Consider the following 42,449-nt stretch of genomic DNA (forward strand, 5'->3'; position numbering starts at 1 on the left):
CCCTATGGCACTTCGATGCCGCAGAGTGGGCGCCGTCCACAGCATCAAAATGCGAAGAGCTCACATGCGTAAAATGAGTCCGCTCCTACCTTGAATGCCGACGTGCGAGCGGACATGGATTTCTGTCGCTAATGGCCAAGAGCGGTAAGGCTCAGAGCGAGCGAACGTTTTGCGCCTCAAAACAGGCGCGAGGCGTTTATGAGTACGGCTCTAGATGCCCCGCTTTCGCGGGGAATGACGAATTCGCCGTACGGATCACACCTTCTCGACCGCGCCGCCGCTCTCGGCCCAGCCCTTGAAGCCGCCGAGGTTGCGCACGTCCTTGTAGCCGAGATCCTGCAGCGTCTTGCCCGCAAGCGCGGACCGCCCGCCGGAGGCGCAGTACACGATCACGGTCTTTTCACGATCGAACGCATTGTCGTAATACGGGCTGTCGGGGTCCGCGCGAAACTCCAGCATGCCACGCGAGACGTGCTTCGCTCCCTGAACCTTGCCGGTGCTTTGCAGTTCGGTGCCGTCGCGCACATCGACCACGAGAACCTTGCCGCCCTCAATCAGCGCTTTTGCATCCTGCGGGCTGATGGTTGGAACCGAACTGTTCGCGGCCGCGAGTAGGTCCTTCACTGAGCTAGGCATGATGTACTCCCGTTTTTCTCGTTATACCCGGATCATAGCGTATTTTTGCAGCCGTGTTACGTCGATGCGGCCTGATTTACTCCGCGCGCGTTGCCATGAACTGATCAGGCCACCATCTTCAACGCGCGCTCCAGAAGCTCCAGCCGGTCCTGGCCCCAGAAGATCTCGCCCGATGGAAGCACATAGCTCGGCGCGCCGAAGACGCCAGCCTTCAGCGCATCCTGCGTGAATTGCTCGTACAACGCATCGAGCTCCCCATCCGGCGGGCCACCGGCGCGCAATGCCGCCGCATCGAGACCAGCGCGCTGCGCCGCCGCCGACATGACCGCGGCGTCAGCGAGCGATTCTTCGCGTTCCCAGATCGCGCGGCCGAACTCCAGCGACAGGAGGTGCGCGTCCTTGCCCTGCAGCTTGGCCGCGATCACAAGGCGGACCGCCGCAAGGTCATCGCTCGGAAAATATTTGGGCTCGAGATTGATCGGAATGCCCCTCACCTCGCGCCAGCGCTTGAGCTCCACCAGCCGATAGGCGCGCCGCTGCGGCGAGCGTTTGGGCAATGGCAGGCCGCCGGTCTGCTCGAAAATCGGGCCGAACTTGCAGGGCTTGACGTTGACGGTCGCGCCATAGCGGCGCGCAATCTCGGCAAATGGCCCACTGCCCATATAGGTCCAGGGCGAATTGAGCGACAGATAATAGTCGATGATGACGGACATGGTTACGCCACCGCCTGTTCGCGCGGCTGGTAGATCGCAACGTGGTGGCAATGCGCCAGCGGCGTTTTGCCGTTGGCGACGACAAGCGCGTCGAGCTCGACGAAGCGGTGGCCCTTCTTGTCGTAATTGCCGATCACCTTGGCACGGGCCGTGATGACGTCGCCGGCTTTCTTTGCCGAAAGCAATTGCATGCGGCTGCCGACGTGAATCCACGGTCCCAGGATGGCGTTGTCGGTCAGCGCCCGGTTCATCACCCGCTGCAGCAGGCCGGGATGACCGAAACCCTCCTTCGCGTAGATCGGATTGGCTTCCCTGATATCCCTGAGATATTCGCTGGCCGCCTCGCCCGCCCAGTCGCGCGGCGCGGTGCCGAGCCATTTACCGACTTCGTAGGATGTTGCATCGACCGGCTTGCGCTCCGCGACGGCGGCGACTTCCTGGTAGTCTGAAACAGAAACAGCCGGCACGGATGCCGGCAAGGACGCAGTGCCAGTGGCGCAAGGCTCGCCGCGGCTCTGCACCTCGATCGAAAGCACACCGTTGTCTTCCGCAGCCGTCAGCTCGGCGAGTTCGCCGTCATAGACCGGCTTGACGAAGCGCGCCTCGATCAGGCCGCGTTCGAGGAAGGCGCGGCCCCATTTCTTGACCGGCTGGTGCATCATGTAGGCCATGACGTCGACGCCGGGGACCAGCCCGCCCGAGAAGCCGAACCGCTGTGCCACGGTGTCGTCGTGCATCTTGTTTTCGGATTGTTTGGCGGTGTTGTAGGCCTCGACGCGATAAGGCTCGATGGGCATGCCATTTCCTCTTGTTTTTGGTTGTTTTTCCGCTGGTTATGGTACGCAAAGAATGTGCCGTGGCAAGCGTGTTCCCGGCCCTGTTTTTCTCGCATTCCGGCATCGAATAGGCTACCACCCGCGGGCATGAATTCGAGCCGATATGCCTGACGTGAGCCCAACCCGCATCTATGTCGATGCCGACGCCTGCCCGGTGAAGGACGAGATCTATCGCGTCGCTGCCAGGCATGGCCTGCCGGTGAGCGTGGTCGCGGGCAATTTCATCCGCGTGCCGCAGGACCCGCTGATCGAGCGCATCGCCGCCGGTTCCGGCATGGATGCTGCCGACGACTGGATCGCGGAGCGCGCCGGCAAGGGCGATATCGTCATCACATCCGACATCCCGCTCGCCAGCCGCTGCGTGAAGGCCGGCGCCGAGGTGATCGCGCCGAACGGCAAGCCGTTCACGGAAGAATCGATCGGCATGACGCTGGCGGTTCGCAACCTCATGACGGACTTGCGCTCGTCGGGCGAAGTAACCGGCGGCCCAAGGTCTTTTGCTCAGCGCGACCGCTCGGCCTTCCTGTCAACCCTCGACCAGACCATCCGCCGCATCCAGCGCCAGCGTGCGCAACAGCCTGCGCCGAACCAGGGTTGAACGATGGCGCCACCGCTGATTCAATTGAAAGACATTAACCTGACCTTTGGCGGCACGCCGCTGCTGTCTGGCGTCGAGCTGTCGGTGTCATCGGGCGAACGGGTCTGCCTGATCGGCCGCAACGGCTCCGGCAAATCGACGCTGCTGAAAATCGCCGCCGGTCTCGTCGAGCCCGACGGCGGCAGCCGCTTCGTGCAGCCCGGCGCCACCATCCGCTATTTGCCGCAGGAGCCTGATTTCGGCGACCACAAGACCACGCTAGCCTATGTCGAGGCCGGCCTCGGCCCCGGCGACGACCATTATCAGGCGCGCTATCTGGTCGAACAGCTCGGCCTCTCCGGCGACGAAGACCCCGCGCATGTCTCCGGCGGCGAAGCCCGCCGCGCCGCGCTGGCGCGGGTGCTGGCGCCCTCGCCCGACATATTGCTGCTGGACGAACCGACCAACCATCTCGACCTGCCGACCATCGAATGGCTGGAAGGCGAGTTGGCGAGCCGGAAATGCGCGCTCGTCATCATCAGCCACGACCGCCGTTTCCTCTCCAATCTGTCGCGCTCGACCGCCTGGCTCGACCGCGGCCAGATCCGGCAGATCGACCGCGGTTTTTCCGCCTTCGAGGCCTGGCGCGACGAGGTGCTGGCGGAGGAAGAGCGCGACCAGCACAAGCTCGACCGCAAGATCGTCAACGAGGAGCACTGGTTGCGTTACGGCGTCTCCGGCCGCCGCAAGCGCAACGTCAAGCGGCTCGGCAATCTGCATGCGCTGCGCGACCAGCGCCGGAATTATCGCGGCGCGACGGGGAATGCCAACCTCGCCGCTGCGGAAGCCGAGAAATCCGGCAGGCTCGTCATCGAGGCGAAGAACATCGCGAAAACCTATGGCGAGCGCAAGATCGTCGAGGGGTTCTCGACCCGCGTCCAGCGCGGCGACCGGATCGGTATCGTCGGCCCGAACGGCGCCGGCAAGACCACGCTGGTTCATCTGTTGATCGGCAACGATCCGCCCGACTCCGGCACGATCCGGCTCGGCGCCAATATCGAGATGGCGACCCTCGATCAGCACCGCGAGAGCCTGGACCCGAAATCGACGCTCGCCGAAGCCTTGACCGGCGGTCGCGGCGACCATGTCATGGTCGGCGACAAGTCAAAACACGTCATCGGCTATATGAAGGACTTTCTGTTCGCGCAGGAGCAGCGCGGCACGCCGCTGGAAGCACTCTCCGGCGGCGAGCGCGGTCGCCTGATGCTGGCGCGCGCGCTGGCAAAGCCGTCGAACCTGCTGGTTCTGGACGAGCCGACCAACGACCTCGATCTCGAGACGCTGGATGTGCTGGAAGAGATGCTCGGCGACTACGAAGGCACCGTGATTCTGATCAGCCACGACCGCGACTTCCTCGACCGCGTGGTGACGTCGGTGATCGCGCCCGAGGGCAGCGGCCGCTGGATCGAATATGCCGGCGGCTACACTGACATGCTGGCGCAGCGCGGCGAGGATTTGTCGCGGGAAGCGCCGAAAGCCGCTGCGCCGGAAGAAAAGAAGGAAGCAAAAGCGGCTGCTCCTGCCGCCGCGCCCAAACGCCGGTTGAACTTCAACGAGAAGCACGCGCTGGAAACCCTGCCGAAGACAATGGCAAAACTGCAGGCCGAGATCGCGAAGCAGCAGAAGCTGCTTGACGATCCCGATCTCTACGCCAAGGATCGCAAGAAGTTCGATGCGGCTTCGGCCGCGATTTCGAAGGCGCAGGAAGAGCTGTCGGCCGCCGAAGACCGGTGGCTGGAGCTTGAGGTTTTGCGGGAAGAGATCGAGCAGGCGTAAGCATTTCACCGTCATTGCGAGGAGCGAAGCGACGAAGCAATCCATCCATCCGTTATGCCGCACGATGGATTGCTTCGCTTCGCTCGCAATGACGAAAGGAACAAACCGGAGTTCACGTCATGACCACCCCCCTCGCCGCAAAAATCGCCCGGGAATACGGCACGCCCTGCGCCGTGATCGACATGGAACGTGTCGAGCGCAACATCGCCCGCATCCAGGTCGCCTGCGATACGGCCGGCGTCGCCAACCGGCCGCATATCAAGACCCACAAGAGCCCGCTGCTGGCACAGATGCAGGTCGCCGCCGGCGCCAGGGGCATCACCTGCCAGAAGATCGGCGAGGCCGAAGTGATGGCGGAAGCCGGGATCGACGATATCCTGATCAGCTACAATCTGATCGGCGAGGAGAAGATGGCCCGTCTCGCCGCGCTGCAGGCCAAGGCCAACATGACGGTCGCCGCCGACAACTCCACTGTGATCGCAGGCCTGCCGCAGGCGGCCGCTGCTTCCGGGCGTCCGCTATCGGTGGTGGTCGAATGCGATACCGGGCGCAAGCGCGCCGGCGTCGAGACGCCGGCGGAAGCGATAGCGCTGGCGCGTGAGATCGCTGGTTCCAAGGGCCTGCAATTCGGTGGCTTCATGCTGTACCCGACCGAAACCGGCTGGACCGTGGCGCAGAAGTTTTTCGATGAAGCGCTGGCCGGCGTGCGCGCGCACGGGCTCGATGCGACGATGGTTTCGACCGGCGGCTCGCCAAACCTGAAAAATCTCGGCAAGCTCAAGGGCGCGACCGAGCATCGGCCCGGCACCTATATCTATAACGACCGCATGCAGGTCGCGGCCGGCGTTGCCGAGTGGGACGATTGCGCGCTCAACATCTATTCCACCGTGGTCAGCCGCGCCGGGCCGGACCGCGGCATTCTCGACGCCGGCTCCAAGACGCTGACGTCAGATCCCGGCGGCGGGCTCGACGGCTACGGGCTGATCCTGGAGCACCCGGAAGCCAAGATCGCGCGCTTTGCGGAGGAGCACGGATTCCTCGACCTCGCCCGCAGCAACACCCGGCCTGTCGTCGGCGACGTCGTGCGGATCGTGCCCAATCATGTCTGCGTCGTCGTCAACATGATGGACGAGGTGGTGATGGTGCGCGGCGATGAGATCGTCGGCGTGCTGCCGGTGGCGGCACGGGGGAAATTGCGTTGATCCGTAGGGTGGGCAAAGGCGCACTTGCGCCGTGCCCACCATCACGAGCGATACAGGCGATGGTGGGCACGCTTCGCTTTGCCCACCCTACGATTTCTCTCTGACTAGCCACTTCAGCACACCGCGCCCCGCGGCCGCTCCCGTCGCAAACGACGCCTGCAACAGATAGCCGCCGGTTGGCGCTTCCCAATCGAGCATTTCGCCGGTTGCGAATACGCCCGGCAGCCGCTTGATCATGAAATCGTCATCGAGTTCGGCGAGGGCGATGCCGCCCGCCGTCGAGATCGCGCGCGCGATCGGCGCGACGCCGTTGAGCTCTATGGGCACTGCCTGGATCAACCGGGCGAGACCGGCGGGAGAAAGCCCGGCCAGCGACATCCCGGATGCCTTGGCAGCCTCCTGCAACAGGCCGATGGCGACAGGCGAGAGATTGGCCGTCTTGCGGAGGAAATTAGAAAAGGACTGCTTGCCCTTCGCGGTCGACAATTTCGTGATCAGTTCGCTGCTCTCCGTGTCGGGCCGCAAAGCGATGTTCAGCGTAGCCTGTCCATCACGCAGGATGGCTTCACGCAATTCGGCAGACAGCGCATAGACCGCGCCACCCTCGATGCCCGAGCGCGTGACGATGGCCTCGCCGCGAACGCCGTGCGAACCAAAGCTCAACTCGATGCCCTTAAGCGGCTGGCCTTCGAACCGGTCGCGAAATATATCCGACCAGCTTGTTGTAAAGCCGCAATTGGCCGGCCTGAGCGGGGATACACTCACGCCCTTTGCGGCGAGTAAATCCGCCCATGCGCCATCGGAGCCCAGCCGCGGCCAGCTTGCGCCGCCGAGCGCCAGCACGGTGGCTTTCATCTCAATGCCGCGCAGACCGTCAGGCGTTTCGAAACGCAGGCCGCCCTGCTCGTCCCATCCGCTCCAGCGATGACGCAGCGACAGCCTCACGCCCTGCGAGTCCAGCCGTCGGAGCCACGCCCGCAGCAAGGGAGACGCCTTGAAGGCTTTCGGGAATACGCGCCCGCTCGAGCCGACAAAGGTCTCCTGCCCCAGCGCTTCGCTCCAGTCGCGCAGTGCCTGCGGCGGGAATGCTTCGATGGCGGCTTTCAGATGCGGCATCGCCTCGCGGTAGCGGTCAAGAAATTGCGGCAGCGGCTCGCTATGTGTGAGGTTCAGCCCGCCTCGTCCCGCCATCAGAAATTTGCGCCCGGCGGACGGCATCGCGTCATAGACGGTGACGGCGGCACCGCGTTGCGCGAGCACTTCGGCCGCCATCAGGCCGGCAGGGCCGGCACCGATGACAGCGACGTTTTTGGAAGGCGATGACATGGCAGGAGTGTAGGCCGGATCGACGGTGCGTAGGGTGGGCAAAGCGAAGCGTGCCCACCATTATTCGACGGCATCGGGGATGGATGGTGGGCACGGCGCAAGTGCGCCTTTGCCCACCCTACGGCTCCTACAGCTTGATCCCGGCCCGCGCCGCTGCCTGCGCGACATATTTCTGCGTCTGCTCGAATGCGCCCTGCAAGGCCTTCGCCTTCGACACATCGTCGATCTCGGCGAAATGCGCGGCAATCGCATCCGGCGTCCAGTCGGACTGCGCCAGGTTGATACCTTCGGTCTCGATGATCTTGATCACCGCAAACGAGCCCGCGCCCGCGCCCATGATGGTGCGGGTCGGCGCATCCTCGCTCAGCAAAAATTCCACCGCCGGTGTGATCGCCTCCGGCTTCATCAAGGCCAGCGCCTGCGGCGGCAACAGTTCTTCAGTCATGCGGGTCGCCGCGGTCGGCGAGATCGTATTCACGCGGATGTTGTTCTTGCGGCCTTCCTCGGCCAGCACGTTCATCAGGCCGACCATGCCGGCTTTGGCCGCGCCGTAATTGGCCTGGCCGAAATTGCCGAACAAGCCCGACGATGAAGTGGTCAGCACGATGCGGCCGTAGTTGCGCTCGCGCATGCCGTCCCACACCGCCTTGCAGCAATAGAAGGTGCCGACAAGATGCACGTCGAGCACCTTGGCAAAATCCTGCACCTCCATCTTGCCGAACGACTTGTCACGCAGAATGCCCGCGTTGGCGCAGAGCAAGTCGACGCTGCCCCAGTCGCTGGTGGCGCGATCCACCATCGCCTTCACCTGCGTGAAGTTCGAGACATCGGCGCCGTCGGCCATCGCGGTGCCGCCGGCCTTGCGGATTTCCTCGACCACGGCTTCGGCCGGCGACAGCGAGCCGCCGGTGCCGTCGCGGGCGCCGCCGAAATCGTTGACCACCACCTTGGCGCCGCGGCTCGCCAGCCCCAGCGCATGTGCCCGTCCCAGACCATTGCCCGCGCCGGTGACGATTGCGACGCGTCCGTCAAACCTGATTGCCATGAGTGGAATTCCCGGATTCTTGTCATGCCCGGGCCTGACCCGGGCATCCATCAAAACAAGGACGCTTTTGAACAAGGATGGATGGCCGGGTCAAGCCCGGCCATGACGGCCGGAAATCAATTGAAATAGATCAGCCCGATCCAGTCGGCCACCAGCGCGGGCTTGTCCTCGCCCTCGATCTCCACGGTGACATTGGTGCGCGACTGCAGTTCCTTCGGCTTGCGCAGCTTGGCTTCCATGAGCGTGAACCGGCCGCGGACCCGCGAGCCGGCGCGGACCGGCGACAGGAAGCGCAGCTTGTCAAAGCCGTAATTGACGCCCATCGCCGTGCCTTCGATGACCGGCATCACCTCATAGGACATGATGCTCATCAGCGACATCGTCAGGAAGCCATGCGCGATAGTGTTGCCGAACGCGGTTTCCTTCTTCGCCCGTTCCGGGTCGACATGGATGAACTGATGGTCCTCGATCACGTCGGCATAGACGTTGATCCGGTTCTGGTCGATCAGGTGCCAGGACGACACGCCGATCTCCTTGCCGACCATGGCCTGATAAGCCTCAAACGAGACCGGCGGCTTCTTCCAGACTTCATTCATTATTCAGCTCTCCAGCCCGGCGGTCCGCACCTTCTGCAGCTCCGGGAACTCTTCTTCGCGGAATTCCTGTCCGCGCAACGCGTCATCCCTGACATTTTCATGTTCGAGCCGGCGCAACTGCACGCGGCGGATTTTGCCTGATATCGTCTTCGGTAGTTCCGTCACCAGCTCGATCTTGCGGATGCGCTTGAAGGGCGCGAGCCGCGTGTGCAGATGCTGGAAAATCGACAGCGCAGTCGCCGGAGAGCGCGCCACGCCCGATACCAGCAGCACATACGCCTTGGGGATGGCCAGACGAATTGGATCGGGACTCGGCACGACGGCGGCTTCCGCGACGGCTTCATGTTCCAGCAGTACGCTTTCCAGCTCGAACGGGCTGATGCGGTAGTCGGAAGATTTGAAGACGTCGTCGGAGCGGCCGACAAAGGTGAGATAGCCCTCGTCGTCGGCAAACACGACGTCGCCCGAGCGGTAGAGATCGCCGCCGGCGCCGCTCAGTTTACCGTCTTCGCCCTGATAGCCCTGCATCAGGCCCGCGGGGCGATCGGCGCCGAGCACTAGCGTCACCTCGCCTTCCTTGGCGATGTTGCCGTCGCCATCGGTGATCTGCACGCGGTAGCCCGGCAGCGGGCGGCCCATCGAGCCGACCTTGACCTTCTGGCCCGGCGAGTTGCCGGCCAGCGCCGTGGTTTCGGTTTGGCCATAGCCGTCGCGGATGGTGAGGCCCCACGCCGTCTTTACCTGATCGATCACTTCGGGGTTGAGCGGCTCGCCCGCACCGCAGACCTCGCGCAGGCTCACCTTGAAGTCGGCGAGCTTTTCCTGAATGAACAACCGCCACACCGTCGGCGGCGCGCACAGCGTGGTGACGCCGCAGCGACCGACGGTCGCCAGCAAGGTCTTGGCGTCGAAGCGCGGCTGGTTGACGACGAATACGGTCGCCCCCGCATTCCAGGGCGCGAAGAAGCAGCTCCAGGCATGCTTGGCCCAGCCGGGTGAGGAAATATTCAGATGGACATCGCCCGGCTGCAGGCCGAGCCAGAACATCGTCGACAGCGCGCCGACCGGATAGCTGCGCTGGCTGTGCCGCACCAGTTTCGGCTTTGCCGTAGTGCCCGAGGTGAAATAGAGCAGCATCGGGTCGTCGGCATTGGTCGGACCGTCGGGTGTAAACGCTTCGGAAGCGCTCGCCGCCCCTTCGAACGGCAACCAACCGTCATGCTGCGACGTCACGCCCACGACGATGCGAACCAGGCTGTCGCTGCCGAGATTTGCAAACTTGGCGACCTGATCCTGCGAGGCGACCACCACCCTCGCCTTGCCGCGATCGAGCCGGTCGCGCAGCTCATCGGGCGTGAGCAGCGTCGTGGCGGGGATCACGACCACGCCGAGCTTCATCGCCGCCAGCATGGTCTCCCACAGCGGCACGACATTGCCGAGCAGCAGCAGCAGATGATCACCGCGCCGCAAGCCCTGCGCGCGCAGGAAATTCGCCACCTGATTGGAACGGCGCGACAGCGTGGCGAAGGAGAGTTTCGTCTCCTTGTCGCCGGGATCGACGATCCAGAGCGCGGTGCGATCGCGGCTGTCGGCTTGGCCGGCGAGTTCCGCGTCGAACCAGTCCAGCGCCCAGTTGAAGGGAACCGGGTCGGGCCAGCGGAACCCTTTTACGGCCGCATCGTAGTCGGTGCGGTGCTTGAGCAGAAAGGCGCGCGCTTCCTGAAAACTCGTCACTCAGGTCTCCGTTATTTCCCGGCGAGGCTCCTAACGTGCTGGATAATACCGGAAAAATCCACCCCGCCATGGCCGGCGGCATCAAACGCCTTGTAGATCTCCTGCGCGTGCCTGCCGAGTGGCGTGACCGCCCCGGCGGCGTTGGCCGCGTCCTGTGCCAGCGTGAGGTCCTTCACCATCAGGTTGGAGGCAAAACCCGGCTTGTAGCCGTTATTGGCAGGAGAAGCCGGCACCGGACCCGGCACCGGGCAATAGGAAGTCAACGCCCAGCACTGGCCCGAGGAGGTCGAGGCGACGTCGAACAGCGCCTGATGCGACAGGCCGAGCTTTTCCGCCAACGCAAAGGCCTCGCCGACACCGATCATGGAAATCCCCAAAATCATGTTGTTGCAGATCTTGGCCGCCTGCCCCGCGCCGGCGCCGCCGCAATGCACGATCTTCTTGCCCATGTTTTCCAGCGCAGGTTTTGCCGCCGCAAACGCCTTCTCCTCACCGCCGCACATGAAGGTGAGCGTCGCGCCCTTGGCGCCGCCGGTTCCGCCCGACACCGGCGCATCGACCGAGAGCATGCCGGCCTTCGCCGCCAGCGCATGCGCCTGCTTGGCGCTTTCGACATCGATGGTCGAACAATCGATGATCAGCGTGCCCTTGGCCATCACGGGGACGACTTCGCTCCAGACCGAGAGCACATGCTTGCCGGCGGGCAGCATGGTAACGACGACGTCGGCGCCCTTGACGGAAGCGACCGAACTCTCGGCAATCGCTGCGCCGTCCGCCTTGGCCTGATCGCGCGAGGCCGCGACCAGATCGAAGGCGGTGACCTTGTGGCCGGCCTTGACCAGATTGGCCGCCATCGGCCCGCCCATGTTGCCGAGGCCAATGAATGCGATATTTGCCATGATGTTCCTCCGCTGGGGCGTTTCTGTCTGACTTATGGAAATTTCAGTTCGTCGGCGCCGATCTCGGCGAAGTAAGGCGCGACCATCGCCGGCGTCACGTCTTCAATGCGCGGCGGCGACCATTTGGGATTGCGGTCCTTGTCGATCACGGCGGCGCGCACGCCCTCGCGGAAATCGTCGCTGGCGAACACTTCCAGCGCGGCGCGATATTCCCGCACCAGACACTCTTCCAGCGAGCGAGCCGACCGCGCCAGCCGCAGCAGCTTCAGCGTCACCACCATGCCGCGCGGCGATTTTTCGCCAAGCGTCTTCAGCGTCGCCTGCGCAAAGTCCGAACCATCACGCTGCAGCGCTGCGACGATATCCTCCATGCGGTCGTGGGAGAACAGCGCATCGATCTTCGCCTGTTGCGCGGCGACCGGCCCAACGGTCTCTCCGGTCGAGAAGCTGTCGATCAGCTTCCTGACGTCAGCCGACGTGGTGCCGGGCTGCACCTTCGTCAGCGCCTCGCGCAAGGCCGGCAGCTTTGCCGACGGCACCACCGCATCGGCAAATTTTGCGTGAATGGCGTCGGGACCGTTCATGGTCTGACCGGTCAGGCCAAAATAGGTGCCGATCTCGCCGGGCGAATGCGACAGCAACCAGGTGCCGCCGACATCCGGGAAGAAGCCGAGCCCGACTTCCGGCATCGCCAGCTTCGTCTTCTCGGTCACGACGCGGTGGCTGGAATGCGCTGACAGCCCGACGCCGCCGCCCATCACGATGCCGTCCATAAAGGCGACATAGGGCTTTGGGAACTTCTTGATGCGGGCGTTGAGGATGTATTCGTCGCGCCACAGGATCTTGCCGAGATCGCCCTTGACCTTCGAGCTTTCCCAGAGCGCGCGGATGTCGCCGCCGGCGCACAGTCCGCGCTCGCCCGCGCCTTCCAGCACGATCACTGCAATTGCGGGATCGGCCTCGAAAGCGTCGAGCGCCTTGTCGACATCGTGAAACATCTCCAGCGTCACGGCATTGATGGCCTTCGGCCGGTTCAGGCGGATGATGCCTGCAGAACCTTCTTTGCGCGCGATCAGGTCGCCCTCTTCCACAGCCGCATCCGTCATCGCGCGCCCTCGATCATCTTGCGCGACACGATCAGCCGCATGATTTCGTTGGTCCCTTCCAGGATCTGGTGCACGCGCAGGTCGCGCACGATCTTCTCGATGCCGTATTCGCTGAGGTAGCCGTAGCCGCCATGCAGCTGCAGCGCCTGATTGGCGACCTCGAAGCCGACATCGGTGCCGAAGCGTTTGACCATCGCGCACAGCATGGTGGCGTCGGGATCCTTGCGGTCGAGCGCCGCGGCTGCGCGCCACAGAAATGTCCGCGCCGCCTCCAGCTCGGTCGCCATGTCGGCCAAGCGAAACTGCAGCGCCTGGAATTCGTCGAGGCGCTTACCGAAGGCCTTCCGCTCCTTCATGTAGGCCAGCGACTTGTCGAGCGCGCTCTGCGCGCCACCGAGCGAGCACGCCGCGATGTTGAGGCGGCCGCCATCGAGGCCGGCCATCGCGATCTTGAAGCCGATGCCCTCCTCGCCCAGCCTGTTCTCGACCGGCACGCGGGCATTCTCGAAAATCACCGCGCGCGTCGGCTGCGCGTTCCAACCCATCTTGCGCTCGTTGGCGCCGAACGACACGCCCGGCGTCTTGCCGTCGATGACGAGCGTCGAGACGCCGCCAGGACCATCGCCGCCGGTCCGCACCATCACGACCAGCAGATCGGTGCCGCCGGCCCCGGAAATGAACTGCTTCTGCCCGTTCAGGACGTAGTGATCGCCCTCGCGCACCGCGCGGGTGCGGAGCGCCGCGGCATCCGATCCGGCGCCCGGCTCGGTGAGACAGTAGCTTGCGATCAGCTCCATCGTGCAAAGTTTTGGCAGCCACTTCCGCCGCTGGGCGTCGTTGCCATAGGCATCGATCATCCAGGACGCCATGTTGTGGATCGAGATGAAGGCCGACACGGTCGGGCAGCCGGTCGCGAGCGCCTCAAAGATCAAGGCGGCATCGAAGCGCGTCATCGCCGAGCCGCCGACATCCTCCTTGATGTAGATGCCGCCCATGCCGAGGCCCGCGGCCTCGCGCATCACATCGACTGGAAAATGCTTCTCCTCGTCCCATCGCAGCGCATGCGGCGCGATTTTCTCGGCCGCAAACGCCCGTGCCATGTCGCGAACCGCGATCTGGTCCTCGTTGAGAGCGAACTGCATCTTGCCGCTTACCCCTGAAGGTTACCCCATCGTCATTGCGAGAAGCGAAGCGACGAAGCAATCCATTCTTCCTTTTCGCGGAAAATATGGATTGCTTCGCTGCGCTCGCAATGACGGCTCGGCTCCGGGAATTACTTCATCAACGGGATCGAGAACTCCGCGCCTTCCTTGACGCCGGACGGCCAGCGCGAGGTCACCGTCTTGGTCTTGGTGTAGAAGCGGACCGAGTCCGGGCCGTGCTGGTTGAGGTCACCAAAGCCGGACTTCTTCCAGCCGCCGAAGGTGTAATAGGCGATCGGCACCGGGATCGGCACGTTGATGCCGACCATGCCGACATTCACCTTGGCAGCGAAATCGCGCGCGGCGTCGCCGTCGCGGGTGAAGATCGCAACGCCGTTGCCGTAGTCATGCTCGGACGGCAGCGCGAGGGCTTCCTTGTAGTCGTGGGCGCGCACCACCGAGAGGACGGGCCCGAAGATTTCTTCCTTGTAGATCCGCATGTCCTTGGTGACGTTGTCGAACAGCGAACCGCCGAGATAGAAACCCTTCTCATAGCCCTGCATCTTGAAGCCGCGGCCGTCGACGGCGAGCGTGGCGCCTTCCTTGATGCCGATATCGATGTAGCTCTTCACCTTCTCGACCGCCTCGCGGGTCACCAGCGGACCGTAGTCGGCGGCCGGATCGATCGACGTGCCGATCTTGAGCGACTCCACGCGCGGGATCAGCTTTTCCATCAGCCGGTCGGCGGTGGTCTTGCCGACGGGGACGGCGACCGACACCGCCATGCAGCGCTCGCCGGCCGAGCCGTAGCCGGCGCCGATCAGCGCGTCGACAGCCTGGTCCATGTCGGCGTCGGGCATGACGATGGCGTGGTTCTTGGCGCCGCCGAAACACTGGCAGCGCTTGCCGGTCTGGGCGGCGCGCTCGTAGATGTACTGCGCGATCGGCGTCGAGCCGACGAAGCCGATCGCCCTGATATCGGGATCGTCGAGGATGGCGTCCACGGCTTCCTTGTCGCCGTTGACGACGTTGAGGATGCCGGGCGGCAGCCCCGCTTCCATCATCAGTTCGGCCAGTCGCATCGGCACGCCCGGGTCGCGCTCGCTGGGCTTCAGGATGAAGGCATTGCCGCAGGCGATGGCGGGCGCGAACTTCCACATCGGGATCATCGCCGGGAAATTGAACGGCGTGATGCCGGCGACGACGCCAAGCGGTTGCCGCAGCGAATAGATGTCAATGCCGGGACCGGCGCCTTCGGTATATTCGCCCTTCAACAGATGCGGAATGCCGCAGGCGAATTCCGCGACTTCGAGGCCGCGCTGGATGTCGCCCTTGGCGTCGGGCACGGTCTTGCCGTGCTCGCGCGCCAGCAGCTCGGCGAGCTTGTCGTAGTCGCGCTGCACCAGTTCGAGGAACTTCATCATCACGCGCGCGCGGCGCTGCGGATTGGTGTTTGCCCATTCGGGCTGGGCCAGCGCCGCGTTCTCGACGGCGGCGCGAACTTCCGCCTTGGAGGCCAGCGCTACCTTGGCCTGAACGTCGCCGGTCATCGGCTCAAAAACGTCAGCTGTCCGTCCCGAGGTCCCCTTGACCTCCTTGCCACCGATAAAATGTCCGATTGAGCGCATGAATGATCTCCCTGGCGTCCCTGCAGGATCGCTTTCGAGCCCCTTTTTGACCTGCATTTCTTAGGATACAAGTCCGATAAATTGCACCATAGATGTGCGGAAATGCTGGATCAAGGCGACCGTTCAATCGACTGGGATGACTTCCGTTTCGTCCTCGCCATCGTGCGCGGCGGGTCGGTTTCGGCTGCCGCCAAGCAGCTATCGGTCGACCATGCCACCGTGATCCGCCGTGTCGACCGGCTGGAACGGCACCTCTCCGCCAAACTGTTCGATCGCCGCAAGACCGGCTACCTCCTGACCGATGCCGGCCAGCGTGTCGCCGACAGCGCGGAGGCGATGGAATCCACCATCGTCGCCAACCAGGAGGCGGTCGGCGGCTCGCGCGCCCAGCTCACCGGCACGGTCCGGATCGGCGCGCCCGACGGGTTCGGCAGCCACTTCCTGGCCGCGCGGCTTCTGAAATTCACCGAGCGGTATCCCGATCTCGATCTGCAGCTCGTCGCCACCGCGCGGCTGTTCAGCCTGTCGAAGCGCGAGGCCGATATCGCGATCAGCCTGACCATGCCCAAGGAAGGGCGGATCGTCGGGCGCAAGCTGCTCGACTACAGCCTCGGCCTCTACGCCGCCCCTGCCTATCTCGATCGCGCGCCGAAGATCGTCGCGCGCAGCGATCTGCCCGGGCATCGCTTCGTCGGCTATATCGAGGAACTGCTGTTCACCCCGGAACTGGATTACCTGCCGCAGGTCTCGCCGAAGATCTCGGCCAAATTCCGCAGCGCCAATCTGATCGCGCAGCTCAATGCCACCATCGCAGGGTTTGGAATTGCAGTGCTGCCGCACTTCATGGCGACGGCGCATCCGGAATTACGGCCGGTCTTGCCCGATGAGGTCAGGATCTCGCGCACGTTCTGGATGCTGATGCATGCCGACAGCAAGGACCTGGCGCGGATCAGGGCGGTGGCCGATTACATCTGTGAGACGGTGGAGCGCGAGCGCGCGCTGTTTGGCGGGCGGTGAACTGTAGGGTGGGCAACACGCAGCGTGCCCACCAATTCACGACGAGCCGGTGGAAAGATGGTGGGCACACTTCGCTTTGCCCACCCTACGATTGCCTGCTTAATTCGCCTTCGCCCGCGCCTTTTTCGCAACCGGCTTTGCCACCGGGCGGCCCAGCGCGGCCTCGCGGCCGGCGAGAAGAATCTCGTCCGACAGTTCGCCGCTGCCGGCGACGCGCGACATCACCAGCGTCCCCATCATCGTCGCCAGCGTGCCCATGGCCTGCTTGCGCGCGGTCTTGCGCGGCACATCCGGAATCTGGTCGGCCATCACGTCGATCAACTGTTCGAGCTTGGCGCTAAAGGCCTTGCGGGTCTTTGCGCTTTCGCGGGCAATTTCCGCACCGAGCGTGGGCACCGCGCAACCGCGGCCGGGATCGTCGCGATGCACTGTGGAGACGTAGGAATCAACGATCGTCGATAGCCGCTTCTCAGCCGGCGTTTCAGCGGCGATCTTGCGCCAGTGCTCGACCGAGCGGTCCATCGCATAGGCAAAAGCCTCGATCACCAGCGCCTCGCGGGAATCGAAATGGGCGTAGAAACCGCCATGGGTCAGGCCCGCCTCCTTCATCAGGTCGGCGACGCCGATGCCATGCGCGCCCTTCTCGCGAAGCCGCACCGAGGCCTTCTTCACGATCCGCGCGTGGGTCTCCTGCTTGTGCTCTTTCGAATAGCGCATTGACGCGTCCCATTAAATGTCTGCAGTCATATAATAGCAGTTGCGCGCGGGAAATGCTGCATCTATTTCGCGTTTCCACCCGGGATCATCGAGAAGGTCGCGGTTGCGTGCACTGCAAGATTGCCCGCGCCGTCGCGGACGAAGCCTTCGGCATAGCTGGTTTGGCGGCCGAGTTTTACCACCTTGCCTTCCGCCGCGATCGTGCCCGATCGCACCGACAGCGGCCGCAGAAAGGTCAGCTTGAGGTCCAGCGTGACGGAAGTTTGCCCGGCCGGCTGCATGGCGGCGATGGCACAACCCATGGCGGTATCCAGTAACGCCGCAGCGGTCGCGCCATGGAGCAGTCCGATGGTATTTTCGAGGCTCTCGTGCGGATCGAGTTCCATCACGATGCGGCCGGGCTCTGCGACGGCCATCCGAAAGCCGATCAGCTTTGCCATTGGCGGCGGTGGCAGGATGCCGTCGCGGATCGCGCACATTGTCTCCAGTCCGGACATGCCGGAGGCCGCCTTCGCCACCGGTCCGGGCGCCTGCCAGTCCACCACCCGCTCCCGCCGCAATTGCGGTGCGAACAAGTCGGGAATTTCCAGGGCTCGTTGGGCGCTACCCGCGGTCATGATCGCTCTCCTTGATGACGGCCAGCGAGGGCCGATTGATTGAATTACGACCATCATATATACTGGCCCGGTTTCAACAATGGAAGAGATGGCCATGCCGAGCTCCGACTGGCGCAAGACCGCCTGCAATCTCTGCTACGTCAATTGCGGCCTCGAGCTGCTGGTCGAAAGTGAGCGCATCACAAAAGTGCGCGGCGACCGCGACAACCCCAAATCCAAAGGTTATCTCTGCAACAAGGCCGCGCGCATTCCCTTCTATGCGCATCACCGCGATCGCCTCACCACGCCGCTGCGCCGGCGCACCGATGGCGGTTTTGACGCCATCGACTGGGACACAGCGATTACCGAGATCGCCGCCAGATTGCGCGACGTCGTCGATCGCCATGGCGGCAAGAGCCTCGCGCTCTATGGCGGCGGTGGCCAAGGCAATCATGCCGGTGGCGCCTATGCCACGGCACTGCTGCGCGCGCTCGGCTCGCGCCATGTCTTCAACGCGCTGTCGCAAGAGAAGACCGGTGATTTCTGGGTCAACGGCCACATGTTCGGCAGCCAGACCTGCCACACCGCCGAGGACGTGCACCATTGCGACCTGCTGTTCGTGATCGGCGCCAATCCGTGGATCGCCCACGGATTTCCCAATGCGCGCGACCATCTCAACGACATCCGCAAGGACCCCCACCGCAAGATGATCGTGATCGATCCCCGCCGTTCCGAGACCGCGGAGCGCGCCGATCTGCATCTCGCGGTCCGTCCCGGCGCCGACGCCTTTCTGCTGGGCGCGATCCTCGCGCGGCTGATCCAGCGCGACGCGGTGGACCACGCATTCATCGCACAGCACACCACAGGCTATGCGGAGATCCGGGAGGCACTGCTGCGAATTCCGGTCGAGCAATGGGCTGAGGCCGCCGACATACCGCTCGAGCAGATCGAACAATGCGTCGACATGATCGTTGCGGCGAAAGCGATGACCGTCCGCGTCGAGCTCGGCATTCAGCAAGGCGTCAACTCGACGCTCAGTTCGTATCTCGAAAAGCTGCTGATCATGCTGACCGGCAGTTTTGGCCGCAAAGGCACCAATCAGCTGCATAGCTGGCTGGTGCCGCTGTGGGGCAACTCGCCGAACCAGCGCTTTGCCGCCGCCGATATCGAGGTGATCGGCGGACTGCTGCCGCCGAATCTGTTTCCCGATGCGGTGCTGTCCGATCATCCCGACCGCCTTCACGCGGTATGGATCGACAGTTCCAACCCCGCGAACACCGCCTCGAACACCGCGCGGGTCGAGAAGGCGCTGCGCGCACTTGACCTCGTCGTCGTGGTCGACGTGGCGATGACCGAGACCGCGCAGCTGGCGCATTACGTGCTGCCGGCCTCTTCGCAATATGAGAAGACGGAATTCACGCTCTTCAACTTCGAATTCCCCAGAAACTATTTCCATGTGCGCGCAGGCGTAGTGGCGCCTCTGGCGGGCACCCTACCCGAGCCGGAAATCTATACGCGGCTCAGCCGCGCGCTGGGTCTCCTGCCCGGCGACAACGCGCTGGCGCCGTTGCGCGACGCCGCCTTCCGTTCCCGGCCCGCCTTCGCCGCGGAACTGCGCGCCTTTATGGGTGCCAATCCACAGCTGGCAGCGCTCGGCGCGCTCGTGCTCTACAACACGCTGGGCGCCACCCTGCCCGACGGCACGGCCGCCGCCGCGCCCCTGTGGCAGGCCGCGCATCTCTGCGCAAAACGCTCGCCGCAGGCTGTGCGCCGCGCGCTCAATGCAGGTAGTGACGTACCCGACGAGATGCTCGGCGAAGCGCTGTTCGACGCCATCGTCGGATCGCGCAACGGCGCCGCCTTCACCGAGCACGATTACGACGATGTATGGTCGCTGGTCTCGCATCCCGACCGCAAGGTCCACCTTGCGATCGCGCCGATGCTGGAATGGCTCGGCAGGCTCGATCCGGCGAACGCCGCGCCTCGCGGCGACTATCCCTTCGTGCTCGCCGCTGGACAGCGACGCATGTTCAACGCCAACCAGATCTTTCGCGATCCCGCCTGGCGCCGCGACGATCCCGATGGCGCGCTGCTCATCAGCGCCGCTGATCTGGCATCGCTCGGCGCGGAGGATGGCGAATGGATTTCGGTGCAATCCGCCGCCGGCCGCGTAGTCGCGCGCTGCAAGCGCGACGACAGCATGCGCAGCGGCCAGCTTGCGCTGCCGCACGGCTATGGCCAGGACTATCCGGCCGCCGACGGCGAGCGGATGAACAACGGGCCTCGCGTCAATGTGCTGACCGAAAGCGGCAACCGCGATCCCATCGCCGGTACGCCCTATCACAAGCACGTCCCGGTGCGGTTGGAGCGGCTGGCGGCAGCCGAAGCCGCGGCCTATGAGGCAGCCTCGCGGCGCATCCATTCCGCGTCGGCTTAAGGAAGTGGCCGCGCTCGGCCCGCGACCCTTGACAAGACCAACCCTTGCCAAGGAAGTGGTACCCTTGACGCACGCGCGCTTAAGGGAACCACACAACCATGGAAATGCTCAATCCCCACTGCGGCATCGACCGCGACGATAGAGGCGTCGTTCGGCTTTCGATCTGCAACGCGGGCAGCCTCAATATCCTGTCCTCCGCCGTCACCAACGGCGTCCGCGAGGGGTTCGAGAAGCTCGCCGGCGACAAGAATATCCGCGCGGTGATCCTCGCAGGCCAGAGCGCGAAGAGCATGATCGGCGGCGCCGACATCAAGGAGATGGCGAAGCTCGACCAGAAATCCGCCGAAGCCTTCATCACGCGGCTGCGCGACCTCTGCGAGGCCGTCCGCCAGTTTCCGGCGCCTGTCATCGCGCGGCTGCCGGGCTGGTGCCTCGGCGGCGGCCTCGAAGTCGCCGCCGCCTGCGATTTCCGGATCGCCGCCCACGACGCCAAATTCGGCATGCCGGAAGTCCGCGTCGGCATCCCCTCGGTGATCCACGCCGCGCTATTGCCGCGGCTGATCGGCTGGGGCCGCGCCCGCTGGCTGGTGATGACGGCCGAGAATATCGACGCGCCCACCGCGCTCGCCTGGGGCCTGGTCGACGTGGTCGCCAAGGAAGGCGGGCTCGATGCCGCGGTCGAGCACACGGTGAAGGCGCTGCTCGAATGCGGACCCGAGGCGCTGCGCATCCAGAAGGCGCTGCTGCGGCAGTGGGAGGAACTGCCGTTGACCGAATCCGTCAATTTGAGCGTCGGCGTGTTCGGGCAGTCTTTTTTGACTGGCGAGCCGCAGCGGCTGATGGGAGATTTTCTCGCCCGCAAGAAATAGACGGAGGGAGGCATGAGGCCTGCCGGCAAGGGACCGCTGGAGTCGCTCTACTTCGACTATCCCCGCTTTGCGGCGCGGCGCGTTCCTGAGCTCGATGGCGCGACGGCGCGGCATCCGGTCCTGATCGTGGGCGCCGGCCCGATCGGCATGACGGCCGCGCTGGTGCTGGCGCGCTACGGCATCAGGAGCGTCCTGATCGATCGCAAGGACACGCTTAATGACGGCAGCCGCGCGATCTGCATTGCGCGGCCGAGCATGCATATCCTGGAACGGATCGGCGCGGTCGCGCCCTTTGTCGAAAAGGCCCTCGGCTGGCGGTTCGGCCGCAGCTATTACCGCGGCGAGCAGATCTTCCGGCTGGAGATGCCGCAGCCGCCGGGCGAAAAATACCTGCCGATGTACAATCTGCAGCAGCAGTATATCGAAAAGTTCCTGCACGATGCGGTCGCGGCCAGCGACCTCATCGACATGCGCTGGCAGAGCGAACTGTCCGGCCTCGAACGCCACGTGGACGGCGTTTCTGCCCGCATTTCGTCGCCGGAGGGGGATTACTTTCTCGACGCGCTCTATCTTTTGGCCGCCGACGGTGCGCGTTCGCCGATCCGGTCGATGCTCGGGCTTCGCCTCAAGGGCGACAATTACGAAGGCCGGTACGTCATCGCCGACATCCGCATGGACCATGATTTTCCGACCGAGCGGCGGGCGTTCTTCGAGCCGAGCGGCAATCCCGGCGGCACGGTGCTGATCCACAAGCAGCCGGACGATATCTGGCGGGTGGACTACCAGCTTCGCGAAGGCGAAAGCGAGGAAGAAGCCCTGAAGGAGGAGAATATCCGCGCCCGCGTCAGTGCCATCCTCGTCGATATCGGCCACGTAAAGCCGTGGGAGCTGGAATGGTGGAGCGTCTATTCCGCCAACACCTTGTGCCTCGATGATTACCGGCACGACCGGGTGTTCTTCATTGGCGACGCCGCGCATATCGTGCCGATCTTCGGCGTTCGCGGACTGAACAATGGTCTCGCCGATGCCGAAAACATCGGCTGGAAGCTGGCGCTTGTGCTCCATGGCGAGGCAGACGACCGGCTGCTCGACAGCTATTCGCCGGAGCGGCGCGGCGCCACGCTCGATGTGTTCGCCAATGCCACCAAGAGCACGCGCTTCATGACACCGCCGACCCGCGGCTGGCGGCTGGCGCGCGAGGCGGCCCTGTCGCTCAGCTTGAAGCACGAGTTTCCGCGGGGACTGGCCAATCCGCGCCAGATGCAGCCCTACACCTATTCGGACAGTGTGCTGACACCCTATGCTATCAGAGATGCCGCCTTTGCCGGCGGGCCAGCCTGCGGCAGCGTCGCGCCGAACGCTGGGCTGACCGACGGCAGCCACCTGCTCGATTACGCCGGCCACGGCCTGACGGCGATCCTGTTCTGCGAGGCGCGACCTACCGCCGAACAGGCGACGTCGCTCGAGCATCTCGGCCGGATCGACAAGCGGTTCGCTGCCATTGTCGTCGGAACACAGACTTCGGTATCCGGCGCGAAGATCGTAGTGGACCATGACGGGGAAATCGCCCGCCTGTTCGCCGCATCGCCCGGCACACTCTATCTGCTGCGGCCCGACCTGCACATCGCCGGGCGATGGAAGACGGCCATCCCCTCCGAGATCCTGAAAACCGCGGAGATTTGCCTGGGAGGCGAGACGCCATGAGCGCAATGCCGTTCGAAGACTTCGAGACTGCCTATGAAACCCTGGCCACAGCAATCGATACGGCCGGGACGGAGCGCGAAACGCTGTTCCTGACACGCCTCGCGCTGGTGCTCGGCCACGAACTCGGCGACATCACAGCCTTCAGGAAGGCCATCAAGACCGCACTCGAGGGCCTTGAATATGATGTGCACTCATAAGGTCGACTGAAGAGTTAGCCAGTGGCCACGACAGCCAGTATCCCTGTCGGAGGCAAAGCGGGCCTCGAAGGCGGGACTGGGCATGCCTGCCCAACCGGACATAATCTCCATCTCCCCGCGCGTATAATTTGACCTATCGAACGTCTGCACACTCAACGACAAACCAGTACAGGGGTTTTCGCGTAGGTCAGCACCTTGTTTGTCACACTGCCGATCAGAAGCGTGGAAAGTCCGCTACGCCCATGCCATGACATAACAATGAGATTGCAGCCTTTGTCCTCGGCGGCTGCGACGATGGCCTGATAGGGGTGCATGTTCTCCACTTGAATTGTCTCGCAGGAAACACCGGCCTCCTTGGCTGCATTTTCCGCGCGATCCAGCACGCTCGCAAAGTCGCCTGTGACTGCAAGAAGCGGTTCCACAACGTAGATTACAGATACCTTGGCTCCAACGGATTTCGCCAACGCCAACCCATGCGCCACCCCACGCTCCGCCAGCTCCGACCCATCTGTCGGAATGAGAATATGCCGGTACATGCTTCACCTCCCGATTGTCTGGACGTATCGCCGCCTTCCGCAGGTAAGCTGGGCCCGCGTTTTCAGATACAGCTTGAGGTAGATCAATCTATCGGCCCGTCGTGCTGCGCATGACCCTTGGCGAACGCTTTCCTCAGCACCATGGCCGGTGGGTGTTCAACCCCACACAGTCACCAACCCCTGCACTATCATTTATGTCCGCTAGTGCACTACCAACACCGGCACGCTTCCGTCGGCCAGGACCTCCGACGTTTGACTCCCCAAGAACAGCTTCTTGAGGCCGCGACGCCCATGAGAGCCCATGACGATTAGGTCGCAGCCTCTGGATTTTGCTGTTTCGATAATCGTAGTGGCTGGGTGCGCATTCGGAACATGCAAGAGTTCTGCAGATATCCCGATCTGCTTCGCCATAGCCCGCGCTTCATCGAGCACCTTGCCCGCGCCTTCTTTGCTGGCTGCGTCAAAACGATCAAACTCCTCCTGCGAGGGAATCCATCCCGCGGCGTGTCCGCTCCCGTAGTCGACCGGCAGCGGTTCCGTCACGGTGATGACTGTCACTTTGGCATTCAAGGCCTTTGCTAAAGCAATTCCATGCTCAACGCCTTTTCTCGCGACATCCGATCCATCCGTGCTCAAGAGAATATTGGCGTACATTTGAGGGCTCCCTTGCTCGTCGAACGTTTCCCCAAGAAAGCGATGGTTACTTACATGGCCCGATCTCCACGCGCGAACATCATCGGCCCGCCCTGCTTGCGCTGATGCACTGCCTGTTTGTCCGGTGTGCGCTCTTCAGGGAAATGGTTAAGTTCCATCAGAAGCAAGACCCCGACGCAGAGCAGCACGCCAGTCACGAAGCCGATCAGGCCCCGAAAACGAATTCTGTTTTCATCAAGGTGATCATGGGGAGCCCGACGCCGCCACTGCTGATCATCGAAGGAGATGCCGGAGTGTTCCGGCGTTTGTGTACTTACCAGAAAAGAGCGGCCCTCGCCATGGATCGAGTGCGGCTGCGGCGCGAATGAAAGGCCGGTCGCTCGAGCCACGCCCGTCAATTGATCTTGGGTCGGATTTTCGCGCACGAGCGTGAAAAAAGCCTGGCGGAATGTTCCCTCCCGGCCCTGTTGAGACATGCCGAAAGACGCCGAAAACATCTGCTTATAGGGCAAGCCCGGAAGTGGTCGGCGCATGGTCAAAGTGACGAGATTGACCTATTGTTGGCATCGATCAGGGCCACAATTTCTTGCATGCTCCGCAATTTGTCGCTGATACCGGCGGCCACCGGCCGCGTGACTTTTGATCGTCTCGTCATGCAAACCGCGCGTCCTGCGTTTCAGCGGCGAGAATGCCTTGCGTACGGCTATGAGACAAATCATGACCATCTCCCAGTTTCGGCAACTTGCCGCCTATAATCGCTGGGCCAATGCGCGCCTGTATGCCGCTGCACTTGACCTATCGGATCAGGCATGTCGTCTTCACATCGGCGTCTCCTTCGGCAGTCTGCACGGCACATTAAACCACTTGCTGCTGACCGACCGCCTCTGGCTGAAACGGCTGACCGGCGAAGGGGACCATCCGGATCGTCTCGACGCTATCTTGTATGAAGACCGTGTCGAATTAACCCGGGCGCGTATCGATGAAGACAATCGGTTGATGGCGGTTGTCGACCAGTACGACGAAGCGACACTGGCCAGTCTCCACGGCTACAAGACAACCTCCGGGATGCCGCAGTCTCAGGTCCTCGCGGATATCCTGTTGCACCTATTCAATCACCAGACTCATCATCGCGGACAAGCACATGCGTGCTTATCGATCTTGACGGGTGGCGAACCACCTTCGCTCGACTTGCTGGTGTTTCAGCGGGGCGGCACAGCGCCCGACCTCGAAACATTGATCCGACGGGTGTAGCAAGGCCTATTTGGGCGCGTTCCAACGAGAAGCGAAACTCTACGAATGCTTTCTGCGCTTGCTACTCTTGGGCAGCCTGCACAGGTGTCCCAGCCGAAGACTCCCATTGATTGGCTGTCCGTTGCAACAAGCCGGGAACGAGACGCTCCGTAAATCCTGCGATCAGGCCGGCTGCTGCCACTGCCTCCCAGTACATGTTCGCGATATGCTTACCGATTGCGTCACCCAAAATGGTTCTTGCGAATATAAGGATGACAATCCCCGCAACGGCCCCAATGCCGATGCGAAGACCGGCCATCCAATAGTTCATATTTGATTGATGGCAGGGCTTAAATTTGAATTCTTGCAAGCGGGTTGCAACCGACAGCATTGCTCCGGTAGCGCCGAACATTCCTCCAACAATATAGGACTTGAGGCCGACAATATGTGGTCGAACGGCTTCCCAAGCCGTCCAATGCAATTGGACTGGCGCCCACAAGATGCAGAGTGCGACGACCGTTACTACGACCCAACACCATAAGCAGACCCTTAGGTATCGTATCATGTTGTCATTTGTGACCCGCTCGACGGCCATGCTCAGTGTTTTTTCCGCGAGCTTTTTCGCGTCACCGAGATCGGCCTGATTTTTCTTTTCCATGACCAGCATGACCGCCTGAGCCATGTTGTGGTGATATATCGAGGCAGGGGGACGACGAAGGCCAAAGGTCCATCCCGAACTCATCTGAGCGGTAAGATAGCGAAGCTCGCACAACTCAGGGCTAATCTGAGTGAAGCGGCGCCGCTGATCGTCCTCTTCCGCTGGGCAATCTGAGAAGTGCACGTGTACTCCCCGGTGGGAGCGATACACGGCGTAATCCCTTGCGAGCCACAAAATCTCTGCGATTACGTTGCCCAACTTGTCTTTGGCGCCCACGGCAAGTTCGCAAAGAAGAAAAGGTTTTGTGTCGGGCTTAAGCTCGCCTTGGCTTTGCACTCTCGATGTTGCTGAGATGTCGTCCATTCCAGCCTCCCGAGCAAATTCGCTGACAGCATTCGCGGCCGGTCAGCTAGAAAATACACGGGCGGATCGCCAGCCAGTGTGAGGGTGTTCACACTTCAATGACTGGCCCAAAGATGCTGTTGGTTCACGTTGACCTGCCAAGCACGCGGTCCGGATACGACGCCGGCCTTGCGATCAAGCATTCCCTGCGAAACGGCCCAACTGAATGGGCTTGCAGCAGCCTGCTATTCGGGATGTACCATTGAGAACTAGCCAAATCGTCTCATCAATATCCGCTTCTGGCCTTCGATGGACATGCCGGGCGGACCGGATGACGTCCGCCTTGGGACCAAGCCAGAAATGCCTCTAAAGCCAAACGATATCGCGTTTTGATCCGAACCGGAAATTGTCTCCTTAAGGGCCCGCACTGTGTCGGGACTGGAAGCGTGACGCAATCAAGAGCCAAGGGTCAGGCTATGTCATCCGAGGCTGCAGTCTGCCGCGGGACTTTCCCTTCTGCGATAATTCCTTCCAGCCGTGAAATGTTCTCGAGCAGACGCTGGCTGGTCAGAACGAGGAAGTAATAGCCGAATTGCGGATTTTGAAAGTAGATCTCGAGCAGCTTGTCATAGGTTATTGTCAACACTTGCCCGTCCTCTATGCATTCGACCGTCGCGGTTCTCCGTTTATTGGGGGTAAGGAAGCCAAGTTCGCCCATGAGACGTCCTGGCGGAAGCTCGACGCCGATTTCCGTGACCAAAAACTTTCCCGTGATCGTCAGAAACATTTCGGTAGCTGCATCATCCTTCTTGAACAATTGGTCACCCCGGCGGTACCTGCGCTCGGTCATGAACGGTTTGAGCCATTCCATCGAGGTATCGCCCTCCGTCGCGATACGTGCCTTCTTGACCATATTGAGCATTTGACGGAGGCGAACGGCATTGATCGGCAGCAACAGCAGGTACAGGAGAAAAGTCGCCACGTTGCCGGAGAGCGCGCCAAAGGCGACGAAGAATGTACAGCCGGTCATATTCGCGACGCGCAGCGGCACCATCGTCTGCATCAGCAGGGTAGCCACGAAGAAGATGGCTCCAACCAGGGCGAACATGTTGGCGAGCGTGATGTTGGCCAGAACGATTTCCAGCAGCCGGTTGAATAGTGCGTCGTAGGTGACGTTGCTGGGATCGAGACCCATTTGAACCAGAATCTTTGCGATTCTGAGATTGTCCGCCGCCGTATCGAGAATGCGGTTCAGTATCGTCGAAAAATCTGCACTGCTGGGCTCCATCGGATCATCCCTCGCACAAAGCCGTCAGTATTCGCCGGATATCTCGGATACTGATAATCGAAGTCGGACAACAACCGTTTGCGTAAGACCGCTGGCGGTCTCGATGCAATCGATCAATTTTATCCCGAACGGTGGTTTCGGCAATTGCCCGTGTGGCAGAGTGGCGGACCAAGGCACCTGCGGTCTGGTACCTCCGAGTGGACAGCGGGCTACGGCTCAACAACTGGCAAATGGGGTAACCCAGACCCTTCCAGTGTGCTAATTTGAGCCGGCACGATCCTTGTCTTCCACCCGGAAACATGCACCGTGACCGACTATCATCACCCGATATTGATCGAGGAAAGCCGCTTCCGCGGTGCCCTCGACGATGTGATTATCATCCCACTTGTTTTCATCACGCTCGCTGCCAATAAAATCCTTCGTTTCATTCTTTCGATCTTGATGCGGCTGCTCGACTACGCCTTTCCTTTGGTAATGCAGATTGTCTGGCTTCCGCTCTTGGCCGCCAAGGTTCTTGGCAATGTCACCGTTGCTGTCATAAACGGCGCGTTGCGCTTCCTCCCCCTTTCCGAGATGAAACGTCGACAGTGGAATACGTCGATCCGCCGGAACTGGTCGTGGCTCCGGCGGAGGTTTAGCTATCGGGCGTTCGAACAAGCTGTGCATAGTGGCTTTGAAAGCGGCATGGCATGGGTGTTCCGCAAATGCCGGCATCTCACGCCGAACAGCGCACTGCTCGTGATCCTGGGCGCGGTACTTTGGCTCCCGATCTCTTTCGGTGCTGCAACCGCGATGCATGCGGTGTTGTTTGCCAAGGTCACGTCCTGGCCGGCTTGGACGCAACTCTTGCATCCGCTGGCAACGGTCATAGCCAAGAGCAAGCTTTTGGTGCTCCCTGTGTACCCGGCGGCCTGGCCGCAGGCGAAAAGACATCCATTCGTTCAGCTCGTGTTGAAGGGCTTTGAAACCATCAAACGCGTGTATGTCATCAGGAAAGTCGGTTTTCGCTATCGGCAGGCAGAGATCGTCGGCATCGCGGTGATTGAGAGGCTCGAGCGCACCACCGGCCTCGCAACGGCGGTGAGATGGCTGCGCGAGGCGCATGTCGCCGAACGTTTCGGCGTCGAGAAGTCCACTAATGAAGTGCGCTCGTTTTTCGCGCGATGGTCAATCAAGTTCTCGGCCGAATACTACGAAGCAAAGGAACGGCAAGCCTCAGGCGCCCCATCACTACAGAGCGGCAAGCTACGAACACTGAGATGATCGTCAATTTCAAAACCCGCCACATGCCCGGCTTCGTCGTGCCGCGCCCGCTGCTCGGCCGCGCCGACGAGGTGATCGAATGAGGCGCAATTCGCCGCGATGCATGAGTCCGGACGCACCATTGTTTGGCGCATCGGCGCGGATCGATCAATTTCCCTCATGCGAATCGCAAAGGATTATCATGGGCCATCCTCGCCTTTTCATGGGATAGCCGTTTGCAATTTTTGCGACGCATCATATGATGTGTATAATTTAACAGTGGAGCTCCGCATGGCCGCCGCCTCCGATCCCGTCTTCATCCGGCGCAGCGTATCGCGGACCCGTTGCGCATGTCTTGAAATGAGGGAAGTGTGACGTTCAAGTCATGTCATCATTACGATAGAGTGCGCGAAAGCAAATCAGGTAAACCAACAGAAACTCCTGGGGCCCAATGATCTCGAACTGGCTGTCTGCCGTCCTCGCCCGCCGCAACATCCATTACGGCTGGGCGATGGTCGCCGTGACCTTCCTCACCGCGCTGATCTCGGCCGGCACCGTCGGCGCTCCCGGCGTTTTCATCGTGCCGCTGCAGAAGGAGTTCGGCTGGAGCACGGCGGAGATTTCCTCGGCGCTGTCGATCCGCTTCATCCTGTTCGGGCTGATGGCGCCGTTTGCCGCCGCGCTGATGAACCGTTACGGCCTGCGCAACGTGACGCTGCTAGCGCTGCTGATCGTGGTGTCGGGTCTCGTCGCCTCGCTGGCAATGACGCAGGTCTGGCAACTGGTGCTGCTGTGGGGCGTAGTGATCGGGATCGGTACCGGCATGACGGCGCTGGTGCTGGGCGCGACGATCGCCGCGCGCTGGTTCGTGGCGCGGCGCGGCCTTGTGGTCGGCATTCTCACCGCGAGCGTCGCCACCGGGCAGCTCGCCTTCCTGCCGCTCTTGGCGAGCCTGACCGAGGCCTATGGCTGGCGGCCTGCGCTGGCGCTGGTGTGCGTCATGCTGGGCCTCGCCGCCTTCGCCGTGCTGATGGTCATGCGCGACCGGCCGAGCGATGTCGGCCTGCGCCCGTTCGGCGACGAAGGCACCGAGCCGCTGTCGGCACCGCCGCTCAACACCACGCCGATCATGGCGGCAGCGCTCGGCACGCTGCGCGATGCCTCGAAGTCGGGCGTGTTCTGGATCCTGTTCGCCACCTTCTTCATCTGCGGCGCCTCCACGAACGGCCTGGTCCAGGTCCACCTGATCCCGATGTGCCTCGATTTCGGTATTCCGCAGGTGCAGGCAGCGAGCCTGCTGGCGGCAATGGGCATCTTCGATTTCGTCGGCACCATCGCTTCCGGCTGGCTGTCCGACCGCTACGACAACCGCTGGCTCCTGTTCTGGTATTATGGGCTGCGCGGCTTGTCGCTGCTGTTCCTGCCGTTCTCGGATTTCTCCCTCTACGGGCTGTCGCTGTTCGCGATGTTCTACGGGCTCGACTGGATCGCCACCGTGCCGCCGACGGTGCGGCTCACCACCCAGCGGTTCGGCCCCGAGCGCGCGAACCTCGTGTTCGGCTGGATCTTTGCCGGCCATCAGCTCGGCGCAGGCGTTGCCGCGTTCGGTGCGGGCGTGTCGCGGACGGTGCTGCAGACCTACTTGCCGGCGTTCTTTGTTGCCGGTGCGCTGTGCGTGGTGGCGGCGGTGATTGTGCTCGCGATCTCGCGGACGCCAAAGCCTGTGGCGGCAACATAGCTGCCGTAGGGTGGACAAAGGCGCACTGCGCCGTGCCCACCATCTATCCTCGATCGCAAACCGGAATGGTGGGCACGCTGCGCTTTGCCCACCGTACGATTCCGGCGTTCCTGACAGCCTACGGCCGCGTTGACATGTTGGTCGGCGGCCCCACGCTGCGGATCGGCTCCGCCAATCGCGCGAATTCGCACAACAGCGAACGCGTCTTGCGGGGATCGATCACCTCTTCGACCCAGAATTTCTCGGCCGAGCGGAACGGTGAGCGCAGCTTGTTGAGCCGGTCCTCGATCTCCTTCAGCTTCGCCGGCGGATCATCTGCGGCGTCGATGTCGGCGCGGTAGGCCGCCTCGATGCCGCCTTCGAGCGGCAGCGAGCCCCAATAGGCCGACGGCCAGGCGTAGCGCATCGAATAGCGGTTGGCCGGCTGATGCACGACGCCGGCAACACCAAAGGCATTGCGCACGATGATGGTGCACCAGGGCACGGTCGACTGGTTGACGGCGGCCATCGCGCGCACGCCATGGCGGATGGTCGCCGACTTCTCGGCCTCGAGTCCGATCATGAAACCGGGGCAGTCCATCAGATAGACCACCGGCAGATGGAAGGTTTCGGCGAAGTCGACCCAGCGCACCACCTTCTGGCAGGCTTCCGCCGTCCATGACCCGCCATAGTGGAAAGGGTCGCTCGCCAGCAGCAGCACCGCACGGCCATCGAGGCGGGCAAGGCCTGTGATGATCGGGCGGCCGAAATTGGCATTGACCTCGAAGAACGAGCCCTTGTCGACGACGGCGTCGATGATCGGGCGCATCTTGTAGACCTGGCGGCGATTGCGCGGCACCGCCTTCAGCAACGATTCCTCCACGCGTTCCGGATCGTCGCTGCAGGGCGCGGTCGGCGGCAGGTCGTATACCGATGACGGCAGGTAGGACAGGAAACGCCGCGCGCGTTCGAACGCCTCCTCCTCGGTATCGACGGCATCATCGACGCCGCCCGCGCGGGTCTGGATCTCGGCGCCACCAAGCTCCTGTTTGGTCAAATCCTGGCCAAGGCGTTTGACGACCGGCGGTCCCGCAACAAACATCGCGGAACTTCGGGTCATCACTGAGTAATGGCTGGCGGCCAGCCGCGCCGCGCCAAGTCCCGCGACCGAACCGAGCCCGAGCGCCACTACAGGCACGCGCGCCATGTTCGCCGTCGTAAACCAGTACCAGCGGGTGCCGCCGACGCCGCCGGGCAGATTGGCCGCGCCGCGCGTCTCGATCGTCTTCACCGAACCGCCGCCGCCCGACCCCTCGATCACACGGATGATCGGCAGGCGGAAATCATGCGCCATCTCCTCGGCCATCAGCGGCTTGGCCGAGATCGAGGCATCGGCCGAGCCGCCGCGCACGGTGAAATCATCGCCAACCACGACCACGGTGCGACCGTCGACCTTGCCGCGGCCGAACACGCAGTTGGCCGGCGTCAGGTGCTTGAGCTCGCTGCCTTCGTCGTATTCGGCGATGCCGGAAATCGCGCCGATCTCGTGGAAGGAATTCTTGTCGATCAGTCTGTCGATGCGCTCACGAACCGTGAGCCGGCCCTGGTCATGCTGGCGCTTGACCTTGTCAACGCCTCCCATCTCGCGCGCGAACGCTTCGCGCCGAGCGAGCTCGTCGAGCTCCGGCTTCCAGTTCATTCGTATCCTCCGTCTTGATGATCTTGTTGTTATGTGGCCGCGCCGGAAGCGGCTTCCGTTCGATACGGTTGGCGAAGAAATCGCCCTCCGCGCCTTCGAGCAGGCCGCCGATCGCAACGCCGAGTTCGAGCATCTGCGGCGCGACTTCCTGGTGCAGCCGCTTCTCGTCGAACATCGCGGCGAGAAGGCCGATCGTCACGACGACGAAGGTTTGATATTGCGGCGACCAGATCGGCACCGCACAGCCGTTGATATGCGGGCTCCAGGTGCCGCAGCCGACGACATAGCCGTGTTCGCGCAAATGGCGGCGATTGTCCTCGATGCGCGCCTTCAACTGTGCCGCATTTTCCGGAACCTCGCGCTCCATCTCGGCGATCAGGGCGTTACCGACATCGGTATCGAGCGCTGCGGTGTAGGCAAAGCCGGCCGCGGTGCTCGTTATCGAAATACGGCTGCCGGTACCTTCGTGCAGGCCGAGCGCGTTCGCTGCGCGGGCGAATTCGAGATAGACCAGATGATAGCGGTCCGGAATCACGAAGCCGACGGTTCCCGGCAATTGATCGGCGACGTCCTGCAGCCGCAGTCGGATCAGGTTCCGAAGCTGCAACCCCTTCATCATCGAGGTGCTCATCGCCACTGCGCTGGGGCCGATGCGGTATTTCTGGTCGCGCGGCAGATAAACGAGCTGCCCCATTCGTGTCAGCGTGTGGGTCAGCCGCGACACCGTCGATCGCGGCAGGCCGCAGCGGCTGGAAATTTCCAGATTACCCAGTCTGGCTTCATGACCCTCGAAGCAGCGCAGGACGTCGAACGCCCGCGATACCACCTGGATCACGTCACCCTCGCCCGCCAGATCGCTGGCGAGCATTCCCTGTTTGCTAAGCCTTTCCGAGCGTCTTCCCATTGTGTTATGGCTCCATGGCCTTATTTCGCCCTGCGGAATAAAATTCCACTTGCAGAACAAACTACCTCAGGCAATCTGCGGCCACAACAAAAAGCCGTTCACGAGGACAGCCTGTCCGTCAGACGGTCCCCGGGAGAAACGGAATGCCAGAAATCAAGATCGTCACTGAAGTCGCCGGCCGCGTGTGCGCGCTTCCCGTCACAACCGGCGGCAATGTCGACGACGGCGAGGAGATTGCTTTCGTTGAGGCGATGAAGATGGAAATTCCGGTGACGTCGACGGCATCAGGAAAAATCAAGGCCATCCTTGTCGAACTCGACGACGTCATTGCCGAAGGACAGGTCGTCGCCATCATCGAAGCTTAGGCGCGCCATCATACTTTTGATGCGCGACAATGTGTCTGCTGGCGTTATCCGCAACGATGCGGTCGTGCCTCTGCTCGGGCGTTGCCTTCGCCATGCTGCGATGACATGATCAATGCCAACGGAAGAATTTCGCATCGCGAAACATCTAAGGGGAGAATATGATTCATCGTTTGAAGGCGCTCGCGCCAGCCGCACTTGCAGGCATTTCATTGCTGACCTTGTCCGCGGCATACGCTGACGACGTCAAGCTGCCGCCGACCATGGTGGTCACCGCCTATGACACCGGCACCGCCGGCTTCAACATCGCCGTCGGCGTCGGCAAGATGATGAAGGACAAATACGGCACCGACGTTCGCGTGCTGCCCGCCGGCAACGACGTGGCGCGGCTGGCGCCGCTGCGCGCCAAGCGCGCGGCCATGTCCGCCATGGGCTCGGGCACCTATTTCGCCCAGGAAGGCGTGTTCGAGTTCGGCACCAAGGAATGGGGTCCGCAACCGCTGCAACTCGTGCTGTCATCGGTCGACTGCAACGCCGGCTCGCTCGGCGTCGCCAAGGACACCGGCGTGACCGAGGTCAAGCAGCTCAAGGGCAAGCGCGTCGGCTTCGTGGTCGGCTCGCCGGCGCTCAATCAGAACGCGCTCGCGATCCTGGCCTTCGGCGACCTCAAGCAAAGCGACGTCAAGGTCGTCGAGTTCTCGAGCTACGGCGCGATGTGGAAGGGCATGATCAACAACGACGTCGATGCCGCCTTCGCCACCACCATAACCGGCCCGGCCAAGGAACTCGAGACGTCGCCGCGCGGCATCATCTGGCCGCCGCTGCCCCCCGGCGACAAGGCCGGCTGGGACCGCGTGAAAAAGGTCGGCTCGTTCTTCTTCCCGCACGTCGCGACCTGCGGCGCCGGCATCTCCAAGGACAAGCCGATCGAACTCGGCAACTACCCCTACCCAATCTTCACGTCCTACGGGTCGCTGCCCGCGGACGAGGTCTATTCGATCACCAAGGCGATGATCACCGGCTACGACGCCTACAAGGATTCCGCGCCGGGCGCGGCCGGCCTCGGCGCCGACCGGCAAACCAAGAACTGGGTGGTTCCGGTGCATCCGGGCGCTGCGAAGGCGCTGAAGGAAGCCGGCCAGTGGACCGACGCACAGGAAGCGCACAATAAGGAATTGCTCAAGCGCCAGCAGGTTCTCGCCACCGCATGGACGGACTACGGCAAGTCGAATCCGTCGTCGGACGACAAGGCGTTTCTCGAAGGCTGGATGAAGGCACGCGCGGCGGCGCTGGCCAAGGCGAATATGCCAAACGGCTTTGAACAGTAACGGCTTCTAATTCGCTCACGTCGAACGCGAACACCGTCTCGGGGGAAACATGTCACCTTCTGCGAGCGATAGCGCTGTCGCGCCCGCGCAACGAATTGAGTTCGACGACCCGCATGCCAACATGCAGGAAGCCGAAGTCACGCGGGTACGAACACTGCGCGCGGGGTGGCGCTGGGCGCTGGTTGTTGCAACCGCAGTAACCATCCTGCTGTGCATCAACCAGCAATTCTCGCTGCGCTTCTTCATCGGCTACACGCAGCTCAACACGGAGTATTTCTATCTTCTGATAGCGCTGATGCTGCCGTTCACGTTCCTGATCTTTCCAGGAACCGGGAGCGCGCCGCTCGACCGAATTCCCTGGTACGACATCCTGCTTTTTGCCGTCACCTTCGCCTGCGCCATCCTCCTGATGCGTAGCGTCCGCAAGGCGGCGGAAGCCGGCTGGGAATTCGGCGGCGCGCCGACGGACGTGATCGTGGCCGGCGTCATCATGTGGGTGGTGCTGATGGAGGCGTTGCGCCGTACAGGGGGCTGGAGCCTGCTCTTCAGCGTGCTCCCCTTCACGGTCTATCCCCTGTTCGCCGATGCCAAGTGGTTGGGACCGTTTCGCGGCACCGAGTCGACGCTCGAACAAGCGACCGCGTACCACGTGCTTTCGGGCGAAAGCCTGCTCGGGATTCCGATCCAGGCCTTTGCCGATACCGTGATCGGCTTTCTGGTGTTCGGCACCGCACTGATGATGACGGGCGCCGGGAAATTTTTCATCAACCTGTCGTTTGCGATGTGCGGCACCTTCCGCGGCGGCGCAGCCAAGGTCTGCATCTTTGCCAGCGGCCTGCTCGGCATGATGTCGGGCTCGATCATTTCCAACGTGCTGACCGCGGGCACCATGACGATTCCCGTCATGAAGAAGAGCGGCTTCCGCGCCTCCTATGCCGCTGCAATCGAGGCGTGCGCGTCGACCGGCGCCGTGCTGGCGCCGCCCGTCATGGGCGCAACCGCGTTCGTTATCGCGCAGTTCCTCAATGTCAGCTACGCCGAGGTCGCGGTTGCCGCGATCATTCCGGCGACGCTCTATTATGTCGGCCTGTTCATGCAGGTGGATTCCTATGCCGCCCGCCACGGGTTGAAAGGCATTCCACGCGCCGAGCTGCCGAAGGTCTGGGACACGATCAAGGACGGCTGGTACTACGTTTTCGTGATCGCGCTGCTGATCGTGATGCTGCTCTACTTCAAGCGAGAGAGCCATGCGCCGTTCTACGCCACTGCGTTGCTTTTGGTGTTGAACCAGCTCTTCTCCAAGGATACGCGCTGGACGTTTGGGACCATCAACAAGTTCCTTGAGGTCAACGGCCGCACCTTCGTCGAACTGGTCGGCATTCTCGCCGGATGCGGGCTCTTGATCGGCGCGTTCTCGATGACCGGTGTGGTGTCGAGCCTCGCCAACGACCTGTTGCGGATCGCCGGCGACAACGCGCTCCTGCTGCTCGTGATGTGCGCCTTCACCAGCCTCGTGCTCGGGCTCGGACTGACGACGACGGCCTGCTACATCTTCCTTGCCATCCTGGTGGCGCCGGCGCTGGAGAAGCTCGGCCTCAACAAGATGGCCGTGCACATGTTCATCTTCTACTGGGGCATGCTCTCCTCGATCACACCACCTGTCGCCATCGCCTCGTTTGCGGCGGCCGGCATCGCCGGTTCGCCGGCGATGAAGACGGGATGGGAATCGATGTGGGTCGGCAGCATCATTTACTTCATCCCGTTCTTCTTCGTGCTGAACCCAGCGCTGGTGCTGCAGGGACCAAGCCCCTATCTCGAAGGGCTTGGGCTGATGGCGCTGGCCGGCGTCGGCACGCTGTTCATCTGCGGTGGCATCCAGGGCTATCAGGTCTTTGTCGGCGACCTCCGCGCCGCCGGCGTGCTGGAATGGCCGCTACGGGTGCTCCTGGTGGTCGGCGGCTTCGTGATCGCGACCCCCGGCGGCGGCATCATGCCGTTGTCGCAGATGCAGATCACGATGCTGGGGCTTGCGATCCTGGTGCCGACGGTTCTCGTCGCGCTGTTTTTGGTCCGGCGTCAGGCGCCGGCGGCGAACCAGTTGCACGCACCCTGATTGCGTTGCACAACAGGAGGCGATGAAACAATCGCCTCCTCCGTTCACGGCCGGCCCCGCAGCCTGGGCCAGCTCGAAGCCGCCGTTGCTGCGGTTCCTCAACGCCTGTCACGCCGACTTCACGCCCGAGACCAGTGGCGCGGTCGCCGATTACATTCCCGAACTGGGCAAGGCCGACCCGGACCATTTCGGCATCAGCCTCGCCACCCTCGACGGCCATGTCTATGAGGTCGGCGACACCCAGGTCCCCTTCACCATCCAGTCGATGTCAAAGCCGTTCGTGTTCGCGCTGGCGCTGGACACGCTGGGAGCGGCACGGGTCGAGAGCGTCATCGGCGTCGAACCCTCGGGCGATCCCTTCAACTCGATCCGCCTCAACGCCGAGAACCATCCCTTCAACCCAATGGTCAATGCCGGCGCGATCGCCTGCTCAGGGCTGATCTACGAGGCCAAGGGCGACGCCGCGTTCGACTACATCCGGCAGGCGCTGGGACGGTTTGCCGGGCGCGAACTCGACGTCGACGACGCCGTCTATGCTTCCGAAAGCACCACCGGCGACCGCAACCGGGCGATCGGCTATCTCCTCCGCACCAACGCGGTGATCAAGGACAATGTGGCAGCGGTGCTGGAGGTCTATTTTCGGCAATGCGCCATCCTGGTGACGGCACGCGATATCGCCGTGATGGCGGCGACCCTCGCCAATCGCGGCGTCAATCCGGTGACCGGCGAACAGGTGTTGAGCGCCTACGCCATCTCGCGCACGCTTTCGGTGATGACAAGCTCCGGCATGTACGATTACGCCGGAGAGTGGATCTACCGGATCGGCATTCCCGCCAAGAGCGGCGTCGGCGGCGGCATTCTCGCGGCGCTCCCGGCCCGGCTCGGGCTCGGCAGCTATTCGCCGAAACTCGACAAGCACGGCAACAGCGTGCGCGGCATCAAGGTCTGCGAGGCGCTGTCGTCGCATTACGACCTGCATATGCTCAACCGCAGCGACGACGCCCGCAACAGCATCATCGCCAATTACGACATCGGCAACAGCCCGTCGCGGCGGGTGCGGCGCGCGAAGGAGCAGAACATCCTTGCCGCGCATCACGAGGACGTCCGCGTCATCGAACTGGTCGGGACGCTGTCGTTTTCAAACGTCGATTACGTCTCGCGCCAGCTGGCGATCAAACCGCGCCCGCAACTCGTCATTTTCGACCTGCGCCGCGTCACCGCCATGACCCGCGCCGGCGCCCGCCTGCTCGCCGAGGAATTCCGCGAACTCGCCGCGCACCACGTCACGGTGATCCTCTCCGGCATCCGGCGCGCATCGCCGGACTGGAACATGATCGCCGAATGGACCGAAGGCCTCACCAACATCCGCAACTACTATCTGCTCGATGCGGCGATCGAATGGGCGGAAGACCAGTTGGTCTACCGCTACGGCGGCGCCATCGACTTCTTCGATGCCACTGAACTATCCGAGCAATCGCTGCTGGCCGGATTGACGGACGAGGAACGGACCGATCTCGCCTCGCTCGCGTCGACCAGGGCCTATCAGGCCGGCGAGAAGATCATCTCCGCAGGCGAACCCGCCACATCGCTGTTCTTCCTGCGCAGCGGCGCGGTCCACGTCACCCTGCCCGACGGCGTGAGACTGGCAACGCTGACGGCGGGAATGCCCTTTGGTGAAATGGCTTTGCTGGAGCCGCGTCGTTCCGCCGACGTGCTGGCGGACATGACCGCGACCGCGTATGAAATTTCGCTCCGCGATTTCGAACGTTTCCGCAAACAGCATCCCCGCGCCGGCGAGCGCATCATGCGCAACCTCGCGCAGTTGCTGGCAGACCGCCTGATCCTGGCCAACGCCAAGCTGAATGTGCTGACGTCGGGTTAGCTTCGGGCCGCACGGTTCGAGACCCCCACTCGGGGGCGTGACCATTTTGTCACTCTGACACTATTTTCACGGTGCGTGGCACTATGATCGAAGAAGGGACAAACAAGTCGAATTGCGTTCGGTAAGCTCGTCGATGCGCGAAGTCCGGAGGACTCCTCATGACCAGGGATCGACTGTTAAGCTGGGCAGTGGCCACAGCAACTCTGGCCGGAATGGTGCTGTTCTCCGCAACGGCCAAGGCTGACAATGGCGGCGTAGGCTTTTGGTTGCCCGGGGGCATGGGCAGTCTTGCGGCAGTACCTGGGCAACCCGGCTGGAGTCTTTCCACCCTCTACGTGCATCTCGATGCAAGCGCAGGAGGAGGCAAGGAACTTCAAAACAACGCAGCGATTGTCGCCGGACTGCATGCCCGCGCCGACGCCCTTGCCGTCATGCCGTCCTACACATTCGCAACACCGGTGCTGGGCGGTCAGCTGACCCTCGGCGTTGCTGCCGCGCCGGGCAATGTCGGAGTTGGGATTAATGCAACCCTTACCGGGCCGCGAGGCAACCAAATTCGGGAGCTGCCAGCGACGAGCGGGCCACTTGGACCGACGTGTATTACCTCAGCACATTGAAATGGAACCAGGGCGTCAACAATTTCATGTGGTACGTGCTCGGCAATATTCCAAGCGGCACCTACGATTCCACACGCCTCGCAAATCTCAGTCCGGGATATGTCGCGGTCGACAGCGGCTTTGGCTACACCTATCTAAATCCACAGACCGGGCACGAGTTCTCCGCCGTAGCGGGATTGACCTTCAATGGCGAGAACTCTGCCCTGCAGTACCGCAACGGCATCGACTTCCATCTTGATTGGGCGATGTCGAAATTCGTGAGCAAGAGCATCCACGTCGGCCTCGCCGGTTACGTCTATCAGCAAATCACCGGAGACAGTGGCGTCGGAGCAAAGCTGGGAGATTTCAGAGGTCACGCGGTTGGCATTGGTCCACAAATCGGCTTCTTCTTTCCCGCAGCAGAGGGATACACCGGCTATCTGAATCTGCGCGGTTATTGGGACGTGGTCACCGAAAACCGGCCGACAAACAGCACGGTGCTGGTGACCCTGGGTTTCACACCTTCCGCACCAGAACATCCATCGACTCCGCGCGGACCGGCGCACGTGAAGGCACGATAGGCAACGGGCGCCGGCAGGCTTGCGAAGTCATAGCGCAGCGTTGTGTCGAAGATATTCGGAAAGAAAGGGTTCTTTCTCCAGTTCAGCTCTGAGGAGCATCGCAAAGCGATGCGTCTCTGAGGCGCCGACCGCAGTTACCCCGCCTTGCCCCGCCCGTTCTTTTCGGCCGCACGGCGCATGGCTTCAGCCAGCGCGCCGCCCTGCTCCTGCGGCTTGCGTGGTGACGACGACGTCATCGACGCCTTGGAAAACTCGCGCGGCTTGCCTGGGGACGGACGGTCGCTCTTGGCGCCGATTTCATCGTCGAGCCGCAGCGTCAGCGCGATGCGCTTGCGGGCGACCTCGACCTCCAGCACCTTGACCTTGACGATGTCGCCCGGCTTCACCACCTCGCGCGGGTCCTTGATGAAGTTCCTGGACATTGCCGAGATGTGCACCAGGCCGTCCTGGTGCACGCCGATATCAACGAAGGCACCGAACGCCGCGACGTTTGTCACCGTGCCTTCCAGGATCATGCCGGGCTTGAGGTCCTTGATCTCCTCGACGCCTTCCTTGAACACCGCGGCCTTGAACGCGGGACGCGGGTCGCGGCCGGGCTTTTCCAGTTCGCGCAGGATGTCGGTCACCGTCGGCAGACCAAAGGTTTCGTCGACAAAGGCCTGCGGCTTCAACTGGCGCACGACATCGGCATTGCCGATCAGCGCCTTGATGTCGCTCTTGGTGGCCGTGAGGATCCGCCGCACCACCGGATAGGATTCGGGGTGCACGCCGGACGCATCGAGCGGGTCCTCGCCGCCATTGATGCGCAGGAAGCCGGCGCACTGCTCGAACGCCTTGGGGCCGAGCCGCGGCACGCCCTTCAGATCCTTCCGCGACTTGAATGGGCCATTGGCGTCGCGATGCTGCACGATGCTTTGCGCGAGCCCTGCGCCGATACCCGACACCCGCGCCAGCAGCGGCGCGGAAGCGGTGTTGGCGTCGACGCCGACCGCGTTCACGCAGTCCTCGACCACGGCATCCAGCGAGCGCGCCAATTTCGATTCGCCGAGGTCGTGCTGATACTGGCCGACGCCGATCGCCTTCGGATCGATCTTGACGAGTTCGGCAAGCGGGTCCTGCAGGCGCCGCGCGATCGAGACCGCGCCGCGCAAGGTGACGTCGAGCTCTGGCAATTCCTCCGATGCGAAAGCCGAGGCGGAGTAGACGGACGCGCCGGCCTCCGACACCACGATCTTCGACATTTTCAGGTCCGGCAGCAGCTTGACCAGTTCCGTCGCCAGCTTGTCGGTCTCGCGCGAGGCGGTGCCGTTGCCGATCGCGATCAGGTCGACGCGGTGCTGGACAGCGAGCTTGCCGAGCGTCGCCAGCGTCGCGTCCCACTGCCGCTGCGGTTCGTGCGGGTAGACCGTGGTCGTCGCCACCACCTTGCCCGTCGCATCGACGATCGCGACCTTGACGCCGGAGCGATAGCCGGGATCGAGGCCCATGGTGACGCGCGCGCCGGCCGGCGCAGCCAGCAGCAGATCGCGCAGGTTCGAGGCGAAAACGCGCACGCCCTCGGTCTCGGCCGCCGTCCACAACCGCATCCGCAGGTCGATGTTGAGATGCACCTGGATCTTGGTGCGCCAGGCCCAGCGCGCGGTATCGACCAGCCAGCGGTCGCCGGGGCGCTTCTGATCGGTGATGCCGAAGCGCTGCATGATCTTCAGTTCATAGGCGCTGGGGACGCCAGCCTCGGGCACCGTGGCCTCGGGCTGGATCTGCAACTCCAGAATTTCTTCCTTCTCGCCCCGAAACAGCGCGAGGATACGGTGCGACGGCAGCTTGTGGAGGGCTCCGTTGTACTCGAAATAGTCCGCGAACTTCTCACCCTCGGTCTTCTTGCCCTTGCGCACCGCGGACGTCATCAAGCCGTTCGACCACATATCCTCGCGCAAGCGCCCAATCAGATCGGCGTCTTCGGCGAATCGCTCCACCAGAATCGCGCGGGCGCCTTCGAGGGCCGCAGCGACATCCGCTACCTGCTTCTCCGCGTCGACATAGTTGGCCGCAACGGCCTGCGGGTCGTTCTGCGGCTGCGTCAGCAACAGCTCGGACAGCGGCTCGAGGCCGGCTTCCTTGGCGATTTCGGCCTTGGTGCGGCGCTTCGGCTTGAACGGCAAATAGATGTCTTCCAGGCGGCCCTTGGTGTCGGCCGCCATGATCTGGGCTTCCAGCGCGGCGTCGAGCTTGCCCTGCTCGCGGATCGAATCGAGGATCGCCACCCGGCGCGCTTCGAGCTCGCGCAAATAGGTCAGGCGCTCTTCCAGGGTACGCAACTGCGCGTCATCGAGCCCGCCGGTGATTTCCTTGCGGTAGCGCGCCACGAACGGCACCGTGGCGCCGCCGTCCAGCAGTTCGACGGTTGCCGCGATCTGCTCTTCGCGGACGCCAAGCTCTTGCGCAATCTGTCGGTTGATGTTTGCCACGCGACCTCTTTTTAAAGCCGTTTGCGGCGGGGGAAA

38 protein-coding genes are annotated in these 42,449 nt (G+C 62.9%); 17 read left to right on the top strand and 21 right to left on the bottom strand.

Annotation, left to right across the window (positions count from 1 at the left end; genetic code table 11):
• Positions 1 to 255: 255 nt before the first annotated feature.
• From CQ12_RS10280 to CQ12_RS10290, 3 genes are all read right to left on the bottom strand, one after another.
• Positions 256 to 636 (bottom strand): rhodanese-like domain-containing protein, encoded by a 381-nt coding sequence (locus CQ12_RS10280; RefSeq protein WP_057835193.1) that lies wholly within the window; start codon positions 634 to 636, stop codon positions 256 to 258.
• Between the two features lie 104 nt (positions 637 to 740).
• Positions 741 to 1,349 carry a 2-hydroxychromene-2-carboxylate isomerase gene (locus tag CQ12_RS10285; protein WP_057835194.1) on the bottom strand — a complete coding sequence of 203 codons (609 nt, stop codon included), beginning with the start codon at positions 1,347 to 1,349 and terminating at the stop codon, positions 741 to 743.
• Positions 1,350 to 1,351: 2 nt separating this feature from the next.
• Entirely contained in the window at positions 1,352 to 2,146 is a 795-nt protein-coding gene (locus CQ12_RS10290; protein ID WP_057835195.1) for a hypothetical protein, read from the bottom strand.
• 142 nt (positions 2,147 to 2,288) lie between these two features.
• Between CQ12_RS10290 and CQ12_RS10295 the strand changes: the two genes are divergently transcribed.
• From CQ12_RS10295 to CQ12_RS10305, 3 genes are all read left to right on the top strand, one after another.
• Positions 2,289 to 2,783, top strand: coding sequence for a YaiI/YqxD family protein (locus tag CQ12_RS10295; protein ID WP_057835196.1), 495 nt, complete (start codon positions 2,289 to 2,291; stop codon positions 2,781 to 2,783).
• Positions 2,784 to 2,786: 3 nt separating this feature from the next.
• Positions 2,787 to 4,598, top strand: a complete 1,812-nt coding sequence (locus CQ12_RS10300) for an ABC-F family ATP-binding cassette domain-containing protein (protein WP_057835197.1) — start codon at positions 2,787 to 2,789, stop codon at positions 4,596 to 4,598.
• Between the two features lie 119 nt (positions 4,599 to 4,717).
• A complete protein-coding gene (locus tag CQ12_RS10305; protein WP_057835198.1) occupies positions 4,718 to 5,800 on the top strand; it encodes a D-TA family PLP-dependent enzyme in 1,083 nt (360 codons plus the stop codon).
• Positions 5,801 to 5,887: 87 nt separating this feature from the next.
• Here CQ12_RS10305 and CQ12_RS10310 read toward each other — a convergent pair whose 3' ends face one another.
• The 8 genes from CQ12_RS10310 to CQ12_RS10345 form a co-directional block, all read right to left on the bottom strand.
• Complete coding sequence (locus CQ12_RS10310) at positions 5,888 to 7,126, bottom strand: BaiN/RdsA family NAD(P)/FAD-dependent oxidoreductase (protein ID WP_057835199.1); 1,239 nt, start codon at positions 7,124 to 7,126, stop codon at positions 5,888 to 5,890.
• Positions 7,127 to 7,253: 127 nt separating this feature from the next.
• Entirely contained in the window at positions 7,254 to 8,171 is a 918-nt protein-coding gene (locus CQ12_RS10315; RefSeq protein WP_057835200.1) for an SDR family NAD(P)-dependent oxidoreductase, read from the bottom strand.
• Between the two features lie 116 nt (positions 8,172 to 8,287).
• Entirely contained in the window at positions 8,288 to 8,767 is a 480-nt protein-coding gene (locus CQ12_RS10320; protein ID WP_057835201.1) for a MaoC family dehydratase, read from the bottom strand.
• A gap of 3 nt (positions 8,768 to 8,770) precedes the next feature.
• Complete coding sequence (locus CQ12_RS10325) at positions 8,771 to 10,501, bottom strand: AMP-binding protein (protein WP_057835202.1); 1,731 nt, start codon at positions 10,499 to 10,501, stop codon at positions 8,771 to 8,773.
• 11 nt (positions 10,502 to 10,512) lie between these two features.
• Positions 10,513 to 11,400 (bottom strand): 3-hydroxyisobutyrate dehydrogenase, encoded by an 888-nt coding sequence (mmsB, locus tag CQ12_RS10330; RefSeq protein WP_057835203.1) that lies wholly within the window; start codon positions 11,398 to 11,400, stop codon positions 10,513 to 10,515.
• A gap of 32 nt (positions 11,401 to 11,432) precedes the next feature.
• Complete coding sequence (locus CQ12_RS10335; RefSeq protein ID WP_057835204.1) at positions 11,433 to 12,506, bottom strand: enoyl-CoA hydratase/isomerase family protein; 1,074 nt, start codon at positions 12,504 to 12,506, stop codon at positions 11,433 to 11,435.
• Entirely contained in the window at positions 12,503 to 13,648 is a 1,146-nt protein-coding gene (locus tag CQ12_RS10340; RefSeq protein ID WP_057835205.1) for an isobutyryl-CoA dehydrogenase, read from the bottom strand. Before CQ12_RS10340 ends, CQ12_RS10335 begins: the two co-directional genes overlap by 4 nt.
• A 131-nt stretch (positions 13,649 to 13,779) precedes the next feature.
• Entirely contained in the window at positions 13,780 to 15,276 is a 1,497-nt protein-coding gene (locus CQ12_RS10345; RefSeq protein WP_057835330.1) for a CoA-acylating methylmalonate-semialdehyde dehydrogenase, read from the bottom strand.
• A 102-nt stretch (positions 15,277 to 15,378) separates the two neighbouring features.
• Here CQ12_RS10345 and CQ12_RS10350 point away from each other — a divergent pair, with 102 nt between their 5' ends.
• Complete coding sequence (locus CQ12_RS10350; protein ID WP_057835206.1) at positions 15,379 to 16,293, top strand: LysR family transcriptional regulator; 915 nt, start codon at positions 15,379 to 15,381, stop codon at positions 16,291 to 16,293.
• A 99-nt stretch (positions 16,294 to 16,392) separates the two neighbouring features.
• On the opposite strand, the gene CQ12_RS10355 is transcribed toward CQ12_RS10350, so the two are convergent.
• Entirely contained in the window at positions 16,393 to 17,010 is a 618-nt protein-coding gene (locus CQ12_RS10355) for a TetR/AcrR family transcriptional regulator (protein WP_057835207.1), read from the bottom strand.
• Positions 17,011 to 17,072: 62 nt separating this feature from the next.
• Positions 17,073 to 17,627, bottom strand: a complete 555-nt coding sequence (locus tag CQ12_RS10360) for a PaaI family thioesterase (protein ID WP_057835208.1) — start codon at positions 17,625 to 17,627, stop codon at positions 17,073 to 17,075.
• A 94-nt stretch (positions 17,628 to 17,721) separates the two neighbouring features.
• Between CQ12_RS10360 and CQ12_RS10365 the strand changes: the two genes are divergently transcribed.
• The 4 genes from CQ12_RS10365 (at position 17,722) to CQ12_RS10380 (ending at position 22,813) form a co-directional block, all read left to right on the top strand.
• Entirely contained in the window at positions 17,722 to 20,043 is a 2,322-nt protein-coding gene (locus CQ12_RS10365; protein ID WP_057835331.1) for a molybdopterin-dependent oxidoreductase, read from the top strand.
• A 98-nt stretch (positions 20,044 to 20,141) separates the two neighbouring features.
• The gene (locus tag CQ12_RS10370; protein ID WP_057835209.1) at positions 20,142 to 20,912 is read left to right on the top strand and encodes an enoyl-CoA hydratase; all 771 of its coding nucleotides are present in this window, start codon (positions 20,142 to 20,144) and stop codon (positions 20,910 to 20,912) included.
• Between the two features lie 12 nt (positions 20,913 to 20,924).
• Positions 20,925 to 22,616, top strand: coding sequence for an FAD-dependent monooxygenase (locus CQ12_RS10375; protein WP_057835210.1), 1,692 nt, complete (start codon positions 20,925 to 20,927; stop codon positions 22,614 to 22,616).
• Positions 22,613 to 22,813: a hypothetical protein gene (locus CQ12_RS10380; protein WP_057835211.1), complete on the top strand. Its 201-nt coding sequence runs from the start codon at positions 22,613 to 22,615 to the stop codon at positions 22,811 to 22,813. The genes CQ12_RS10375 and CQ12_RS10380 overlap by 4 nt, the downstream gene beginning before the upstream one ends.
• Positions 22,814 to 22,965: 152 nt before the next feature.
• Here CQ12_RS10380 and CQ12_RS10385 read toward each other — a convergent pair whose 3' ends face one another.
• From CQ12_RS10385 to CQ12_RS10395, 3 genes are all read right to left on the bottom strand, one after another.
• The gene (locus CQ12_RS10385; protein WP_057835212.1) at positions 22,966 to 23,349 is read right to left on the bottom strand and encodes a universal stress protein; all 384 of its coding nucleotides are present in this window, start codon (positions 23,347 to 23,349) and stop codon (positions 22,966 to 22,968) included.
• A gap of 201 nt (positions 23,350 to 23,550) precedes the next feature.
• Positions 23,551 to 24,003 carry a universal stress protein gene (locus CQ12_RS10390; protein WP_057835213.1) on the bottom strand — a complete coding sequence of 151 codons (453 nt, stop codon included), beginning with the start codon at positions 24,001 to 24,003 and terminating at the stop codon, positions 23,551 to 23,553.
• A gap of 50 nt (positions 24,004 to 24,053) precedes the next feature.
• The gene (locus tag CQ12_RS10395) at positions 24,054 to 24,479 is read right to left on the bottom strand and encodes a hypothetical protein (RefSeq protein ID WP_157088119.1); all 426 of its coding nucleotides are present in this window, start codon (positions 24,477 to 24,479) and stop codon (positions 24,054 to 24,056) included.
• 241 nt (positions 24,480 to 24,720) lie between these two features.
• On the opposite strand from CQ12_RS10395, the gene CQ12_RS10400 reads away from it, so the two are divergent.
• Complete coding sequence (locus tag CQ12_RS10400; RefSeq protein ID WP_083519232.1) at positions 24,721 to 25,254, top strand: DinB family protein; 534 nt, start codon at positions 24,721 to 24,723, stop codon at positions 25,252 to 25,254.
• Between the two features lie 61 nt (positions 25,255 to 25,315).
• Here CQ12_RS10400 and CQ12_RS10405 read toward each other — a convergent pair whose 3' ends face one another.
• A complete protein-coding gene (locus CQ12_RS10405; protein ID WP_057835216.1) occupies positions 25,316 to 26,254 on the bottom strand; it encodes a hypothetical protein in 939 nt (312 codons plus the stop codon).
• A 448-nt stretch (positions 26,255 to 26,702) separates the two neighbouring features.
• A complete protein-coding gene (locus CQ12_RS10410) occupies positions 26,703 to 27,521 on the bottom strand; it encodes a Crp/Fnr family transcriptional regulator (protein ID WP_057835217.1) in 819 nt (272 codons plus the stop codon).
• Between the two features lie 306 nt (positions 27,522 to 27,827).
• On the opposite strand from CQ12_RS10410, the gene CQ12_RS10415 reads away from it, so the two are divergent.
• The gene (locus CQ12_RS10415) at positions 27,828 to 28,784 is read left to right on the top strand and encodes a hypothetical protein (RefSeq protein ID WP_057835218.1); all 957 of its coding nucleotides are present in this window, start codon (positions 27,828 to 27,830) and stop codon (positions 28,782 to 28,784) included.
• A 430-nt stretch (positions 28,785 to 29,214) separates the two neighbouring features.
• Positions 29,215 to 30,501: an MFS transporter gene (locus CQ12_RS10420; RefSeq protein WP_057835219.1), complete on the top strand. Its 1,287-nt coding sequence runs from the start codon at positions 29,215 to 29,217 to the stop codon at positions 30,499 to 30,501.
• 118 nt (positions 30,502 to 30,619) lie between these two features.
• On the opposite strand, the gene CQ12_RS10425 is transcribed toward CQ12_RS10420, so the two are convergent.
• The gene (locus tag CQ12_RS10425) at positions 30,620 to 32,179 is read right to left on the bottom strand and encodes an acyl-CoA carboxylase subunit beta (RefSeq protein WP_057835220.1); all 1,560 of its coding nucleotides are present in this window, start codon (positions 32,177 to 32,179) and stop codon (positions 30,620 to 30,622) included.
• Positions 32,109 to 33,083, bottom strand: a complete 975-nt coding sequence (locus CQ12_RS10430; protein ID WP_057835221.1) for an IclR family transcriptional regulator — start codon at positions 33,081 to 33,083, stop codon at positions 32,109 to 32,111. Before CQ12_RS10430 ends, CQ12_RS10425 begins: the two co-directional genes overlap by 71 nt.
• A gap of 143 nt (positions 33,084 to 33,226) precedes the next feature.
• Here CQ12_RS10430 and CQ12_RS10435 point away from each other — a divergent pair, with 143 nt between their 5' ends.
• The 6 genes from CQ12_RS10435 (at position 33,227) to CQ12_RS46245 (ending at position 39,945) form a co-directional block, all read left to right on the top strand.
• Positions 33,227 to 33,448, top strand: coding sequence for an acyl-CoA carboxylase biotin carboxyl carrier protein subunit (locus tag CQ12_RS10435; protein ID WP_057835222.1), 222 nt, complete (start codon positions 33,227 to 33,229; stop codon positions 33,446 to 33,448).
• Positions 33,449 to 33,606: 158 nt separating this feature from the next.
• On the top strand, positions 33,607 to 34,773 hold the full coding sequence (locus CQ12_RS10440; RefSeq protein ID WP_057835223.1) for a TAXI family TRAP transporter solute-binding subunit: 1,167 nt from the start codon (positions 33,607 to 33,609) through the stop codon (positions 34,771 to 34,773).
• Positions 34,774 to 34,822: 49 nt separating this feature from the next.
• Positions 34,823 to 36,886, top strand: coding sequence for a TRAP transporter permease (locus tag CQ12_RS10445; RefSeq protein WP_057835224.1), 2,064 nt, complete (start codon positions 34,823 to 34,825; stop codon positions 36,884 to 36,886).
• Between the two features lie 22 nt (positions 36,887 to 36,908).
• Complete coding sequence (gene glsA, locus CQ12_RS10450; RefSeq protein ID WP_057835225.1) at positions 36,909 to 38,768, top strand: glutaminase A; 1,860 nt, start codon at positions 36,909 to 36,911, stop codon at positions 38,766 to 38,768.
• Between the two features lie 158 nt (positions 38,769 to 38,926).
• On the top strand, positions 38,927 to 39,385 hold the full coding sequence (locus CQ12_RS46240) for a transporter family protein (RefSeq protein WP_245309840.1): 459 nt from the start codon (positions 38,927 to 38,929) through the stop codon (positions 39,383 to 39,385).
• Positions 39,364 to 39,945: a SphA family protein gene (locus CQ12_RS46245; RefSeq protein ID WP_245309841.1), complete on the top strand. Its 582-nt coding sequence runs from the start codon at positions 39,364 to 39,366 to the stop codon at positions 39,943 to 39,945. The genes CQ12_RS46240 and CQ12_RS46245 overlap by 22 nt, the downstream gene beginning before the upstream one ends.
• A gap of 134 nt (positions 39,946 to 40,079) precedes the next feature.
• Here the strand turns inward: CQ12_RS46245 and CQ12_RS10460 are convergent, their stop codons facing one another.
• Complete coding sequence (locus tag CQ12_RS10460; RefSeq protein WP_057835226.1) at positions 40,080 to 42,413, bottom strand: Tex family protein; 2,334 nt, start codon at positions 42,411 to 42,413, stop codon at positions 40,080 to 40,082.
• Positions 42,414 to 42,449 lie beyond the last annotated feature (36 nt).

It is taken from the genome of Bradyrhizobium jicamae (genome assembly GCF_001440395.1).
Lineage (GTDB): Bacteria > Pseudomonadota > Alphaproteobacteria > Rhizobiales > Xanthobacteraceae > Bradyrhizobium > Bradyrhizobium jicamae.

Bases quoted from the DNA above. Each gene is read 5' to 3' on its own strand.
- CQ12_RS46240 (WP_245309840.1), top strand. From the start codon at position 38,927: ATGACCAGGGATCGACTGTTAAGCTGGGCAGTGGCCACAGCAACTCTG.
- CQ12_RS10375 (WP_057835210.1), top strand. From the start codon at position 20,925: ATGAGGCCTGCCGGCAAGGGACCGCTGGAGTCGCTCTACTTCGACTAT.
- CQ12_RS10345 (WP_057835330.1), bottom strand. From the start codon at position 15,276: ATGCGCTCAATCGGACATTTTATCGGTGGCAAGGAGGTCAAGGGGACC.
- CQ12_RS10355 (WP_057835207.1), bottom strand. From the start codon at position 17,010: ATGCGCTATTCGAAAGAGCACAAGCAGGAGACCCACGCGCGGATCGTG.
- CQ12_RS10360 (WP_057835208.1), bottom strand. From the start codon at position 17,627: ATGACCGCGGGTAGCGCCCAACGAGCCCTGGAAATTCCCGACTTGTTC.
- CQ12_RS10310 (WP_057835199.1), bottom strand. From the start codon at position 7,126: ATGTCATCGCCTTCCAAAAACGTCGCTGTCATCGGTGCCGGCCCTGCC.
- CQ12_RS10430 (WP_057835221.1), bottom strand. From the start codon at position 33,083: ATGGGAAGACGCTCGGAAAGGCTTAGCAAACAGGGAATGCTCGCCAGC.
- CQ12_RS10420 (WP_057835219.1), top strand. From the start codon at position 29,215: ATGATCTCGAACTGGCTGTCTGCCGTCCTCGCCCGCCGCAACATCCAT.
- CQ12_RS10425 (WP_057835220.1), bottom strand. From the start codon at position 32,179: ATGAACTGGAAGCCGGAGCTCGACGAGCTCGCTCGGCGCGAAGCGTTC.
- CQ12_RS10305 (WP_057835198.1), top strand. From the start codon at position 4,718: ATGACCACCCCCCTCGCCGCAAAAATCGCCCGGGAATACGGCACGCCC.
- CQ12_RS10380 (WP_057835211.1), top strand. From the start codon at position 22,613: ATGAGCGCAATGCCGTTCGAAGACTTCGAGACTGCCTATGAAACCCTG.
- CQ12_RS10370 (WP_057835209.1), top strand. From the start codon at position 20,142: ATGGAAATGCTCAATCCCCACTGCGGCATCGACCGCGACGATAGAGGC.
- CQ12_RS10440 (WP_057835223.1), top strand. From the start codon at position 33,607: ATGATTCATCGTTTGAAGGCGCTCGCGCCAGCCGCACTTGCAGGCATT.
- CQ12_RS10390 (WP_057835213.1), bottom strand. From the start codon at position 24,003: ATGTACGCCAATATTCTCTTGAGCACGGATGGATCGGATGTCGCGAGA.
- glsA (WP_057835225.1), top strand. From the start codon at position 36,909: ATGAAACAATCGCCTCCTCCGTTCACGGCCGGCCCCGCAGCCTGGGCC.
- CQ12_RS10315 (WP_057835200.1), bottom strand. From the start codon at position 8,171: ATGGCAATCAGGTTTGACGGACGCGTCGCAATCGTCACCGGCGCGGGC.
- CQ12_RS10285 (WP_057835194.1), bottom strand. From the start codon at position 1,349: ATGTCCGTCATCATCGACTATTATCTGTCGCTCAATTCGCCCTGGACC.
- CQ12_RS10435 (WP_057835222.1), top strand. From the start codon at position 33,227: ATGCCAGAAATCAAGATCGTCACTGAAGTCGCCGGCCGCGTGTGCGCG.
- CQ12_RS10445 (WP_057835224.1), top strand. From the start codon at position 34,823: ATGTCACCTTCTGCGAGCGATAGCGCTGTCGCGCCCGCGCAACGAATT.
- CQ12_RS10320 (WP_057835201.1), bottom strand. From the start codon at position 8,767: ATGAATGAAGTCTGGAAGAAGCCGCCGGTCTCGTTTGAGGCTTATCAG.
- CQ12_RS10295 (WP_057835196.1), top strand. From the start codon at position 2,289: ATGCCTGACGTGAGCCCAACCCGCATCTATGTCGATGCCGACGCCTGC.
- CQ12_RS10300 (WP_057835197.1), top strand. From the start codon at position 2,787: ATGGCGCCACCGCTGATTCAATTGAAAGACATTAACCTGACCTTTGGC.
- CQ12_RS10405 (WP_057835216.1), bottom strand. From the start codon at position 26,254: ATGGACGACATCTCAGCAACATCGAGAGTGCAAAGCCAAGGCGAGCTT.
- CQ12_RS10365 (WP_057835331.1), top strand. From the start codon at position 17,722: ATGCCGAGCTCCGACTGGCGCAAGACCGCCTGCAATCTCTGCTACGTC.
- CQ12_RS10350 (WP_057835206.1), top strand. From the start codon at position 15,379: ATGCTGGATCAAGGCGACCGTTCAATCGACTGGGATGACTTCCGTTTC.
- CQ12_RS10280 (WP_057835193.1), bottom strand. From the start codon at position 636: ATGCCTAGCTCAGTGAAGGACCTACTCGCGGCCGCGAACAGTTCGGTT.
- CQ12_RS10400 (WP_083519232.1), top strand. From the start codon at position 24,721: ATGACCATCTCCCAGTTTCGGCAACTTGCCGCCTATAATCGCTGGGCC.
- CQ12_RS10410 (WP_057835217.1), bottom strand. From the start codon at position 27,521: ATGGAGCCCAGCAGTGCAGATTTTTCGACGATACTGAACCGCATTCTC.
- mmsB (WP_057835203.1), bottom strand. From the start codon at position 11,400: ATGGCAAATATCGCATTCATTGGCCTCGGCAACATGGGCGGGCCGATG.
- CQ12_RS10290 (WP_057835195.1), bottom strand. From the start codon at position 2,146: ATGCCCATCGAGCCTTATCGCGTCGAGGCCTACAACACCGCCAAACAA.
- CQ12_RS10395 (WP_157088119.1), bottom strand. From the start codon at position 24,479: ATGTCTCAACAGGGCCGGGAGGGAACATTCCGCCAGGCTTTTTTCACG.
- CQ12_RS10385 (WP_057835212.1), bottom strand. From the start codon at position 23,349: ATGTACCGGCATATTCTCATTCCGACAGATGGGTCGGAGCTGGCGGAG.
- CQ12_RS10340 (WP_057835205.1), bottom strand. From the start codon at position 13,648: ATGCAGTTCGCTCTCAACGAGGACCAGATCGCGGTTCGCGACATGGCA.
- CQ12_RS10335 (WP_057835204.1), bottom strand. From the start codon at position 12,506: ATGACGGATGCGGCTGTGGAAGAGGGCGACCTGATCGCGCGCAAAGAA.